This window comes from Citrobacter sp. B72 (assembly GCF_016894305.1).
In the GTDB taxonomy this organism is placed as follows: domain Bacteria; phylum Pseudomonadota; class Gammaproteobacteria; order Enterobacterales; family Enterobacteriaceae; genus Citrobacter; species Citrobacter portucalensis.
In genome coordinates, this window is the sequence record NZ_CP069801.1 from 3449854 (window position 1) to 3507524 (window position 57671).

At 53.1% G+C, this 57671-nt stretch carries 45 protein-coding genes and 1 pseudogene (2 of these 46 only partly in view); 17 read left to right on the forward strand and 29 right to left on the reverse strand.

Going from position 1 to position 57671, the window contains the following annotated elements; all coding sequences use genetic code 11:
- Window positions 1–74, forward strand: the end of a protein-coding gene (locus JQN59_RS16555; protein WP_149607461.1) for an oxidoreductase. Its footprint begins 1015 nt before the window's first position; only the last 74 of its 1089 coding nucleotides appear in the window; its start codon lies beyond the left edge, outside the window; the stop codon is at window positions 72–74.
- A 98-nt stretch (window positions 75–172) separates the two neighbouring features.
- On the opposite strand, the gene JQN59_RS16560 is transcribed toward JQN59_RS16555, so the two are convergent.
- From JQN59_RS16560 to entC, 7 genes are all read right to left on the reverse strand, one after another.
- The gene (locus JQN59_RS16560; protein WP_008784064.1) at window positions 173–370 is read right to left on the reverse strand and encodes a YbdD/YjiX family protein; all 198 of its coding nucleotides are present in this window, start codon (window positions 368–370) and stop codon (window positions 173–175) included.
- Window positions 371–433: 63 nt separating this feature from the next.
- Window positions 434–2539, reverse strand: coding sequence for a pyruvate/proton symporter CstA (gene cstA, locus JQN59_RS16565; protein WP_008784063.1), 2106 nt, complete (start codon window positions 2537–2539; stop codon window positions 434–436).
- Window positions 2540–2723: 184 nt separating this feature from the next.
- Window positions 2724–3137: a proofreading thioesterase EntH gene (gene entH / locus JQN59_RS16570; protein ID WP_003022055.1), complete on the reverse strand. Its 414-nt coding sequence runs from the start codon at window positions 3135–3137 to the stop codon at window positions 2724–2726.
- A gap of 2 nt (window positions 3138–3139) precedes the next feature.
- A complete protein-coding gene (gene entA, locus JQN59_RS16575; RefSeq protein ID WP_149607462.1) occupies window positions 3140–3895 on the reverse strand; it encodes a 2,3-dihydro-2,3-dihydroxybenzoate dehydrogenase EntA in 756 nt (251 codons plus the stop codon).
- A complete protein-coding gene (locus tag JQN59_RS16580) occupies window positions 3895–4752 on the reverse strand; it encodes an isochorismatase (protein WP_149607463.1) in 858 nt (285 codons plus the stop codon). Before JQN59_RS16580 ends, entA begins: the two co-directional genes overlap by 1 nt.
- Window positions 4753–4765: 13 nt before the next feature.
- Entirely contained in the window at window positions 4766–6376 is a 1611-nt protein-coding gene (entE, locus tag JQN59_RS16585; protein ID WP_149607464.1) for a (2,3-dihydroxybenzoyl)adenylate synthase EntE, read from the reverse strand.
- A 31-nt stretch (window positions 6377–6407) separates the two neighbouring features.
- Window positions 6408–7583 (reverse strand): isochorismate synthase EntC, encoded by a 1176-nt coding sequence (gene entC / locus JQN59_RS16590; RefSeq protein WP_149607465.1) that lies wholly within the window; start codon window positions 7581–7583, stop codon window positions 6408–6410.
- A 188-nt stretch (window positions 7584–7771) separates the two neighbouring features.
- Between entC and fepB the strand changes: the two genes are divergently transcribed.
- Window positions 7772–8728, forward strand: a complete 957-nt coding sequence (fepB, locus tag JQN59_RS16595; protein WP_149607466.1) for a Fe2+-enterobactin ABC transporter substrate-binding protein — start codon at window positions 7772–7774, stop codon at window positions 8726–8728.
- A 61-nt stretch (window positions 8729–8789) separates the two neighbouring features.
- On the opposite strand, the gene entS is transcribed toward fepB, so the two are convergent.
- Window positions 8790–10025, reverse strand: a complete 1236-nt coding sequence (gene entS / locus JQN59_RS16600) for an enterobactin transporter EntS (protein ID WP_003831193.1) — start codon at window positions 10023–10025, stop codon at window positions 8790–8792.
- A gap of 109 nt (window positions 10026–10134) precedes the next feature.
- Here entS and fepD point away from each other — a divergent pair, with 109 nt between their 5' ends.
- From fepD to fepC, 3 genes are read left to right on the forward strand one after another with little or no spacing between them, the layout of a single operon-like run.
- Window positions 10135–11142 carry a Fe(3+)-siderophore ABC transporter permease gene (fepD, locus tag JQN59_RS16605; RefSeq protein ID WP_032942654.1) on the forward strand — a complete coding sequence of 336 codons (1008 nt, stop codon included), beginning with the start codon at window positions 10135–10137 and terminating at the stop codon, window positions 11140–11142.
- On the forward strand, window positions 11139–12131 hold the full coding sequence (gene fepG / locus JQN59_RS16610) for an iron-enterobactin ABC transporter permease (RefSeq protein ID WP_071445792.1): 993 nt from the start codon (window positions 11139–11141) through the stop codon (window positions 12129–12131). The genes fepD and fepG overlap by 4 nt, the downstream gene beginning before the upstream one ends.
- Window positions 12128–12925 carry an iron-enterobactin ABC transporter ATP-binding protein gene (gene fepC, locus JQN59_RS16615; RefSeq protein WP_032942652.1) on the forward strand — a complete coding sequence of 266 codons (798 nt, stop codon included), beginning with the start codon at window positions 12128–12130 and terminating at the stop codon, window positions 12923–12925. Before fepG ends, fepC begins: the two co-directional genes overlap by 4 nt.
- 46 nt (window positions 12926–12971) lie before the next feature.
- Here the strand turns inward: fepC and wzz(fepE) are convergent, their stop codons facing one another.
- The 4 genes from wzz(fepE) to fes form a co-directional block, all read right to left on the reverse strand.
- On the reverse strand, window positions 12972–14105 hold the full coding sequence (wzz(fepE), locus tag JQN59_RS16620) for an LPS O-antigen length regulator Wzz(fepE) (RefSeq protein ID WP_149607467.1): 1134 nt from the start codon (window positions 14103–14105) through the stop codon (window positions 12972–12974).
- Window positions 14106–14334: 229 nt separating this feature from the next.
- The gene (gene entF, locus JQN59_RS16625) at window positions 14335–18225 is read right to left on the reverse strand and encodes an enterobactin non-ribosomal peptide synthetase EntF (protein ID WP_149607468.1); all 3891 of its coding nucleotides are present in this window, start codon (window positions 18223–18225) and stop codon (window positions 14335–14337) included.
- Window positions 18222–18440, reverse strand: a complete 219-nt coding sequence (locus tag JQN59_RS16630) for an MbtH family protein (protein ID WP_137377139.1) — start codon at window positions 18438–18440, stop codon at window positions 18222–18224. The genes entF and JQN59_RS16630 overlap by 4 nt, the downstream gene beginning before the upstream one ends.
- A gap of 30 nt (window positions 18441–18470) precedes the next feature.
- Window positions 18471–19688 carry an enterochelin esterase gene (gene fes / locus JQN59_RS16635; RefSeq protein WP_149607469.1) on the reverse strand — a complete coding sequence of 406 codons (1218 nt, stop codon included), beginning with the start codon at window positions 19686–19688 and terminating at the stop codon, window positions 18471–18473.
- Window positions 19689–19941: 253 nt separating this feature from the next.
- Between fes and JQN59_RS16640 the strand changes: the two genes are divergently transcribed.
- Both JQN59_RS16640 and entD read left to right on the forward strand, forming a co-directional pair.
- Complete coding sequence (locus tag JQN59_RS16640; RefSeq protein ID WP_149607470.1) at window positions 19942–22215, forward strand: TonB-dependent siderophore receptor; 2274 nt, start codon at window positions 19942–19944, stop codon at window positions 22213–22215.
- A 48-nt stretch (window positions 22216–22263) separates the two neighbouring features.
- The gene (gene entD / locus JQN59_RS16645) at window positions 22264–22917 is read left to right on the forward strand and encodes an enterobactin synthase subunit EntD (RefSeq protein ID WP_149607471.1); all 654 of its coding nucleotides are present in this window, start codon (window positions 22264–22266) and stop codon (window positions 22915–22917) included.
- On the opposite strand, the gene JQN59_RS26985 is transcribed toward entD, so the two are convergent.
- Both JQN59_RS26985 and JQN59_RS26990 read right to left on the reverse strand, forming a co-directional pair.
- On the reverse strand, window positions 22907–23923 hold the full coding sequence (locus tag JQN59_RS26985; protein ID WP_316254839.1) for an alpha/beta hydrolase: 1017 nt from the start codon (window positions 23921–23923) through the stop codon (window positions 22907–22909). The two genes, entD and JQN59_RS26985, sit on opposite strands and share 11 nt — an antisense overlap.
- A pseudogene (locus tag JQN59_RS26990) lies at window positions 23915–24604 on the reverse strand (GNAT family N-acetyltransferase); the annotation flags it as partial. The pseudogene JQN59_RS26990 and the gene JQN59_RS26985, both read right to left, overlap by 9 nt.
- A gap of 142 nt (window positions 24605–24746) precedes the next feature.
- On the opposite strand from JQN59_RS26990, the gene JQN59_RS16655 reads away from it, so the two are divergent.
- Together JQN59_RS16655 and JQN59_RS16660 are read left to right on the forward strand one after the other, a co-directional pair.
- Window positions 24747–25865, forward strand: coding sequence for a YbdK family carboxylate-amine ligase (locus JQN59_RS16655; protein WP_048226155.1), 1119 nt, complete (start codon window positions 24747–24749; stop codon window positions 25863–25865).
- Window positions 25866–25932: 67 nt separating this feature from the next.
- Entirely contained in the window at window positions 25933–26181 is a 249-nt protein-coding gene (locus JQN59_RS16660; RefSeq protein WP_149607473.1) for a DUF1158 family protein, read from the forward strand.
- Between the two features lie 21 nt (window positions 26182–26202).
- Here JQN59_RS16660 and JQN59_RS16665 read toward each other — a convergent pair whose 3' ends face one another.
- Window positions 26203–26544: a RamA family antibiotic efflux transcriptional regulator gene (locus JQN59_RS16665; RefSeq protein WP_003021996.1), complete on the reverse strand. Its 342-nt coding sequence runs from the start codon at window positions 26542–26544 to the stop codon at window positions 26203–26205.
- Window positions 26545–26561: 17 nt separating this feature from the next.
- Window positions 26562–27674 (reverse strand): MBL fold metallo-hydrolase, encoded by a 1113-nt coding sequence (locus JQN59_RS16670; protein ID WP_149607474.1) that lies wholly within the window; start codon window positions 27672–27674, stop codon window positions 26562–26564.
- Window positions 27675–27864: 190 nt separating this feature from the next.
- Between JQN59_RS16670 and JQN59_RS16675 the strand changes: the two genes are divergently transcribed.
- From JQN59_RS16675 to JQN59_RS16690, 4 genes are all read left to right on the forward strand, one after another.
- Complete coding sequence (locus JQN59_RS16675; protein ID WP_048214734.1) at window positions 27865–28446, forward strand: TetR/AcrR family transcriptional regulator; 582 nt, start codon at window positions 27865–27867, stop codon at window positions 28444–28446.
- Entirely contained in the window at window positions 28446–28814 is a 369-nt protein-coding gene (locus JQN59_RS16680; protein ID WP_103015062.1) for an MmcQ/YjbR family DNA-binding protein, read from the forward strand. The genes JQN59_RS16675 and JQN59_RS16680 overlap by 1 nt, the downstream gene beginning before the upstream one ends.
- 119 nt (window positions 28815–28933) lie before the next feature.
- Entirely contained in the window at window positions 28934–29587 is a 654-nt protein-coding gene (gene nfsB, locus JQN59_RS16685) for an oxygen-insensitive NAD(P)H nitroreductase (protein WP_136391610.1), read from the forward strand.
- 65 nt (window positions 29588–29652) lie between these two features.
- The gene (locus JQN59_RS16690) at window positions 29653–30897 is read left to right on the forward strand and encodes a mechanosensitive ion channel family protein (RefSeq protein WP_128317217.1); all 1245 of its coding nucleotides are present in this window, start codon (window positions 29653–29655) and stop codon (window positions 30895–30897) included.
- A gap of 3 nt (window positions 30898–30900) precedes the next feature.
- On the opposite strand, the gene JQN59_RS16695 is transcribed toward JQN59_RS16690, so the two are convergent.
- The 6 genes from JQN59_RS16695 to JQN59_RS16720 all read right to left on the reverse strand — a co-directional run bounded on the left by JQN59_RS16695 (window position 30901) and on the right by JQN59_RS16720 (window position 38199).
- Window positions 30901–31881 carry a LacI family DNA-binding transcriptional regulator gene (locus tag JQN59_RS16695; protein WP_003831159.1) on the reverse strand — a complete coding sequence of 327 codons (981 nt, stop codon included), beginning with the start codon at window positions 31879–31881 and terminating at the stop codon, window positions 30901–30903.
- A gap of 77 nt (window positions 31882–31958) precedes the next feature.
- Entirely contained in the window at window positions 31959–33110 is a 1152-nt protein-coding gene (locus tag JQN59_RS16700; protein WP_149607475.1) for a Gfo/Idh/MocA family protein, read from the reverse strand.
- A complete protein-coding gene (locus tag JQN59_RS16705) occupies window positions 33107–34135 on the reverse strand; it encodes a sugar phosphate isomerase/epimerase family protein (protein WP_149607476.1) in 1029 nt (342 codons plus the stop codon). Before JQN59_RS16705 ends, JQN59_RS16700 begins: the two co-directional genes overlap by 4 nt.
- Window positions 34136–34150: 15 nt before the next feature.
- On the reverse strand, window positions 34151–35392 hold the full coding sequence (locus JQN59_RS16710) for an MFS transporter (protein WP_032942623.1): 1242 nt from the start codon (window positions 35390–35392) through the stop codon (window positions 34151–34153).
- 180 nt (window positions 35393–35572) lie between these two features.
- Window positions 35573–36967: a phenylalanine transporter gene (gene pheP, locus JQN59_RS16715; RefSeq protein ID WP_008784036.1), complete on the reverse strand. Its 1395-nt coding sequence runs from the start codon at window positions 36965–36967 to the stop codon at window positions 35573–35575.
- Window positions 36968–37113: 146 nt separating this feature from the next.
- Window positions 37114–38199, reverse strand: coding sequence for a YncE family protein (locus JQN59_RS16720; protein WP_048214740.1), 1086 nt, complete (start codon window positions 38197–38199; stop codon window positions 37114–37116).
- A gap of 299 nt (window positions 38200–38498) precedes the next feature.
- On the opposite strand from JQN59_RS16720, the gene JQN59_RS16725 reads away from it, so the two are divergent.
- The 3 genes from JQN59_RS16725 (at window position 38499) to JQN59_RS16735 (ending at window position 49869) form a co-directional block, all read left to right on the forward strand.
- A complete protein-coding gene (locus tag JQN59_RS16725) occupies window positions 38499–39674 on the forward strand; it encodes a DnaJ family molecular chaperone (protein WP_149607477.1) in 1176 nt (391 codons plus the stop codon).
- 358 nt (window positions 39675–40032) lie between these two features.
- Window positions 40033–40730, forward strand: a protein-coding gene (locus tag JQN59_RS16730; protein ID WP_095033700.1) for an IS1-like element IS1B family transposase whose coding sequence is annotated in 2 segments (ribosomal slippage) — window positions 40033–40282 and window positions 40282–40730 — 699 coding nt in all. Because the reading frame shifts where the segments join, the coding sequence is not laid out codon by codon here.
- A 694-nt stretch (window positions 40731–41424) separates the two neighbouring features.
- Complete coding sequence (locus JQN59_RS16735) at window positions 41425–49869, forward strand: autotransporter outer membrane beta-barrel domain-containing protein (protein ID WP_149607823.1); 8445 nt, start codon at window positions 41425–41427, stop codon at window positions 49867–49869.
- A 144-nt stretch (window positions 49870–50013) separates the two neighbouring features.
- Here the strand turns inward: JQN59_RS16735 and JQN59_RS16740 are convergent, their stop codons facing one another.
- From JQN59_RS16740 to rclA, 6 genes are all read right to left on the reverse strand, one after another.
- The gene (locus JQN59_RS16740) at window positions 50014–50781 is read right to left on the reverse strand and encodes a putative bifunctional diguanylate cyclase/phosphodiesterase (RefSeq protein WP_103015058.1); all 768 of its coding nucleotides are present in this window, start codon (window positions 50779–50781) and stop codon (window positions 50014–50016) included.
- A gap of 100 nt (window positions 50782–50881) precedes the next feature.
- Window positions 50882–51463 (reverse strand): helix-turn-helix transcriptional regulator, encoded by a 582-nt coding sequence (locus JQN59_RS16745; protein WP_188110104.1) that lies wholly within the window; start codon window positions 51461–51463, stop codon window positions 50882–50884.
- Window positions 51464–51484: 21 nt separating this feature from the next.
- Window positions 51485–52180, reverse strand: a complete 696-nt coding sequence (locus JQN59_RS16750) for a flagellar brake protein (RefSeq protein WP_103015057.1) — start codon at window positions 52178–52180, stop codon at window positions 51485–51487.
- Window positions 52181–52751: 571 nt separating this feature from the next.
- Window positions 52752–53312, reverse strand: coding sequence for a reactive chlorine resistance membrane protein RclC (gene rclC / locus JQN59_RS16755; RefSeq protein ID WP_149607753.1), 561 nt, complete (start codon window positions 53310–53312; stop codon window positions 52752–52754).
- Window positions 53313–53323: 11 nt separating this feature from the next.
- Complete coding sequence (gene rclB / locus JQN59_RS16760; protein ID WP_048226462.1) at window positions 53324–53554, reverse strand: reactive chlorine resistance periplasmic protein RclB; 231 nt, start codon at window positions 53552–53554, stop codon at window positions 53324–53326.
- A gap of 172 nt (window positions 53555–53726) precedes the next feature.
- Complete coding sequence (gene rclA / locus JQN59_RS16765) at window positions 53727–55052, reverse strand: reactive chlorine resistance oxidoreductase RclA (protein ID WP_149607754.1); 1326 nt, start codon at window positions 55050–55052, stop codon at window positions 53727–53729.
- A gap of 237 nt (window positions 55053–55289) precedes the next feature.
- Here rclA and rclR point away from each other — a divergent pair, with 237 nt between their 5' ends.
- A complete protein-coding gene (gene rclR, locus JQN59_RS16770) occupies window positions 55290–56144 on the forward strand; it encodes a reactive chlorine-specific transcriptional regulator RclR (RefSeq protein ID WP_048214745.1) in 855 nt (284 codons plus the stop codon).
- 52 nt (window positions 56145–56196) lie between these two features.
- Here rclR and JQN59_RS16775 read toward each other — a convergent pair whose 3' ends face one another.
- Window positions 56197–57671 carry the 3' end of a CusA/CzcA family heavy metal efflux RND transporter gene (locus JQN59_RS16775; protein ID WP_008784025.1) on the reverse strand. 1669 nt of this gene lie beyond the right edge of the window, so 1475 of the gene's 3144 nt are visible here — the last part of the coding sequence; its start codon lies off the right edge, out of view — the gene reads right to left on this strand; the stop codon is at window positions 56197–56199.

The window sequence follows — 57671 nt, forward strand, 5'->3', positions numbered from 1 at the left end:
ACGCCCTGCCGGTAACGTTAACGCCGGAGACACTGCGCGCAGCATTCGAAAAGGTGGAGTCGTTTACGGTGTGATTATGGTGCGGGTTGCCTGATGGCGGCTTCGCCTTATCAGGCCTACGGTCAGAGCATTGTGGTAGGCCGGATAAGCATCAACGCCATCCGGCAAAAAATCAACAGCACTTCGCGCCACCTTTCCCGCCATATCGTGCATCCTGGCGCTCACGGAAAAATTCTTCGTAGGTCATTGGCGTCTGGTCCGGATGCGTGACGCGCATATGTTCAACATAGTTGTCGTAATCCGGCATACCTATCATTAATCGGGCGGTTTGACCTAAATACTTCCCGGCTTTGGCGAGTGTTTCAAACATAGTGTTTCCCTGTCGTACAAACGCCCTCCCCGCTCAGGAGAGGGCTGGTTGGTTAAGAGAATATTAGTGCGCGCCTTTCGCCTGCGCCACGATCTCTTCGACATTCTCAGGCATCGGCTCGTACGGTGTCTCTTTCGACGTTGGTTTGTCCTCTTTCAATGCTGCCAGCGCAGTTTTGATGGAGAACAGACCCAGCACCACAACGACTACCATGAAGAAGATGGTGAGACCCGCATCCAGGCGGTTGTTAAACACCAGTTGCGTCAGTTGCGACTGGGTGTATTGCGCCGGAATGTTACCGCTGTCGATCATCGCCTGGAACTTGTTGGCGATAGCCAGGAAGCCGATTTTCGCATCCGGGCTAAACGCTTTCTGCCAGCCAGCGGTCAGGGTACAAATTAGCAACCAGGCCGTTGGCACCAGCGCCACCCATGCGTAGCGCTGGCGTTTCATCTTGAACAGCACCACAGCACAGAGCATCAACGCCATACCGGCCAGCATCTGGTTAGCGATACCAAACAGCGGCCACAGGGTATTAATACCACCCAGAGGATCCACCACGCCCTGGTGTAAGAAGTAACCCCAGGCCAGCACGCACAGCGCTGTAGCCAGCAGGTTTGCAGGCAGCGAATCGGTACGTTTCAGGCTCGGTGATACCACGCCCAGCAAGTCCTGCAGCATAAAGCGCGCGGCGCGTGTACCGGCATCTACCGCCGTCAGAATAAACAACGCTTCAAACAGAATGGCGAAGTGATACCAGAACGCCACATCCATCATGCCACCCAGCGCGCCGTGCAGAATGTACGCCATCCCGACGGCCAGCGTCGGCGCACCACCTGCGCGGGAGATGATGGATTGCTCACCCACTTCATTGGCGATTTGATGCAGGGTGTCTGGCGTAATGGCAAAGCCCCAACTGCTGACTACCTGCGCCGCAGAAGCCACTACGTCAACCGTGCCCGCAGGAGCCAGCACCGCCATCGGGCTGTTCATCGCAAAGTACACGCCCGGATCGATGATGCATGCGGAAACCAGCGCCATAATGGCGACAAAGGATTCCATCAGCATTCCGCCGTAGCCGATAAAGCAGGCCTGCCCTTCATTAGCCAGCATCTTCGGCGTGGTGCCGGAGGAGATCAGCGCATGGAAGCCAGATACCGCACCACAGGCAATGGTAATAAACAGGAACGGGAACAAGTTACCGGTCCAGACCGGGCCAGTACCGTCAACAAACTTGGTCAGCGCTGGCATGGTCAGCGTCGGACGCATGATCAGAATCCCTACCGCCAGACCAACGATGGTGCCGATTTTCAGGAAGGTAGAGAGGTAATCACGCGGGGCCAGCAGCAGCCACACCGGCAGGACGGCGGCAACAAAACCGTAGCCCACCAGCATCCACGTCAGCTGTACGCCGGTAAAGTCAAAGTACGGTGCCCAGGTCGGGCTTTCAGCCACCCAGCCGCCGGAAATAATGGCAAACACCAGGAACACCAGACCGATGACCGACACTTCGCCAATGCGGCCCGGGCGCAGATAGCGCAGATAAATCCCCATGAAGATCGCCAGCGGGATGGTGAACGCCACGGTGTAGGTTCCCCACGGACTGTGGGTCAGCGCTTTCACGACGATCATCGCCAGTACCGCGAGAATAATCACCATGATCATAAAACAGGCCACCAGCGCAATAACGCCCGCCGTTGGGCCCATCTCTTCTTTCACCAGTTCGCCAAGGGAACGACCATCGCGACGGGTAGAAACAAACAGCACCATGAAGTCCTGCACCGCACCCGCCAGTACCACCCCGGCGAGAAGCCAGATCATCCCCGGCAGATAGCCCATTTGCGCCGCCAGCACCGGTCCAACTAACGGACCCGCTCCGGCAATTGCCGCAAAATGGTGACCAAACAGCACTTTTTTATCGGTGGGAACATAATCCAGACCGTCGTTATGGCGCACGGCTGGCGTCATACGCGTCGGGTCAAGCGCCAGTACATTTTTCGCGATGTACAGGCCGTAGAAACGGTAAGCGATAAGGTAGACACAGACCGACGCCACGACTATCCACAACGCGTTGATCTGTTCACCACGATTTAATGCGATATATCCGAGGGCAAATGCTCCCATAACGGAGAGCACTGTCCAGACGAGGTACTTCCCTGATTTGTTCATAGTTGTTATCCGTTGTCCGATCCAGAGAGATGTTACATTTTGTTTCTATAACATCTTTTCTGAATTTAACAACCTGACAACCATGCAAACCAGAAGTATCACTGAGTATTTACATTGCATTGTTAACTAGATCACTTCATTTACCTGTTAACTCTGCAATTTCATTTTACTTTGCCGGGTGATCTCACCCCATCACCGCAGTGCCTAAACGGCAGGTGCAGCAGCGTCGTCCTTGCTCATCAAAGATGACGATTTCCCAGCTTTGATTTTGACGCCCAAGGTGCAGCGGCTGGCAAACACCGCGCACTTTCCCCTGCGATACCGCCCGATGATGCGTGGCGTTGAGTTCCGTCCCCACCACGCACTGCCCGTCGCGGGTCATCAGATAACCCGCCATCGAACCCAGCGTTTCCGCCAGGGCCGCGGATGCGCCGCCGTGCAGCAGGCCAAATGGCTGATGCGTACGGCTATCCACCGGCATTTCGGCTTCCAGCACATCATCACCCAGCCGGGTGTAGACCATGCCTAAATGCGCCACCATCGTGTTCTGGCTGGTGGCATTGAGTTCATCCAGCGTTAAATGACGCTTCCAGATCATCGTCATGCCCCCAGCGTGGAACCGCCGTCCACCACGATATCCTGTAACGTAATGTGACTGGCCAGATCGGAAGCGAGGAATAAAATAGTGTTGGTGATCTCTTGCGGCCGGGCGATTTTCCCCAGCGGAATCCCGAGTTTAAACTGTTCGCCAAATCCACGAATGCGCTGTTGCTCCGCGTCATCGCTAACCCACAGCGTGCGCTGCATATCGGTATCGGTCGAGCCTGGCGACACCACATTACAGCGCACACCGCTGCCCGCCAGTTCAAGTCCGACGGTCAGCGCCAGACTTTTCAACGCGGCTTTTGACGCGCCGTAAGCACTCATGCCGATACGCGGCGTGTGCGCCGCATCCGACGCGACGGTCACGATCGCCCCGCCCTGCTGGCGACGAAACTGCGCCATCGTCTGCTGAAACAGATTGAACGCCCCGCCAACGTTAACCGCAAACGTCTGCTGCCACTCCTCAGCGCTCAACGCATCGGTGGCCCCCATACGCAAAATACCTGCGGCATTGACCAACACATCTAAACGCTCGCGCGCTTTGATGACGCGCTGGCACACTTTAGCTACTTGTCCGGCATTCGCCACATCCAGCACTTCGGTCGCAAACGGGTAGTTATCCTGAGGAAATTCGCGATCGAATCCTGTCACCTCAGCGCCTGCATTCGCAAATGCCAACGCCGTGGTGTAGCCAATCCCTTTACCCGCGCCGGTTACCCAAACGGTTTTCCCGGCAAAATCAAATCCAGCCATTACTTCACCTCACGGGAGAGCAGTGCCCACCATGCGTCAATGGTCGGTTTTTTCGCCAGCATCACGAAATCAATGTCACCATGAACCTTACGCCAGCGCGCCGCCAGCGCCATCATGCGCACGGAATCCAGCCCGTAGTCGATCAGGTTTTCGTCATCCATCGGCTCTTCAGACTCATCCAGCAACGGCAGAATAACGCTGCGCAACGCATCTTTACTGGTCGGGACCGGTGGCGGCAATAATTCCTGGGTCATTACCACACGCCCGGAACGTCCCGCCACGTATTTCAGCGACATCAGGTGTTCGTCACGGCTAAAGTCCGCCAGCGCATCGGCAACCATAAACGGCTTGATGTCACGCATGAAGGCGTCCGTTGCGGTGGTCATACAGCCGATATGCGCATACACCCCGGTAATGATCAGTTGATTACGTCCGGTTTCCTTGAGCATCTGTTCCAGCGGGGAGCGATGAAATGCGCTATAACGCCATTTCACCAGAATGGTATCCGCTTCATCCGGCGCCAGCGCCTCAACGATCTTTTGTTGTTCCGGGGAACGCGTCAGGCCCGGTCCCCACATATCATTGAGCAGAGCGCGGTCTTCATCACTCTGTTCTTTCGGCTGAGCGGTGTAATACACCGGAATGTTATGCTCTTTGCAGTACTGGCGCAGCGCGGCGATGTTCGCGACGACCTGCTCCATCATCGGGCAGTTATCGCCCCAAAAGCCGATAAAATAATCCTGCATGTCGTGGATCAGCAGCGCGGCGCGTTCAGGGTCAAATGCCCAGTCGACTTTGTTCACCGGAACATCGAGCGCCGTTGGTAGCGCATAAGCCTGCAGTTTAGGAATTGCCATTTCTATTTCTCCTTCAGGCCAGTGAACGTGATGCCAGCCACTGACGTAATTGTTTTTTATCTACCTTCCCCACTGGAGTCAGCGGTAATGACTCAACGCACTCAACACGATCGGGTAATTTGAATTCCGCTATGCCCTGTTCGCGTAGAAAACGGCGCACCTGCACCGCGCGCAGCGGCTCTTTCACCACCAGCCAGGCACAGCTTTTCTCACCCATCAGTTCGTCTTCCATACTGACCAGCGCGGCATGGATCACCATTGGATGGCGCAGTAGCAGATTTTCAATCTCTTCAGCGGCGATCTTCTCCCCGCCGCGATTGATCTGATCCTTTTCACGCCCCTGAACGGTGATGTAACCATCCGGATCGATAGCGATCAGATCGCCGGAACAGTAAAAGCCGTCGGCGTCAAAGGCGCTGGCATTATGCTCAGGACTTTTGAAATAACCGCGGAAGGTGTACGGACCACGCGTCATCAGGCGTCCGGTCTCTCCCCGGGCTAAAGGGTTGCCGTCAGCGTCTGCTACCCAGACTTCATCATCGGGACACATCGGGCGACCCTGGGTATTGATGATGCGCTCAGGACTGTCGTCCAGACGGGTATAGTTCACCAGCCCTTCCGCCATGCCGAAGACCTGCTGCAACTGGCAGCCAATCTCGGCTGGAATACGTGCCGCAAGCGTGGCGGAAAGTCTCGCACCACCGACCTGAAGCAGTTTCAGCGAAGCCAGTTGCGCATTACTGCCCCACTCCGCAATCGCCTGCAACCACAGGCTCACCGCAGGCGGCACCAGCGCCGTGGCGTTAACCTGATGCTGTTCAATCAACGGGAAACACAGAGTGGCACTCGGGTCAGCCGCCAGCACCACGGTGCCGCCAGCCAGGAATACGCCCAGCGCGCCTGGCGAACTCATGGCGTAGTTATGCGCCGCCGGGATTGCGCATAAATAACGCGTTTCCCCGGTGAAGCGGCAAATCTCATTGCTGCGACGCACGCTGTAGTAGTAATCGTTATGAGTGCGAGGAATCAGCTTTGGCGTCCCGGTCGTCCCGCCAGAAAGCTGGAAGTACGCCACCTCATCAGCAGGCGATGGCGTGGCGGAAAAATCTGTCGCAGGCTGGTTTATCGCCGTTTGCAGATTGTGTTCACCCTCATCATTACGCAGTTGCACCACGCGCACTGAATTGTGTTCGGCCACAAAAGCGTTAAGAAAATCGTCGCCGCTAAACAGCGTATGCTGGCGATCGGCAATCAGCAGTGCCGGCTCAATCTGTTTGGCATAGGCGTTGAGTTCGTTACGCTGATGGCTGAACAGGGCCAGCACTGGAGCTACGCCCAGCTTGAGCAGCGCAAAGAAGGTGATGTACAGCTCAGCCACATTGCCCAGTTGTACCAGCGCGGTTTCGCCAGGTTTGATCCCCTGGCGACGCAAACTGCAGGCAAGATTGTCAGCGGCCTGATTCAACTGGCGATAGCTCAGATGGCATTCACCATCAATAACCGCCGTATGGTCGCTGTCGGCGTGACGGGTCAGAATGTCGGTCAGCGGCAAATCCTGCCAGTAACCTTTTTCACGATACCTGCGGGCAAACTCTTCCGGCCAGCGGGTGAAAGGAATACTCATTATTGCTCCTTAAAGCCAGTCCACAAGGCTCTTAATGCAGTCCAAAAACATTCAACATCGTGGAGAGCTTGGCCCCCGTTTCACGCCATTCCGCAACCGGGGAAGAGGCTGGAACAATTCCTGCTCCGGCAAAAAAACGCACCTGATTGCGCAGCAGCTTCGCACAGCGGATCGTCACCACCCACTCACCGTTACCTTCGGCATCACACCAGCCGACAATACCGCCGAACAATTCACGATCGAACGGCTCCAGCTCGGCGATAAGCTTGCGCGCAACCTGATGTGGGAAGCCGCTTAGCGCAGGCGTCGGATGCAGCAGGCACGCCAGCGTCAGGGCGTTTTCCTGCGGGTTGGCTTTACCTTCAAACGGCGTGCCGAGGTGCCAGAGCGTCGGCGTGGTAACCAGCTGTGGAGAAGAAGGCAGTTGCAGTTCACGGCTGCGATCTCGCAATACCGTTTTCATCGCCTGCGTCACCAGTTCGTGCTCATGGCGGTCCTTCTCAGACGCCAGCAGGCGGATCCCTGCTTCGCGATCCAGCACATCATCAGGCTGACGACGTGCAGAGCCCGCCAGCGGCAGAGAACTGAAACGATCACCTTCTTTGCGCAGTAGCAGTTCCGGGCTGGCACCAATCAATACGCCGCCGTCTTCAATCGGTACATGGAAGTTGTAGCTCGCTGGATTTTGCGCCACCAGACGCTCCAGCAGCGCACCGCTGTCAATGTTGGCATCGGCGGTGATATCGATCAGGCGTGACAACACCACTTTGTCGACTTCTGGAGTGGACGTCAGCGCTGCCGCCCGGGCGACCATATCTTCAAAAAAGTCCTGTTCCGGGATCGATTTACGTTCAACGACGTTCAGCGACTGATGCGCGGTAAAGTAACGTGATGATTGCTGCTTCGCCGTGCGAGAGAAGCTCTGCCATGATTGGGGAATAAACAGCGATGATGGCTGGCGGGTATCAAAGGGAATCGCCCCGACCATGACAGGGTTCGCGATGCCCTGCGATTTGGCATCAGCAAACAGTTCGTTCATTTTCTGTTGGAAAGGGCTGTCTGGCGAATCGCCATCAATTGCCGGTTCCGCATAGCGGGCGAAGCATCCTGACGTCGTAAAACTACGGTACGGCGACATAAAGAAAAAACTGTCGGGAGCGAGCGTCGGCATAGTCTGCGTTTTTTCCTCGGCCAGTGACGTATCCATATCATCCTCCAAAAAATGATAAAGGCTCTAATAATGATTATCATTTATATTTTCGGTCGCTAACCTAAAAGTAAAGCGGCGGTATGTCAACTCTTGTGGTAGCACAATGTGCGACTTTGGCTTGCATCCTTGCTCGCTAACAATGAAAATGAGAAGCATTACTCATACTGATAACAGGAAGCCGATTCGTGAGTCTCCCCTCTTTTTGCCGCACCGTGCTCTTACTGGCAGGTTTATCTCTTTCAGGAATTTCTTCAGGTCACGCCGCCGACTGGCCGCGTCAGGTTACTGACAGCCGCGGCACGCATACGCTTGAGCATAAGCCGCAGCGAATTGTGTCCACCAGCGTGACCCTCACCGGCTCGCTGCTGGCGATTGATGCCCCGGTCATTGCCAGCGGTGCCACTACGCCGAACAATCGCATCGGCGATGCGCAGGGCTTTTTACGTCAGTGGAGCGAAGTAGCAAAAGAACGCAAACTGAGCCGCCTGTATATCGGCGAACCGAGCGCCGAAGCCGTCGCAGCTCAAATGCCAGATCTGATTCTGGTAAGCTCCACAGGGGGAGATTCTGCCCTCGCGCTATACGATCAGCTGTCCACCATTGCGCCAACGCTCATCATTAATTACGACGATAAAAGCTGGCAGTCGCTGCTGACCCAGTTAGGTGAAATTACCGGTCAGGAGCAACAGGCAGCAGCGCGAATTGCCGAGTTTGATAAGCAACTTCAGGCGGTTAAGCAACATATTACCCTGCCACCACAGCCGGTCAGCGCGCTGGTATATACCGCCGCGGCGCACAGCGCCAACCTGTGGACGCCTGAGTCAGCGCAAGGCAAGCTGATGGAGCAGTTAGGGTTCACGCTGGCAACGCTGCCTGCCAACTTGCACACCAGCCAGAGTCAGGGCAAACGCCACGATATCATCCAGCTTGGCGGTGAGAACCTGGCGGCAGGCCTGAACGGCGAAGCGCTGTTCCTGTTTGCAGGCGACAGCAAAGATGCCGACGCTATTTACGCCAATCCGCTTCTGGCGCATCTGCCAGCCGTGCAGAATAAACGCGTTTACGCCCTGGGTACGGAAACCTTCCGTCTCGACTACTACAGCGCCACGCTGCTGCTGCAACGTCTGTCGGCTCTGTTTTAATGGTCAGCGCCGGATGCGGCTCACGCCTTATCCGGCCTACAAACCATAGAGCACAAAGCAATCAGACATTCACGGGGACTTGCCGGAATCGGCGCACTTCTCCCAACAGCAGCAGCAGTAACAGACCGACAATCACCAGCCCAAATCCACTCACGCTTGCCGAAGCAACCGGCGTCATCATCGCGCCCAGACCACCTAACAACGCCGCGCCAATCGCATCGCCGGTGACGTTTTGCGCCGTCCACAAACCGTTAATTCGACCGAGCATCGCTTCCGGCGTCTGCGTCTGTAACAGGGTGTACTGCAACAAAGAGCTGACCGCGCTCAACCAGCCAAACAGCGCCAGACAAACCACACCAAGCTGCCAGACGGGCATCAAGCCAAACAGGCCGATAGCCAGAAATGAAGCCACGGTCGATGCCAGCATAATCAGTCCCGGACGAACGCTGTGCGCCAGTTGTCCGCTGGTCAATGCGCCCACGGCTGCCCCCAGCGGAATAGCCGCATACAGCAGGCCAATTTGCGCACTCGACATGTGCCAGTTAATCGCCAACGCCGGATACAGCACACGCACGGCGCTCGCCATGGTTAACAGACCACCGAGCAGCGCAATGCCGCCAATCAGCGGGCTGGCAAGCAGAAAGCGAAATGCTGCCAGCAGCGATTTCAGCGGATGCTCGCGCGGCTGCGGCGGAGGCGGCAACGCAGGAAGGCTCAGCAGCGGTAGTAAGGTAATGAAGGTTCCCGCCGCCGCCAGTCCGTAGTTCCAGGCCACGCCGCCGGTCGCGAGCAGCACCCCACCAAGCATCGGTGAAATTACCGATCCCAGACGCACCGTCAGCATGGTAATCGCCCCGGCCTGCATCAAATTCTCGCGCCCAACCAGCGCTGGCGTCGCTGCCAGCAAAGCGGTCACGCCCAGCGAGGCAAAGAAACCGTCCCATAAGCCAAGCAGATAAATCGCCAGCAACGACGGTTCGGGCAGCAGCGCATTCAGACACAGGCCAATAAAGCCAATACCACAGGTTCCACGCGCCAGCAGGATCACTTTTTTACGCTCGTAGCGGTCGGCCAGCACTCCGCCCACCATCAGGCCAATAAACATTGCGCTACCGGTCAACGTCACCGACAAACCCACCTGCCAGGTCGACTGGGTCATCATCTGGATCTGTACCGGAACCGCCACGCCGAGTAGCCCCAGAGAGACAATGGAAATAAAACGGGCGAGGAAGACAGCGCGAAATGCTGGGTGGGTCTTTAACAGGCTGAGATTGAGCAGCCAAGATTGTCGATTCATTACAGAGCCTTACCAGGTACTTTTTCAATATCCATTCGATGGCTGCACATGCTAACATATCCAAATAAGATCGATAACGATAATTACTATCATTATCAGGGAAGTTGATATGTCATGCTCTGTTTCCGCGACACGCGCCTTCGCCGTGCCCGGACTATTGTTATTACTTGTTCTCACCACGGTATTAAGTCTGGTTATTGGCGCCAAGTCGCTACCTGCCTCCGTGGTGCTGGATGCGCTCACCGGCAGTTGTCAAAGTGCTGATTGCACCATCGTGCTGGACGCGCGCCTGCCGCGCACACTGGCGGGGCTGCTCGCCGGTGGCGCGCTGGGCCTGGCTGGCGCACTTATGCAAACGCTCACGCGTAACCCTCTCGCCGATCCCGGCATTCTGGGTGTCAACTCCGGCGCCAGCTTCGCTATTGTGCTGGGGGCCGCGCTGTTCGGCTTTTCCTCTGCGCAAGAACAGCTGCTGATGGCCTTTTGCGGTGCGCTGGCTGCATCGCTGATCGTAGCTTTTACCGGTAGTCAGGGCGGCGGGCAGTTAAGCCCAGTACGTCTGACGCTGGCGGGCGTTGCGCTGGGCGCGGTGCTGGAAGGATTATCCACCGGCATCGCCCTGCTCAACCCGGACGTTTACGATCAGCTGCGTTTCTGGCAAGCCGGCTCACTGGATATCCGCAGCCTGCAAACGCTGAAAGTTGTGCTGGTACCGGTACTGATTGCCGCGGCTGTCGCACTGTTCCTCAGTCGCGCTCTGAATAGTCTGAGCCTCGGCAGCGACACCGCTACCGCGCTTGGCAGTAAAGTCGCTCGCACGCAGTTTATTGGCCTGCTGGTTATTACCGTACTGTGCGGCAGCGCGACCGCGATTGTCGGTCCTATCGCCTTTATCGGCCTGATGATGCCGCACATGGCGCGCTGGCTGGTGGGGGCGGATCACCGCTGGTCACTGCCCGTAACCCTACTGGCAACGCCTACTCTGTTACTGATTGCCGATATAATCGGTCGCCTGATTGTCCCCGGCGAGCTGCGCGTGTCGGTAGTCAGTGCGTTTATCGGTGCACCGGTGCTTATCTTTCTGGTACGCCGTAAATCGCGCGGAGGTGGCGCATGATGTACCTCTCCCGCCGCCTGATAATCAGCAGCCTGCTGCTGGTTGCAGGTTGTCTCGTCATTGGTTTGTGGAGCCTGCGTAGCGGCGTTGTTACGCTGGAAACCCAGCAAATTATTGCCGCCCTGCTCGGCGATGCGCCGCGCAGTATTACGCTGGTGGTGACCGAATGGCGCTTGCCACGCGTGCTCATGGCGCTATTGATTGGCGCGGCGCTCGGCGTGAGCGGCGCAATATTTCAGTCGCTGATGCGCAACCCGCTGGGCAGCCCGGATGTGATGGGTTTCAATACCGGAGCCTGGAGCGGTGTGCTGGTGGCAATGGTGCTGTTCGGACAGCATCTCACCGCTATCGCGCTGGCGGCCATGCTGGGTGGGATTCTGACCTCTCTGGTGGTCTGGGCGCTCGCCTGGCGCAATGGGATCGACACCTTCCGGCTTATTATTATCGGTATCGGCATTCGCGCCATGCTGGTGGCGTTCAACACCTGGCTACTGCTGAAAGCATCATTAGAAACCGCGCTGACGGCCGGGCTGTGGAACGCCGGATCGCTCAATGGCCTGACCTGGGCCAAAACCTGGCCTTCTGCCCCGCTGATTATCATCATGCTGGTGTGCGCCGCGCTGCTGGTACGCCGGATGCGTTTACTGGAAATGGGTGATGACAGCGCCTGTGCGCTTGGCGTCAGCGTTGAGCGTTCACGTCTGATGATGATGCTGGTTGCGGTGGTACTGACCGCTGCCGCCACCGCGCTGGCCGGTCCTATCTCGTTTATTGCTCTAGTCGCGCCGCATATCGCGCGACGTATAAGCGGTACATCGCGCTGGGGATTAACCCTGTCGGCGCTGTGCGGCGCGTTGCTGTTGCTGATGGCGGATTTATGCGCCCAACAGCTGTTTATGCCTTATCAGCTTCCGGTGGGCGTTGTCACCGTAAGCCTCGGCGGTATTTATCTTATCGTCTTGTTAATTCAGGAGTCCCGCAAAAAATGATCGAATCAGTAGCCCGTTTGCGTGGCGACCAGTTAACGCTGGGTTATGGCAAGTTTACCGTGGCGGAAAACCTCAATGTATCGATTCCCGACGGCCATTTCACCGCGATTATCGGGCCAAACGGCTGCGGGAAATCAACGCTACTGCGCACGCTGAGTCGTCTGATGACGCCCGCGCACGGCAAGGTCTGGCTCGATGGCGAGCATATTCAGCACTATGCCAGCAAAGAAGTCGCCCGCAGAATAGGTTTGCTGGCGCAAAACGCCACCACGCCGGGAGATATTACGGTACAGGAGCTGGTTGCCCGCGGACGCTACCCGCACCAGCCGCTGTTTACCCGCTGGCGGAAAGAGGATGAAACTGCGGTCTCAAACGCCATGCAGGCGACGGGTATCACCCATCTGGCATCACAAAGTGTGGATACCCTTTCCGGCGGACAACGTCAGCGTGCATGGATTGCGATGGTGCTGGCGCAGGAAACGTCGATTATGCTGCTCGATGAACCCACCACCTGGCTGGATATCAGTCATCAGATCGATCTGCTGGAACTGTTGAGTGAGCTAAATCGGGAAAAAGGTTATACGCTGGCCGCCGTTTTGCACGACCTGAATCAGGCCTGTCGCTATGCAACGCATCTGATCGCGCTGCGTGACGGAAAAATTATTGCCGAGGGTGCACCGAAGGAGATCGTCACCGCGCAGCTTATTGAAAAAATCTATGGACTGCGCTGTATGATTATCGACGATCCGGTTGCCGGAACGCCGTTAGTGGTGCCGCTTGGACGCAACAAATAACACGCGTTACAGTATGGCGGCCAGCTTGCCGCCATACGACAATTCATCACACCAGTTGCTGATCAATAAACGTCATTTTTTGCTTACGCGACACCATGGCATAATTCAGCAGAACGCCACCACACGCCACCATTCCCCCCAGTAATGCGGCCAGAATAACGATCATTGATTTAGCCGGACCGTCTTTATTCACCGGCAGCGAAGGTGAAAGTTGATATTTAAACGGCGTAAATGTTACGTCACCCACATTCATCGCTAACAGTTGCTCTACGTGATACTGGCGATTACGTAATTCACCGTTAATTTCAGCAACATCCGTTACTGATTTTTCTATTTCTAATTTACGTTCGATGCCGTCAGCACCCAGCGAAATAGAGAAATCGGGGTCATCCTTCACGGCCTGGCCATTACTGTAGACCGGCTTTTTAATCCCGGCGGCATTGGCGATCTCCAGTGAGTAGTTCAGTCGCTGGATATTTGCTTCCAACTGGTTTTTGAGCCTGACGCGATCCATCTCCAGTCTCTCTTTTTCATAACTGGTTTTGGTGGACAATTTATTGCGAATATCTTCCAGCGTTTCTTTCACCACAAGGGCAGAAATATACTGGATATATCCCTTCAGCACTGACTGGGCTTCTTCGGCCTGAGGCGCGGTAAAGCTCAACGTCCATGCGGTATACAGCGAAGTTTCGTTCTTCTTACCCTGGTTAGTATCAACCGCTTTCATTTTCTCACTAAGCCTGACAATTGCCTGATGCAACTCCATTTCGTCGATATCAGCGCCCTTCAGTTGCGCCATCACGTAAGGTGAAGAGCGCAGATACTCTTCTAACAATGAAGGCGACTGGAATTTTTTGATAAACAGGTTAAACACATCATCACGGCTAACGCTAATATCCATATCCAGCACGCGCAATTTGGTCAACGTATTCTCTAATCCCTGCCATTGAACCGCTTCCGCCGGCGTCACGACGGCCTGACTGGTCCATTTTTGTGGCAGCAGAAAAGAGACCAGAATACCCACACAAGCAAAGGCGAAAACGGTCGCTATAATTTTCGTTCTTGCACGCCATAAGATTTCGATTAGATTCACTAAATCGATTTCATTTGCGTTTGCCGTTGGCTGAGGATACCCAGTAAATTCCGAAACGTTATCTTGCTTTATATTTAATGATGACATGTTGCGTGACCTGAAAACTTTCCTAAAAGAAAAACATTCCTGTGGGAGAAGTCTACCAGCTAGTCAGAATTATCCGAAACAATCTTTGTGCTTGTCGCCCTACCAAAAATTATATTCGGAATTTATTCACCCCTTTCATCACCTTGCACCGCACAAAAATAAACAACTCCATAACATATTTTTTACATCATGGAATTGTTCGATCACCGCGATAGCAATATTCGTCTTGTTACACAGATTTATTAATCTGTGCATTTATTACAGGCCCTATCGCCTCAAATGAGGCAGGGGAAATAATATCAACATGCGCGCAATCCTGGCGGTAAACATCCAGACTGGATATCCACGGTAACCAGCTGCGTTCAGGACTGACACCCGGTACTAACGTGCGCTCAGCAACGAACAGCGTAGCGTGACCTGCAAACGGCACGCTGTGTGCCGTGGTGAGCAGGCGAACCGCATCGGCGTAGTTGCCTTCGATTGCGTTAAATAAAGCCTCTGACGCATTCCCCTGCTGCGCCGCCAGAAACGCTTCGCGTTCACGCTCGATCTCCGCCAGTACCGCTGGATCCAACCCATTGGCCTCTTTTTCTTGCCAGTTTTGCGTTTCCGGCGGCCAGGTATCCAACAGTCCGAGGAATGCAACCGTCTCTCCTCTGGCATGTAAGCGCGCGGCGATCCCCTGTGCCAGCGTGCCGCCCAGCGAATAACCTAATAAATAGTAAGGTCCGTGAGGTTGTTGACTGATCAACGTTGCCAGATGATGTTCGCATACCGCGTCGAGGTTTTCCGCCGTCTGCATAGGCCCATCCGGTCGTGGCGACTGAAGACCTACAATCGACCACTGCGGGCTGAGATATCGCGACAGCACGCTAAACTGCCAGGCAAAACCCGACGCCGGATGGAAACAGAACAGCGTTGGGCCGTGACTTTCACGCAGCGGCAGCAGTGCCTCAAATCCCATATGTTGCGACTGCTCATCATCAGTGCTCTCCAGTAGAGCACTCAGTTGTTCAACGGTAGAGGCCACCATAATCTGCCCCGGCGTCACCTGACGCTCAAAAACCCGGCTCAACTGTGCCGCCAGCTTCATCGCCAGCAACGAATGTCCGCCAAGCGCAAAGAAGTCTGCCGCCACGTCATTCACCTCGCAACCCAGCAAAGCCGCAAAAGACTGCGCGATGGTGGTTTCAGTCCCTGCTCGCGGCGCACGCCCGGAAGTACGCGACGTCAACTGCGGCATCGGCAGCGCTTTACGATCCAGTTTACCGTTCGCGCTAAGCGGCAGCTCCGCCAGCTGCAACAATACCGTCGGCACCATATGCGCAGGCAGTTTTTCACGCAGCTTTTCCCGCAACGCTGACGTATCCAGCGGTAAACCCGATTGTGACACCAGATACCCCACAAGTTGACGCGCATCGCCGCCTGTCGCCGCCGCCTGGTTGAATACGCAGGCGTGGGCAACGGCATGCTCGACATCAGGCAACTGCTGCATCACCCGGTCAATCTCGCCGAGCTCAATGCGTTGTCCGCGAATTTTAAGCTGGTCATCGCTGCGTCCAAGGTACTCCACCGCGCCATTTTCCAGCCAGCGCGCCACATCTCCGGTACGATACATGCGTTCGCCAGCGTTAAACGGATCGGCGATAAAGCGGCTTGCGGTCAGATCCGGACGGCCCAGATAACCTTGCGCCAGTTGGATCCCTGTCAGATATAAATCACCAGCCACGCCGAAAGGCACCGGGCGCATCATGGCATCCAGGATACGTAAACCGGTATTCCATACCGGATAGCCAATCGGCACGCTGTTGCCGGTTACAGCAGCAAGGTCTTCCCCCCAGGCCGGATACCAGCTCACATCAACCGCTGCTTCCGTTGGTCCGTACAAATTGTGCAGTGGCGCATGAGTTAACTGTTCCCACTCACGGCATAAATCTGCAGGCAAGGCTTCGCCGCTGCAAAATACCCGTTTCAGCGAGGCACAACTCTCCCGCGCGGTTTCCGGCGTCAGTGAAGCGACAAAAGCGGCCAACATAGAGGGAACAAAGTGCGTGGTCGTCACCCCATATTGGGCAAAGAACTGCTGCATCGCCAGCGGATCGCGGTGCGCCTCAGGCTCTGCCATTACCAGCTTTGCCCCGGCAATAAACGGCCAGAAAAACTCCCATACCGAGACGTCAAAACTGCACGGTGTTTTCTGCGCCACCACATCATCCGCGGTCAGCGAATAGTGATTTTGCATCCACAGCAGACGGTTAACGATGGCGGTTTGCCCAACCATCACCCCTTTTGGTCTACCGGTAGAACCGGAAGTAAAAATGATATAGGCAGTATGATTGGGCTGAGATAGCGCCAGCGGAGCAGCATCTTCTGCTGGCAGGGGCGAGTCATAGCACAGACTTTCCAGCCCAGGAATATCGCTAAAGCGCGCCAGTTGCTCATTGGTCGCGATCAACAATTTTGGCTTCGCGTCTTCGAGCATCATCCGCAGGCGATCGTCCGGGTATCCGGTATCCAACGGCAGCCAGGCTGCACCGGCTTCAACGATACCGTGCAGCGCCAGCGTCAGGAACACGGAACGCGGTAATGCCACGGCGACGCTGTCGCCAGGCTTGACGCCGCGTGCACGCAAAAGGCTCGCCAGCGCCACGACCTGCTGGCGCATTTCGCGATAGCTAAACTGATAGCGGGCATCGGCCAACGCCGGGGCATCCGGCGTTTTATCGGCCTGCTGTACCACCAGCGCGCTCAGCGTAGTGGACGGGATCTCGACGGTGGTGTGATTAATCTTCGCCAGCCGCTCATGTTCTGTTGGCAACAGCATCCCGGCGTCGCCGCAGCATAGCGCCGGATTGTCGGCAAACTGCTCGATAAGCCCGATTAAACGCGAGGCATGCTGCGCCAGCGTTTCTGCATCGTAGCGCTGTTTATTGGCCAGAATTTCAATACTCAGCCCACCGTTTTCATCCGGGAATAACGCCAGCTCAAGATCGTTCACCGGCCCTGTCGCCAGCGTGTGGGTTTGTGCCTGAACGCCGGGAATATTCAGCTGATAGTCGAATATTTTCACGTTCAGCACCGGGCCAAACAGCGGCTCAGCACCAGCTGCACGCCCGCTGTCGCGAACGATTTGTTCGGCATCATAACGTTGATGCCGACGCATTTTCTTCAACTGTCCGGCCAGCCGTTGTGCAAGCACAGGCAAGCTTTCTACCGCATCCAGCCTCACACCAAATGGCAGTACGTTTAAAACCGGTCCTGTGGAGGTCAACGCCGCCGACCCCATGCGCCGCATAAAGATAAACCCGGCGGCATAATCCATTCGGCTGCATAAACGTCCCAGCCACAATGCCACCAGCGCGAGGGCCAGATCCGCACGCTGAACGTCAGGCATACGTGCCGCAAGCCGACGAAACGCCCCTTCAGGCGCGGTTAACTTCATACGAATAATATCCGCGCTGGCCGATCGTCCCGGCAACGGATTGTTCGACAGCGAGGCAGGAGGCGGGAGTTGCTTTCGCTGCTCGCTCCAGAAAGCGCCGTCGCGTTGCCAGGCATCGCTTTGACGGTACTGTTGATACTCTTCCACCACCTCGGCGAACGGCGTAAAAGGCGAGTCTGGCGTAGGCTCGCCGTGTAGCCATGCGCGATAAATTGCGGCTATCTGGCGGGTAATGGCCGGAAAACTGAAGCCATCGACCAGCAAATGATGGTAACGCTGATACCAATACCAACGCTTTTCTCCCACCTGTATAAGCAGGTGAAAAACCAGCGGCTTATTGCCATCAGCACGTATGTCCTGCTGCAGGTCTGCCTGCATCAACGCACGCGCCGCCTCATGTGGATTGGATTTTTCGCGCAGGTCGATAATTTCAGGTTGCGCAAAGGCGAGCGCAGAATCCACCCATTGCCAGATCTCACCGTTATCTTCGCTAAACCGCATCCGCAGGGTATCGGCCTGCTCCAGGCCCGCCACAACGGCTTTCGCCAGCAACGACGCGTCCAGTTCGCCAGTTAACTCTACGTAGTGCGCCACGCTCCACGCCGAGGGCAATGTGGAGAGTTTTTCGGCCATCCAGATCCCCGGCTGAGCCGCCACTAACGGTAAACGCTGAGTCATGGAGCCTCCTGCACATCGACGTAGTTCGCGGTCGTAAGCGTAGTCCAGTTTGTTTCCAGCCATTGCTGGCAGGCTTCCTGGGATTGGGGTTCGCAAGCAATTTGCCAGCCAGCAGGAAGCGAGCACTGCTGCGGCCAAAGGCTAAACTGACGTTGGTGATTTTGCAGAATGTAAAACTGGCCCTGCGGATTATCGAAGGGGTTACTGAATTCCATACTCAACTCCTGTCGTGGAACATCGTCCGGTTAAATCGTGTCGGTAAGCGGTTGCCAGAGCGTCATTAGCCCTTGCATCAGACCGCCGCGCCAGCAAAGCGCATCGTGTCCGCCATCAACCTGACGCCAGAAAATAGACTGTGGTGCAGAAGGTAACTGGGCATATAACGCCTGATTAGCGCGATAAATAATGGGCTCGCGGATCCCCGCTTCCAGGACAATACGCAGCCCCTGAGCACTCACCTTCCCGCTTTTCAGTTGCTCGACGATCGCCCCGTCCTGATGACCACCGCGATGCGGCCACCAGTAAGAACCGGACTGGCTAAGCACACAGCCAAAGCGCGCGGGCCAGTTCAGCCCGGCATACAGCGATGACAACCCGCCAAAACTTTGCCCAGCCACCACGGTGCGCTGCGGATCGTCACTAAACGCGGTCGTTGTCTTCACCAGTGGTAATAGCTCCTCCTGCACCGCCAACCAAAAATCCGCATTACACGGTAGCTCATGGCTGCGGTGAGCCGTATCAATGGCATCAATCAGGAGATAAACGGCAGAAGGAAGGTGTCCGCGATGCGTGAGTGAAGTCAACGCAGGCCAGACCGGCATACTCTGTGCCCAAAACTGTCCGTCCAGCAGGATAGCCAACGGACGCGTTTCGGGTTGAGCATCGCCGGTGGTAAACACCCATACGCGACGCGTATTGCCGAGCCTGGCGCTATGCCATTGCAAGCAAACTGCGGGTGAATCTGGGTTTTCAGGTCGCACCCATCCAGGCTGTACGGGTGCCTCCGGCATTTCCAGCGCAGACACCGCGTGGCCACGACCACCCTGCCAGCTCAGCGAATTAAGGGGATCGGCAATGGCCTGTGGCAGCAATTGCCGCCAGCCTTCACGCAGCACGTTTCTGTCAGGTGCTTCGCCTGCCACAAGCGAGGAAAAGATATCGTTGCGCTCTGTTGGGATAAAACAATAGCTGCCACGCCAGTTGGCGCTGAGGGAAACACTCCAGCACCAAACATTTGTTCCATCAATGCGTCGCATCGACTGAGGGGGGGCATTTTGATGGTGGTCGGTGACGCCGGTGATATAAACCCAAACGCGATGGATGGCTGACTCATTTTCCGTTCCCTGCGGGTCACGCCACCAGAAGGTTACCCGATAATTTCCGTTGTCTTCACGCTCCCACTCCGGGCCTTTTTTCGACTGCCACCACGCCTCGCTTCCCATCTTTAACGTCGTCACAGCCATAACCCCATGTTTATTGTGAAATTTTATGATCTAGCGTGAAATATATTGATAATATTATTGATAACTATTTGCATTTGCAATAGCGTATTGTCGCGCTGTGGGAAGCGCGTACAGTTTTTCACCACTTATAAACCGACCTGGCGCTGCGTACTTTTTCTGGAATGGATAGTTTACGCAGATGCGGGCGACATCAGGCCAAATGCCGCACCACGGCACATTGGTACTCGTGGCTAAAAGAACAGCAGGACATACAATGAACAACAAGATTCATTCACTGGCCTTATTGGTCAATTTAGGGATTTACGGGGTAGCCCTGCCAGCAATGGCAGAAGATCAAACCGATAGCGTCGCTGTCTCTCCTGAAGACACCATCGTCGTTACCGCCGCCCAGCAGAACCTGCAGGCGCCGGGCGTTTCAACCATTACCGCTGATGAAATTCGTAAGAACCCTCCCGCTCGCGATGTGTCGGAAATCATCCGTACCATGCCTGGCGTTAACCTGACCGGTAACTCAACCAGCGGTCAGCGCGGCAACAACCGCCAGATCGATATTCGCGGCATGGGGCCAGAAAACACCCTGATTTTGATCGACGGTAAACCGGTTACCAGCCGTAACTCCGTGCGTCAGGGCTGGCGCGGCGAGCGTGATACCCGTGGCGATACCGCCTGGGTTCCACCGGAAATGATTGAGCGTATTGAAGTGCTGCGTGGTCCTGCCGCTGCACGCTATGGCAACGGTGCAGCTGGCGGCGTGGTGAATATCATCACCAAAAAGGGCAGCAATGAATGGCACGGCTCCTGGGATACCTATTTCAACGCCCCGGAACACAAAGACGAAGGTTCGACCAAACGCACCAACTTTAGCCTGAATGGTCCAATGGGCGGGGATTTCAGCTTCCGCCTGTACGGTAATCTTGATAAAACCCAGGCCGACGCATGGGACATCAACCAGGGCCATCAGTCAGAACGTACCGGCACTTACGCCAACACCTTACCGGCCGGTCGTGAAGGGGTGATCAACAAGGACATTAACGGCGTGGTGCGCTGGGATTTCGCCCCGCTCCAGTCACTGGAACTGGAAGCCGGTTATAGCCGTCAGGGCAACCTGTATGCGGGTGACACCCAAAACACCAACACCAACCAACTGGTGAAAGATAACTACGGGAAAGAGACCAACCGTCTTTACCGCCAGAACTACTCTTTGACCTGGAACGGCGGTTGGGATAACGGCGTCACCACCAGCAACTGGGTGCAGTATGAACATACGCGTAACTCCCGTACACCAGAAGGTCTGGCAGGAGGTACGGAAGGGATCTTCGACCCGAATGCGTCACAAAAATATGTCGATGCCGACCTGAATGACGTCATGCTGCACAGTGAAATCAGCATTCCGTTTGATCTGCTGGTGAACCAAAACCTGACGCTGGGTACTGAATGGAACCAGCAACGCATGAAGGACATGTTGTCCAATTCGCAGACCTTTATGGGCGGCGATATCCCCGGTTCGAGCAGCACCAACCGTAGCCCGTACTCAGACGCAGAGATTTTCTCCCTGTTTGCCGAAAACAACATGGAACTGACCGACAGCACCATGCTGACGCCGGGTCTGCGTTTCGACCACCACAGCATCGTTGGCGACAACTGGAGCCCATCTCTGAACCTGTCCCAGGGGCTGGGTGATGACTTCACCCTGAAGATGGGGATTGCGCGCGCCTATAAAGCACCAAGCCTGTACCAGCTCAACCCGAACTACATTCTGTACAGTAAAGGCCAGGGTTGCTACGCCACCGGTTCCGCGACCGGAATTGGTTGCTACATGATGGGCAACGATGACCTGAAGGCTGAAACCAGTATCAACAAAGAGATTGGTCTTGAGTTCAAGCGTGACGGTTGGCTGGCTGGGGTAACCTGGTTCCGCAACGATTACCGCAACAAGATTGAAGCGGGTACGGTACCGTTCGATAGAACATCTATCACCAACAAAGGGAAGACGACTTACACCGATATCTATCAGTGGGAAAATATTCCTAAAGCGGTGGTTGAAGGTCTGGAAGGGACGTTGAACGTACCGGTTAGCGAAACCGTTAACTGGACCAACAACATCACCTACATGCTGCAAAGTAAGAATAAAGAGACCGGCGAGCGCTTGTCGATTATTCCTGAGTACACGCTGAACTCAACGCTGAGCTGGCAGGCACGTGAAGATTTGTCGCTGCAGTCCACCTTCACCTGGTACGGCAAACAGCAGCCGAAGAAATACGATTACCAGGGTAAACCGGTAACCGGTAGTTCGGCGAGTGAAGTCAGCCCGTACAGCATCGTCGGCCTGAGCGCGACCTGGGATATGACGAAAAACGTCAGCCTGACCGGCGGCGTGGATAACGTCTTCGACAAACGTCTGTGGCGTGAAGGTAATGCCCAGACCACGGGCGATATTGTAACCGGGAACTATATGGCGGGCGCTGGCGCGAATACCTATAACGAACCGGGCCGGACGTGGTTCATGAGCGTAAACACCCACTTCTGATAAAACTTTCCCTCTCCTCGCTGCGAGGAGAGGGAAATTATAACTATCATGCACACCACGCACACACCGCTCACTTTCGCAGACCACACGCTGCACATTGTTGAGTTCGATCCCGACAGCTTCTATGAGCACGACCTGCTCTGGCTCCCCCACCACTCTCAGCTTCAGTCCTGTGGACGTAAGCGTAAAGCTGAGCACTTAGCTGGGCGTATTGCCGCAGTACACGCGCTGCGTGAATTTGGTCACAAAACCGTACCCGGCATCGGCGGGCAGCGACAACCGCTGTGGCCACAAACGTTGTTTGGCAGCATTAGCCACAGTGCGTCAACTGCGCTGGCGGTGGTATCGACGCATCCCGTCGGGCTGGATATAGAAGCTATTTTTACGCCACAAACCGCAGTTGAGCTGACTGACGGTATTATCGATAACCGCGAACGATCGATTTTGCATCATGCTGGTCTGCCCTTTCCGCTCGCCTTAACTCTGGCATTCAGCGCCAAGGAGAGCCTGTATAAGGCTTTTTCCACTCAGGCATCCGGGTTACCAGGTTTCACCAGCGCAAAAATTACCGCACTCACGAATCAGCAATTAACATTGCAAATCATGCCATCATTTTCGCCTAACCTCGCCAATCAGGAAATTAACGTGCATTGGTTTCAACGCGATTACCATGTCATTACTCTGTGCGACGTTACTTTTTAACAAAGTCACCAATCGCCAGATAGGTGGCTTTTGCTTCCTGCGGGACTTTATCCTCCAGCATCAGATAAGCATGCGTCATCCCAGGAAAGTGAACATGCTGTACGGGTATCCTCTCAGCTTGCAGTCTGGCGACAAAAGCAAAATTCTCATCCCGTAAAGGATCCAACCCACCACTGACTACCAGAGTGGGTGGAAAATCCTGGCTCAACGGCAGGTAAAGCGGAGACGTCTGTTTACGATCTTCTCCATTGCGGAAATATTGCTGAAAATACCAGCGTATTTTGCTTTCATCCAGTAGCTTTCCTGCGCCGTTCTCCTGCACCGACGGCCAGTTCAGCGTGTAGTCCAGGCTCGGATAAATCAGCACCAGGCGATGAATAAATCCTGGCTGCTCGCGGGAAAAGTAGGCCGCCAGCGTCGCACTAAATGCACCGCCACCGCTGTCGCCGATAAGCGTGAGTTGGCGAGTGTAAGGAATATGCTGACTTTCGAGCAGCGACCAGACGTTTTCTATTACGGCTTTAGCATCGGAAAGACCAGCCGGATACGGGTTTTCTGGCGCAAGTCGATAATCAACCGACACAACGATATTCCCTGTCGCCATCGCCAGATGACGGGCAACCGGGTCATACACTTCCACGGAACCGCTCAGATGCCCACCACCATGGATAAACAGCACCACCTTCGGCTCTCCGGTCAGTGCCGGGCGATAAATCCGTACCGGGATGCGACGCTCTCCGGTATCCACTTCCGTATTGATAATCGCCGCCATCGGTTCTGAGGTGGACACATTTGCTTTTGTCAGTGCTGCTAACCCTGCTCTTGAGCTGAGCGTGTCGTAGCAAAGGTTGGGATTGCGAGGTTGTGCGGCGAGTAAATCAGCCAGAAGCGCGGGCGGTGTTTGCGTCAGCGAGCCGTGTTCCTGTTGCCAGCGCTGTTGATAGCCTTGCTGTTGCATCTGCACAGTCTCAGCGTTGGCAGTCTCACAGGAAAAGCACTCTGCCATCGACTGGCGTTGCCGTCCGTTTTCATCAAAGTTCTCTGCGGCCAACCAGCGCTGTAACACGGCGTCACACTGGGGCCATTCGCTATCAATCATTGATAACCAGTCGCTGTCGCGATTACGCCCCTTGCGCACAATCTTCTGGCGAAAGCGACCTTCGAAGATAAACCCAAGGCGTTCCGCTGCCCGTCGAGAAGCGGTGTTCAGAGAATCGCATTTCCACTCCACGCGACGATAGCCCAACGCAAATGCCTGGCGTAACAGCAGCCAGATGCTTTCGGTGCCGAGAACCGTATTTTTCATACGCGGTGACCAGGTCACATGACCAATTTCGACCGAACCGTGCTCTCGTTCAATCGCCATAAAGCACACCAGTCCGACAGCTCGTCCTGAACGCTGTTCAATGACGGCATAGGGAACGAGAGATGCATCCGAGGATTTACCTTGCACCCAGCAAACTGCGGCCTCAACGCTTGTGGGGCGAGAGCTTGCAAGCCAGGTCCAGTCGCGATCGTCCGGCGCCTGCGCGTAGGCATCAAACAGATCGGCGGCATGGCTGTCGGCATCCAGGGGAACCAGTCGACAATATTGCCCTATCAGCGTTTCCCGTGGCAGTACGGCAGCGCCATTCCAGTCCGGCACGACATCGCCGACGGTCTGCCCATAAAGATTTATTTCCGGCACGATTCAACCCCAGTAGCGAAGTAAAAAATAGTTATAACACCGGCCATTACACCTTCAAAGCGTCACAAGGGTGATTTTGACGACGAACAGAAAATCAGCAGTCCTTCTATACTGATTAAAAATCAACGCGGAAGAGAGCCTTATGCCACTACCCGATTTTCATGTTTCCGACCCTTTTACGTTAGGCATTGAACTGGAAATGCAGGTGGTCAATCCGCCAGGTTACGACCTGAGTCAGGACTCCTCCCGGCTGATTGATGCCGTAAAACCGCAGCTCACCGCCGGAGAAGTGAAGCACGATATCACCGAAAGTATGCTGGAGATGGCGACCGGAGTTTGCCGAAATATCGACCAGGCTGATGCTGAATTGTCCGCTATGCAGCAGATAATTATGCGAGTTGCTGCAGAGCATCACCTCGCCATTTGTGGCGGTGGCACACATCCATTTCAAAAATGGCAACGTCAGGAAGTCTGCGATGACGAACGCTATCGGCGCAACCTGGAAAATTTTGGCTATCTTATCCAGCAGGCAACGGTGTTTGGCCAGCATGTGCATATCGGCTGCGCAAACGGCGATGATGCCATTTACCTGCTACACGGCCTGTCGCGATTTGTTCCCCATTTTATTGCGCTCTCGGCCGCCTCACCTTATATGCAGACCTCCGACACGCGGTTTGCCTGCGCGCGACTGAATATATTCTCCGGATTTCCCGATAATGGCCCGATGCCATGGGTGAATAACTGGCAGGAATTCGAGGGGCTATTCCGTCGACTGGCTTACACCAGCATGATTGATAGCATTAAAGATTTACACTGGGATATCCGCCCCAGCCCGCACTTTGGCACGGTAGAGGTTCGGGTAATGGATACACCGCTGACCCTTGATCATGCGGTCAATATGGCAGGACTTATTCAGGCTACCGCCCACTGGTTACTCACCAAACGCCCGTTCAAGCACCAGGAGCGTGATTACCTGTTGTATAAATTCAATCGTTTTCAGGCCTGTCGCTTTGGTATGGCGGGAATCGTCACCGACGTCAATACCGGCGACGGTTGCCGCCTGTCAGAAGACACATTGCGACTACTGGAGAATATCGCTACCTCTGCAGATAAAGTGGGTGCGACCAGCGCGATTGAAGCCTTACGCCTACAGGTTAAACATGGTCATGACGAAGCACAGAATATGCGTGATTTCGTGGCGGAAGGGGGATCGTTGAGTGGTCTGGTGAAAAAACATTGTGAGATTTGGGCGGGGTTGTAAGCGTGGGTATTTGCGTTGCCCGCTGAGATCCCGGACAATAGCTTTTTAACTCAAGTTTAACAATGTCATGAAACACCCGCTTGAATCACTGATGACTGCCGCAGGGATCCTGCTACTGGCTTTTTTGTCTTGCCTGCTGCTACCCGCCCCCTCACTTGGCCTGGTGCTGGCGCAAAAACTCGTCGCCATTTTTCATCTGATGGATCTCAATCAGTTTTATACTTTGCTGTTTTGCCTGTGGTTTTTACTGCTGGGCGTGCTTGAATATTTGCTGCTGCGCTTCATCTGGCGGCGCTGGTTCTCGCTGGCGGATTAGGCCCGCGAGAACCCTCTGCTGTTAATGCGTTCGGCTATGATTTTCTTTGCGATAAGCTCCCGGCGGCTGGCTGAACGTACGGGTGAAAATACGCGTAAAGGTCTGCTGCGAATCGAATCCGTATTTCAAACAGATGTCGTACACTTTCTGGTCGGTATCGCGTAGATCGCGCGCCGCCAGCAGCAGCTTGCGCTCGCGGATGTAACGCCCAAGACTTTCGCCTTTGTACTGCATAAAAAGACGCTGCAGGTGCCATTTGGAATATCCCGCATGGCGTGCAATATCATCAATGCGCAATGGCTGATTCAAATTATCATCAATCCATTCAACAATCGTATCAATTACCTGAGCAGAAATCGTCATCATGCTCTCCCCTGTATTCATTGTGTCACCTGTTGCCACCAGGCCGTAAACGGTTGGTCCGGTTCGGACAGTATTACCGGTTCACCCAGCATTGGCGTCAGCAGTCGGTAATCCTGATGACGGCTGGCAAGCGCCAGTCGTTTGTAAGGATCATCCCAGGTATGTTTCGCCAGAACGAAACGGCCGGCATGCCCTGGCAACACGGCTTTCGCATGCAGATCTGCCGCGGCCTGAGCCGTCTCTTCCGGCATCATGTGAATAAACTTCCAGTCCTGGTCATACTGACCGTTCTCCATAATCGCCAAATCGACAGAGCCAAACTGTTCGCCGATGGCTTTAAAATGCGGTCCATAGCCGGAATCGCCGCTGTAATAAACGTTCTGCGCCGGCGTTTCGAACATGAAGCTCGCCCATAGCGTTTGGTTGCGTTTGATACCGCGTCCCGAGAAATGACGAGCAGGCAGCACATGAACGATCAGCGAATCCGTCACTCTGACGGACTGATTCCAGTCCCGTTCTTCGATTATCTCGCTGCGCATCCCCCAGTAACGCAGATGCGACCCGACGCCGAGCGGCGTAATCACCCGCTTAATTTTCGGCATTAGCGCCTTGATAGTGGCGAGATCCAGATGGTCATAGTGATCGTGCGAGATGATGAGCAGGTCTATCTCCGGCATCGTCTGCGCAGTCCATGGATAATCACCGGCAAAGGCCTTGTTCAGGAACGAAAACGGTGCGGCATAATTGCTGAACACCGGATCAATCAGGATTCGTTGACCCGCCAGCTGTAAATACCACGAAGAATGGCCCAGCCAGACCAGGGTATCCTGCTGCGGCGAAAGCCCGGCGAGATCGGTCGCGACCATAGGTAACGGTTGTGCTGGTCGTGCATTTTCACGCTTAGCGACCAGAAACTCCCACCATGCCGCCAGCATGCCTTTGTTGCCGGTATAGCCCGGTGTCGGCACCTGGTTATGAAACTGTCCATCACGATAGTGCGGTGACTGTTCAACCTGACTCAGTTGTGCCCCTTGCGGTGCCTGACCAAACCCGGCATTGAGTACAAACGGTAAACTTGCAGCTGCAGCAATAAGCATAATAACAACCACACAAACTGTGAGACGCTTCATATCCTGACCTTAAACGCGCCCCCTTTCCGCTGGTTTGCGCGACTGACTCTTGATTATGAGTGAGTAAGCACTCATTATAGAAATCGAAAGTTCGCCGTCAAGATGATTTTCAATCTTTGACATTCGCCGTTGCGGTGCTGCAAAGGCCGTGATTCAATCATGTTTTTTACAGACTTAAGGGTAAAGTGTAGTGGCTCGTCCGAAGAGTGAAGACAAAAAATTGGCATTACTGGAAGCTGCAACCACAGCATTTGCACAATCAGGTGTTGCGGCCTCTACCGCCGTAATCGCGCGCAATGCAGGGGTTGCGGAGGGAACGTTGTTTCGCTATTTCGCGACCAAAGATGATTTGATCAACGAACTTTACCTCTTTTTAAAACACGATCTCTGCCAGTCGATGATGGCAAATCTGGATCGCTCAGTGACCGATGCCAAAACCATGACTCACTACATCTGGAATAGCTACATTAGCTGGGGTCTGAATCATACCTGCGGACATCGCACCATTCGCCAGTTGGCCGTCAGCGAGAAAATCAGTAAAGAAACAGAACAGAAGGCTGACGATATGTTCCCGGAACTGCGCGATCTTTGCCATCGCTCCGTGCGACCCGAGTTTATGTCGGACGAGTATCGCGCCTTTGGCGACGGGCTTTTTTTAACACTTGCAGAAACAACCATGGAATTCGCTGCCCGCAATCCTGCCCGCGCTGCTGAATACATTTCGCTGGGGTTTGAAGCCATGTGGCGCGCCCTGACTCGCGAGGAAAAATAATGGACGGAAAGACACTGCATGCCTGCGCAAAGCGCCTTGCGCTAGAACTGCCTTTCACCGAGCACTGCTGGCCTTTTGGCCCGGAATACGACGTGTTCAAGGTCGGCGGCAAGATTTTCATGCTGGTGTTTGAACATCACGGACGCCCGCTGGTTAACCTGAAATCCGATCCGCAAAAATCACTGTTAAATCAACAGATCTACCCCAGCATTGAACCCGGTTATCACATGAATAAAAAGCACTGGATCTCAGTCTATCCTGGTGACGATATTACCGAGTCATTACTGGCAGAGCTGGTGAATGATTCCTGGCACCGCGTCGTCGATGGCTTGCCGAAGCGGGATCAAAAACGCCTGCGTCCAGGTTGATTTATCGCTAACCCCGATAAGTGTTTTTGCATTTTCCTGTCTTATCTTTTTCCTGCTAACCCTGTACTCTGCTGAAACAAAACGCACCCGCAGGGTATGGAAAATCACCAGGAGTAGTTATGGATATTGTTTCTGTCGCCTTAAAACGTTACTCCACTAAGGCATTCGATCCTAATAAAAAACTGACCGCTGAGCAGGCCGAAAAATTAAAAACGCTGCTGCAGTTTAGCCCGTCCAGCACCAACTCTCAGCCATGGCACTTTATTGTCGCCAGCACTGACGAAGGTAAGGCGCGTGTGGCTAAATCCGCAGCCGGCAGCTTTGTATTCAACGAACGTAAAATGCTGGATGCTTCCCACGTCGTGGTGTTCTGCGCCAAAACGGCGATGGACGATGCGTGGCTGGAACGCGTGGTGGATCAAGAAGAAAGCGATGGTCGTTTCGCCACGCCTGAAGCGAAAGCCGCAAACCACAAAGGCCGCACCTTCTTTGCCGACATGCATCGCAAAGAACTGAAAGATGACAACCACTGGATGGCAAAACAGGTGTACCTGAACGTCGGTAACTTCCTGCTGGGCGTTGCGGCGATGGGCCTGGATGCTGTGCCTATCGAAGGCTTTGATTCAGCAGTCATGGATGCAGAATTTGGCCTGAAAGAAAAAGGTTTCACCAGCGTAGTGGTGGTTCCTGTGGGTCATCACAGCGTAGAAGATTTCAACGCCGCGCTGCCGAAATCTCGTCTGCCGCTGGAAACGACGCTGACGGAAGTCTAATCCTCCGCATTTGCATAAGCTCCGCACAGCGGTCATCATAGACCGCTGTTTATTAAGGAGACATTATGCAGGAATTGATATCTCAGGTAGAAGAACTCGGCATTGAAATAAATCACACCACCTCGCTGGTGATGATTTTTGGCATTATTTTTATCACCGCCATTATTGTTCACGTTATTTTGCACTGGGTGGTATTACGCGCATTTGAAAAGCGCGCCAACGCCAGCTCCCGCCTGTGGCTACAAATCATCACGCAGAACAAGTTATTTCACCGGCTGGCATTCACCCTGCAGGGTATCATTGTCAATATACAGGCCGCACTCTGGCTACAGAAAGGCAGCGAAGCTGCAGAAATATTGGTGAACTGCGCACAGCTGTGGATCATGATGTACGCCCTGCTGTCACTGTTTTCTCTGCTGGACGTTATTCTCAATCTGTCGCAAAAACTCCCTGCTGCGTCGCAACTGCCGCTAAAAGGCATATTTCAGGGCATCAAGCTAATCAGCGCAATCCTCGTCGGAATATTGATGATTTCCCTGCTGATTGGCCAGTCACCGGCAATACTGATAAGCGGTTTGGGTGCAATGGCCGCCGTGTTAATGCTGGTGTTTAAAGACCCTATTCTCGGTCTGGTGGCCGGAATACAGCTCTCCGCCAACGATATGTTAAAGCTTGGCGACTGGCTGGAAATGCCGAAATACGGTGCAGACGGTGCTGTTATCGATATTGGCTTAACCACCGTCAAAGTGCGCAACTGGGATAACACTATCACCACTATCCCCACCTGGTCACTGGTATCAGACTCTTTTAAAAACTGGAGCGGAATGTCGGCTTCAGGCGGTCGGAGAATTAAACGCAGCATCAGCATTGATGCCACCAGCATCCATTTTCTTGATGAGGATGAACGTCAGCGGCTGCATAAAGCCCACCTGCTGAAACCGTATTTAACCACACGTCACCAGGAAATCAGCGAGTGGAATCAGCAGTTAGATGCGCCTGAATCGGTATTGAATCACCGCCGGATGACCAATATTGGCACCTTCCGCGCTTATCTGAACGAGTATTTGCGTCATCATCCGCGTATTCGCAAAGATATGACGTTAATGGTGCGCCAACTTGCGCCAGACGATCATGGTTTACCGATTGAAATTTATGCCTTTACCAATACGGTGGTCTGGCTGGAATATGAAAGTATTCAGGCTGATATCTTCGACCATATATTTGCCGTAGTCGAAGAGTTTGGCTTGCGCATTCATCAGTCGCCTACCGGAAACGATATTCGTGCGCTGTCTGGCGCGTTTCAGCGATAAAGCTCAGGTACTGGCGCGTGAAATATAGCGCCAGTCCATCATCACCCTTTCCGTCTGCGCGTCAGGATTTTCTATTTTATTCAGCAATAATCCTACCGCTTTGCGGCCTATATCCCGTGAGGGCTGCTCAATGGTCGAAAGCTGTGGAGAAACCATTTCTGCCAGTTCCGTACCGTCGAAACCAACAACGGCGATATCCTGCGGGATCTGTAATCCGGCATCGAAAATTGCGCGCATCGCACCAGCGGCTAGCGTGTCCGATACGGCAAACACCGCGTCGGGTTTCACCTCTGCGGCAAGTAGTGTTTTCATCGCCGCAATTCCTGCACTGGAACTTAATTCACTGGCATATTCCACAGCCTGATATTCAAGCGACAGCGCATGCAGCGCCGCTTTATAGCCGCGTTCGCGCAAACGAGCATATTTATAACTCAGGTCATGATTGATTAAGGCAATTCGTCGGTAGCCCTTATCCACCAGGTGAGATATCACCGACTGTGCGGCGTCAACATCGTTAATACCCACGCAGGAAACCGCGCCTTTGTCAGCATATTCCGCGCACTGAACCCAGGGCGCATCGCCAATCAGCGTAGTCAGTTCCGGTAATTTTGAGAATGCATCCATGGTGATAATGCCATCAACAATTTTCCCCGACAGGAGCTTCAACGCCGATTTTGAGCGGGCTGTATCCGAGCCGGAGTTACACAGCAAAATGCGATAGCCATTCTTCTCCGCCTCCTCTTCAATGCCTTTAACAACCTCTGCACAAAAAGGGTTGGCAATGTTGGAAACCATCACCAGAATCATCGAACTACGTGCCGTACGCAGCTGACGCGCCAGCAGGTTGGGCTGATAATTGCTTTCTTTAATAGCCTGTAGCACGCGCTCGCGATTTTTGGCTTTGACGGTATCACTGTGATTCAGCACACGCGATACCGTCGCCACCGACACACCGGCAAGCTGGGCGATTTTTTGAATAGACATAACGACGACACATCCTGCGGTTTACGCTTTGCGTTGAGGCTACCATAAAATCGCCGACTGGCGAACCGGATGCGTGTTTAGCGCTGTACTGATATCCAACGCTGCTGCTGATGGCTTTTTATAATTGCATCAATAATATACATCACATCCGCACCATCAGAAAAAGACGCAAATCGACGCTCCGCCGCCGCGGGCATTTTGCCTGCCAACACAGCCTGATAAAACTGCTGCATCATATTCTTGAACGCATCCGGCCAGCCCTCAATATGCCCACCCGGAAAGTGCGCACTGGCAGCTACATCAGCATTCATCAATCCTGGGTCGTCCGTCAGGATCTGGTTCGCCTGCTGACGGTGCCCGACCCAAAGCTGTTGCGGCGTTTCCTGATCCCAGTGCAGTGAACAGTGGCTACCGTTAATTTCAAAGCTCAGGTGATTCTTGCGCCCGGCACTCACCTGCGAAACGCTAAAGCAGCCTTTGCTGCCATCATCAAAACGTACCAGCACCGATCCACGATCTTCCGTCGTAACCGCTTTATCCTCAAATTGCACATCAGCCGTTTGCTGGCCAAACGTGGCGTTACTGGCAATGCTGGCTTTACGAACCGGCCAGACGATAGCCAAATCGGCCATCACCTCGACAATACGTTTTCCAGTCACGAATTGCACCGTATCACACCAGTGCGAACCGATATCCGCTACCGCCCGTGAATCGCCGCCCTGTGCGGCGTCGACCCGCCAGTTGTAGTCAGTCTCCAGCAGCATCCAGTCCTGCAGATAGCTCCCCTGTACGGCAAACAGATTGCCCACGCTGCCGCTTCTGACCATACTGGCCGCCTGCTGCACCATTGCAAACTGGCGATAGACAAAGCTCACGCCGTGCACCACTCCAGCCTGCTGTGCCAGCGTTTCCAGTTCACGAGCCTCATCCGGCGTCATACACAGCGGCTTTTCTGAAAACACGTGCAGACCCGCGCGTAAAATCTGCCGATTGATGTCGGCATGCAGATGATTCGGCGTACAGTTATGCACTACCTGCAGTCCGGGATGCGCCAGCAGCGCTTCAACGCTGCCGTACGCATGAGGAATATGAAGAGCATCTGCGCGTTCCTGGGCAACCGCCAGCGAGCTATCACAGAGCGCCACCACGTTCACACCGCCGAGTCGACGCAACGCCTCAATATGTGCAGGCCCAATAAATCCGCTGCCAATAATGCCAACCTGTATCATTTGCGTACCTCATCGCCAGCGGCGAAATCATCAAATGCACGTGCAGAAACCGGAATAATATGGCGCCGTATAAAATCACTCCCCTCACGCGCCCCGGTTTGCGCGTCTTTCAAGCAACACTCCCATTCCAGCACCGCCCAGCCAGGGAAATCATATTGTGTGAGCTTGCTGAAGATCGTTTTGAAATCGACCTGCCCGTCCCCCAAAGAACGGAAGCGCCCGGCGCGATCGAGCCACGGCTGATAACCGCCATAGACACCGCTGCGGCTACTGGCATGGTACTCAGCGTCCTTGACGTGGAACGCTTTAATACGCGAGTGATAGACATCGATAAACCCAAGATAATCCATCTGCTGCAATAACAGATGGCTCGGGTCATAGAGAATGTTGCAGCGAGGATGATTATCAACCAGCGCAAGAAAACGCTCGAACGTCACGCCATCGTGCAGATCTTCGCCGGGATGGATCTCAAAGCAAACATCCACCCCATGGTGATCAAAGCGATCGAGAATCGGTCTCCAGCGGCGCGCCAGCTCCAGAAAAGCCTCTTCAAAGCGCTGACGATTATGCGGTGGCCACGGATAAAAGAAAGGCCAGGCAAGCGAACCTGAAAACGTGGCATGTGCCATCAGCCCCAGTCTTTGCGAAGCCGCAGCGGCCTGGTGTAAGGTTTCGATCGCCCACGCCTGTCTGGCCTGCGGATTAGCGCGTACAGACGGCGGAGCAAATCCGTCAAAAGCGTCATCGTAAGCCGGATGGACGGCAACCAGTTGACCTTCAAGATGGGTAGATAATTCGCTAATCACTAACCCATATCCGGCCAGCATCCCGCGAATATCATCACAATAGGCCTGACTTACAGCAGCTTGTTCGACATCAAACAGCGACTTGTGATTACACGGGATTTGTAATGCCTTATAGCCCAGCTCCGCCGCCCATTTTGCCACGCCTTCCAGAGTGTTAAATGGCGGGCGATCCCCGATAAATTGCGCCAGAAAAATGCCAGGCCCCTTGATGGTTTTCATAACCCCTCCTGAAAATTACGCCTGCTCTTTGTCGTCATACTTGAAAGAGAAAAGGAAAATCAGGGCAATCACTGCGGCAGCGACTGCCGGGATCCACCAGAATGTGGTCCACGCCTGAGGCACTGTTTGCCCCGCCACCAGCCGGTTGTAAAGTGCGCCTGAAATTTGCGAGCCCAGCAGCATACCGATCCCATAGGTAAACATGACGATCATGCTTTGCGCCTGACCTTTTACTTTTTCCCCGGCGATACGATCGGTGTAAATAAAGCCGACCACGAAGAAGAAGTCGTAGCACACGCCGTGCAGCAGAATGCCGAGATACAGCAGGAATCGCCCCTCTTCGCTGATGCCGAGGGCAAAAAATGCGTAGCGCACAAACCAGGCGCACATCCCGATTAACAGCATGTATTTCACGCCCAAACGTCTGAACAGGAACGGGATCACCAGCATGAAGAATATTTCAGACATCTGACCAAACGACATCGCCGTACTGACGTCGCCGACGCCCGCATCAGCAAGAAACGACGCGGTATACGCGTAATAGGTTCCCAACGGTACAGAGATAAGCGTCGCGCAGAGTGAGAAGACAAAAAAGTGACGGACCTTGAGTAAGGCAAAAGCATCCGCACAAAACAGATCACGAACTTTCACCGGCAGTCCTTTCGCCGGTGCAGGCGTGTTGGGCAGCGTCAGGCTGTAGAGCGCCAGAATCACAGAGATAATCGCCGCCAGCGTAAAGATGCCGGTGGTGTCCGAAATTCCGGTTACACCGATAAAGATCCCCGCGACAATCCAGCCAATGGTGCCAAACACCCGCACCACCGGGAAGGTTTTGTCCTTATCCGACAGGCTATGAAAAGCAATATTGTTGGTAAGCGCCAGCGTTGGCATGTAGCACAACGTGTAGCCAAACAGCAGACCAATCAACAGTGCACCGTTTTGCGCCACCAATGCCTGCGGAACAAACCACAGGATTGCCGCGCCAGCAAGGTGCATCACCGCCATCACCTTTTGCGAGGCAAAAAAGCGGTCTACCAGCATCCCTAAGACGAATGGCGACAGAATAGAGGCAATGGGCCCGGCTGAGAACGCATCGCCAATCAACAGCGACATGTTGTGCTGGCTCATCACCAGCCCCAGCGTGACGGACCAACTTCCCCAGATAAAGAACTGTAAGAACATCATTAGCGACAGCCGGGGGACCAGCAGCCGGTACTGTACGCTCTGTTTTCCACTACTTTCGGTTGTTGACACCATTTTTTGCCCCACCCTTAAAAAGTAATCGATTACAAATTAGATTCAATAGAAAAGTAATCGATTACAAAATAAAGATCCTGTCAGCAGCAGCAAAATTGCGAGAACGGTCACGATAAACGTTGAGTGAGGATCCGATCCCACCCTGACGATGGGATCGGTAATAACAAGATCGGTAGAAACTTAGCGGGACTTACGACGCAGCAGTTTGAAGGCAACAAACAGGAACAGGATCCACACTGGCAGCAGGATAGCTGACAGGCGCATCTCATCCATCGTACACATCAGCACCAGAATCATGCCAAGGAAAGCAATACACAGGTAGTTCCCTGCCGGATACAGCAGCGCTTTAAACTGCGTGTCACGTCCCTTACGACGCATCGCCGCCCGGAATCGCAGATGTGCCAGGCAAATCATAATCCAGTTCAGCAGCAGCGTTGCCACCACCAGCGCCATCAGCAGGCTAAAGGCCTTTTGCGGCAGTACATAGTTGATGAGTACCACCAGCGACGTAATAGCACCGGAAAGGATCAGTGAGTTCACCGGTACGCCGCGACGGCTGACGCGGGTTAAGAACTTCGGCGCGTTACCCTGAACCGAGAGACCAAATAGCATACGGCTGTTAGAGTAGACGCCACTGTTATACACCGACAGCGAAGCCACCAGGATGACAAAGTTCAGCGCAGAAGCCACTACGTTGCTGTCGAGATTATGGAAAATCATTACGAACGGGCTGCTGTTGGATTTCACTTCCACCCACGGGTACAGCGCCAACAGCACCACCAGAGAACCGATATAAAACAGCAGAATACGGTACACCACCTGGTTTACCGCCTTTGGAATGCTTTTCTGTGGATCCTGCGCTTCCGCGGCAGTAATCCCGATAAGCTCCAGCCCGCCAAAGGAGAACATAATCACTGCCAGCGACAGAATTAATCCGTTCCAGCCGGTAGCAAAAAAGCCGTTGTAACGCCACAAGTTATCGATGCTTGCATGTTCCCCGCCGTTACCGGAAAACAGCATCCACACGCCAAAACCAATCATGCCGATAATGGCCAGTACTTTAATCAGCGCAAACCAGAATTCCGTTTCGCCATACAGACGTACGTTGACCAGATTGACGGCGTTGATGATCACGAAGAATGCCGCGGCCCAAATCCAGGTTGGAACATCGGGCAACCAGTACTGCATGTAGATCCCTGCCGCTGTCAGTTCAGCCATGCCGACCAGCACAAACATCACCCAGTAGTTCCAGCCGGACAGAAAACCCGCGAACGGTCCCCAGTATTTATAGGCAAAATGGGCAAACGATCCGGAAACGGGTTCTTCGACCACCATTTCGCCCAGTTGACGCATAATCAAAAAAGCGATGATCCCGGCAACGCCGTAACCCAGTAACACCGCAGGTCCCGCCATTTGAATAGCCGGGCCAATGCCCAAAAACAGGCCGGTACCAATTGCGCCGCCCAGCGCAATTAACTGAATATGGCGGTTTTGCAACCCTCGTTGAAGCGTCGGCTCGTTCGTCGACGCGGCATCAGACACGCTGGTGTCAGATGCAGTTGACGCGTTTTTCACGCCCTTCCCCTGTGTGGTTTTTATTGAAGGGGCTTCTTTTAACATTTCAACCTGGTTGTCGCAAGGCGCAATCGATTGGATACGCCGGGCTTCCTTGCCCAACGCACCGAGGCTCGGGAGAAAAACAATAGAAAGAAGGCGAGCTGTTATTGTTTATTCAGGTCAATACGTACCACGTTATCTGGCGCAGACGTAGAGTGGTCTTTATTAAATTTCTGTTTCACGGTGACAAACAGGGTTTGCCCATCCGCCGAGAGCAGCAAGCTGTTAGGGTTAGGTGGTAAATCCCAGCTTTTCTTCACGCTGTAATCGGTCGCATTCAGGCTGAGCAATTTCCCTGAATCACGCTGGGTAATATAGATTTCGTTGCGTTTTGCGTTAAATTTCACCGCCAGCGAATCACCCACATCCAATTTTTTCAGCAGCTTACCGGTATGGATATCCAGCACCAGGGTAGTCTTCGCTTTCGAGTTGTCGGTGACAAACAGGCGACCCGTTTGTGCGTCCTCCGCCATATTCAGCAACAGCGCAGGTTGTTCCCCCAGCGGTTGCCAGCGTTTTTCTACGCGCTGATTACGCGGGTTGATAACAAGAATTTCACCGCCGCCGTTAGCTGCATAAATTCGCTGCGTCACTTCTGAATAATGCAGTCCGGTCATCCATTTACCCGTATTTTTAATGCGGGTTTTTTGTTTCAGGGTTTCAGCGTCAACCACCCAAATCACCGCCGGATCCGCCACGGCACCAATATAGAGCAAACCGTTATGCAGCAGCACCTGCCGCGCACCATACGGGAAACCTTCTGGGTTACGTTCCGGGAACAGTACGCGATTTTTCACTTTGCCGTCAGCGGTATTCAGCGCGCTCAGGCCACCATCCAATGAGTTGGTGACATACACCGTTTTACCGTCCGGCGAGATAGCCATACCAAAGTTTTTCATATCGGTATGACTCAAGCCGAGCGTTTTAAGCGTTTTTGGATCCAGCTTGTAAACCACGCCGCCCTGCACATCTTTAAATCCTTCGGCGCTGGCAACGTACAACGCATCCCCTGCCGGGCTAAGCGCCATTTCATATAACCCATCCGCCAGCGCGCGTTGTTGCACATCACTGACGGCAGGTTGCGCTGTTTTTTCCGTAACGCTGGCGTTGCTGGCTGGCGTGGTATGCGCCGCACAACCGCTTAACGCCGCAGCAATCAGCAATGCCAGCGCGGATGTTGTTTTTTTCATTGTCGGGATCCTTACCAGAAGTAATACAGGGAGTTAATAACAAAAGAGAATGAGAACTATACGCATTATCTTTACTGAATCAAGAATAATTACCCGAGAGTAAAAAACATGAAACAGAGGTTTGAAGATGCAGACAGGTGCGCGCGACTTCCGGTTTTTCATAATTACAGTGAATTATTCTGGACGAAAAGGCATCGCAGGCCACAGAATGCGCTTTACTGTTTTTCTAACATTTTCAAACGGGTGAACCTGTTGTACTTCAGCCACTCGTTTTTTAGCCAAGCCAGGCAATGACTGTCATGAATAAGATCATCAAACGACTGGAAATCGTCAAAAGCGCTATTGAACTGGAAGATGAGGAGATTATTTTCCAGCAGGTGGCGCATCTTAAAAATGAGCCTTTGTCAGTCGTACCTGGCACCATTGTGCAGGCGATCGAAGAACGACGCTTTGGTGATGCCCTGCGGGAAATCTCAGCCTGGCTGCAATCTCAACGGGCAGTCTCTACGTGGCAGGATCCCGCCATTGCCGCCAGTAAGCTGGAACTCAAAGCACTCGAAACACAGTTGCGTGACCTGATCGATAAGCGTAACACGCGCATTCAAATCCTCGATGATTTCAACGATCTGTATCACCTTCGTCTTGGACCGCTGATGAGCCGCATTCTCGAACTGCGTAAACAGCTCGCCGCCAGTGCCCAGCGCAAACAGGAAGCGGAGCGAAAACGCCGGGAAAAAGACTATCAATCCTGTCAGCACTATATTTCCCAGGCTGTTGATCAACTAGCCAGGCTCAAGCAGCACTGGATGAACCAGAATTCAGATTCGCGCGAATCGGTGGAAACACGCCAACGTATTCAGCAGCAAACTGAACTGATTACCGCCCTGCTGGCGGAGATTCGTGAGCTGGAAAACGACTTTTCTCGCCAGGACGACAGCGCAACCCGTCAGGCACAGGAAGAGGCCAGCCATGAATATGATGAATATCAGGAGCAGCAGCAGGATGCACAGCATCGTTTTAGCCGTGACCAGCGGCTTTCCTCTGATGAACGTAATGAGTTAAAACGCCTGTGGCGTCAGGCAAGCCGTCTTTGCCACCCGGACGTGGTAGCCGATGATCTGAAAGAGAAAGCGCATCAGATGATGGTGCAGCTTAACCAGGCGCGCCAAAATGCCGATCTTGCCACCGTCCGGGCGCTACTGACTCAATTGCAAAGCGGCCTCGAACCGATGATGGCCAGTGACCGATTGAACGATTTGCAGCATTTACGCAGCAAAATACAGCAGCTCAGAGAACAAATTAACGCGCTGCTCAAAGAGATTATCGAACTGGAAGCCGAAAACGCCTGGCGGCTTGCCACCTCCGTGACAGATAAAGAAGCCTACTTCTCCGATCAACAACGGGCTCTTACGGAAATCCGCAATACACTGGAACAGCAGGTACATCAGGTTGAACAGGAACTGTTGGCGGGCTAAGCCCTATCAGCAATAGCAATCAGAAAAAATAACCTCTTCAAGTGAGTTTTTAAAATTAAGCACAAAAAGCTAAAAATAGGATAATTCCCTAAAAACCTCACAACGCTAAGAATTATCAACCTGGATACTCGAGTTTCAGGTCGATAACTGCAAATTTAGCGATATTTCTCTCTTCCCCTCGACGCCCCTTCTCTTTGTCCTGGTCTTGATTAAGAATTCTCCTACCCACCAGTAAGCCCATTAAGAAAAACGTATATCCATCTGAAATATAATGTTTTTCATGTAAATTCCCTCCAAAACAGAGGTGATGCTGCCAACTTACTGATTTAGTGTATGATGGTGTTTTTGAGGTGCTCCAGTGGCTTCTGTTTCTATCAGCTGTCCCTCCTGTTCAGCTACTGACGGGGTGGTGCGTAACGGCAAAAGCACCGCCGGACATCAGCGCTATCTCTGCTCTCACTGCCGTAAAACATGGCAACTGCAGTTCACTTACACCGCTTCTCAACCCGGTACGCACCAGAAAATCATTGATATGGCCATGAATGGCGTTGGATGCCGGGCAACCGCCCGCATTATGGGCGTTGGCCTCAACACGATTTTCCGCCATTTAAAAAACTCAGGCCGCAGTCGGTAACCTCGCGCATACAGCCGGGCAGTGACGTCATCGTCTGCGCGGAAATGGACGAACAGTGGGGATACGTCGGGGCTAAATCGCGCCAGCGCTGGCTGTTTTACGCGTATGACAGGCTCCGGAAGACGGTTGTTGCGCACGTATTCGGTGAACGCACTATGGCGACGCTGGGGCGTCTTATGAGCCTGCTGTCACCCTTTGACGTGGTGATATGGATGACGGATGGCTGGCCGCTGTATGAATCCCGCCTGAAGGGAAAGCTGCACGTAATCAGCAAGCGATATACGCAGCGAATTGAGCGGCATAACCTGAATCTGAGGCAGCACCTGGCACGGCTGGGACGGAAGTCGCTGTCGTTCTCAAAATCGGTGGAGCTGCATGACAAAGTCATCGGGCATTATCTGAACATAAAACACTATCAATAAGTTGGAGTCATTACCCGTTGGGGATTATACGGGTATCCACGACTACGGGTTCTTATATAAAGATATCACTGCTGGTCAGGCGCTCAATATCAGCGGCGCGATCCCAACGATCGGTCCGGGTCAAAGTGGCGTTGTTGAATCAACGACCATCAGAGAACTGCTGCAAACAAACAAAATCACTCTTAAGGCCACCAGCCCTGACCAGAGCGTAAAAACGATTACTACCGCTGAAGAACTGGCGGAATACCTGACGTACAATCGGTCGTCGACGCCTTCACAGAGCACAGAATTTGATATTAACGACCCGGCGTTCCCTGGCGAACCTACAACTATTAAAGTATTTGACACCAATGAGTTAAGTAATTTTCTTACTGAATCCCAGATTGGCGATTCGGTATTAAACACCTACGATCCAACATTGTCTAAAATCTATAAACAATTTGGCATCGCGCTGGCGACAAATGGCTCCATAGCCAATCTGGATATTGGCAACGACACGCTCAATGTCCGGGACAAAGCCAATACCATTGAGTTACTGGCCAAAGACTCCTCCTTGCTTGAGGCTCAGGACGCAGGTAGTCAGGTTAACTGGCAATCCGATAACTATATAAAATTTAACGCCGCCCCAGTTATCCCTGAAAAAACATTCGCCGGTTCAGCGCAAACCTCCGTGTTTGGCGATGAGTTTTCGTTCATGACGTATGGCTATAACGAGGATGGTGAAGTCGTTCAGACCGGTGAACGCAAGTTTACCATTACCAGTACGCAGGATCTGGCCGATTTCAACGACTGGTTGTTGGGCTACAGTAGCGACGCAGCAGAAAACCCTGAAGGGCAAAAGGTCAGCCAACTGCAGCTGTGGTTGGATGCAAATGTTGTCACTACCTCCACCGCAGCACAAACGAAGTACGCCGAGCTGATTGATAGCTTGATCAACTCCAGCAAATATTCAGACATGCTCACCTGGGATTACGACGTCTGGACCGACGGCTTGTCGCATAGCAATAACGCGACTGCTGGCCGCGGTGAGCTGCATGCCATTTACGCCAACGGTGCAGGCACCTCCGGCACCCTGAACAAAGATGCGATTATTGCCGTTGACGGCAGTATTAACGGTGTCATGAAATCCCTTAATGGCGGGGTTATCACTAACCTTGGCGAGCTGAACGCATTACGCACGTCTACCGGGCAGAGTCTGGCGATTGGCATGCTGGCAAAAGACGCAACGGCAACCAACAACGGGATCATCAACTCCGGGCTGTTTATCGACAAAGACGGCAACCAAAACGTCAACAGCTATGGCGCATTTGGCATGCAGGGGCAAGGCGCCAGCCAGATAGCAAACAACGGCACCATTAACCAGGCGATCACCACCGATAACTTTGGTACCGCGTCGGCAGCCGATCCCTGGAGTAAGGATGAGCCAGATTCTTCGCTGACGCTGGCTATTGGTATGCAATTGTCTGACGATGCGCAAGGGGTCAACAACGGTGATATCAACGTCGTGGACGGGCGCAAAAACGGTGCATCCTTTGCCAAAGGCACCGCTTATGGCGTAGAAGTCGCCGGGAATGCCACTTTCACTAACGCTCAGGATGCCTCAATTTATCTTGGTCGCGACGCAAGCGATCCGTCTAAAGATGTCACGATGGCTGGCGGCTCTAGTCTGAGCGCCGGGATCATGACCAAGAGTGCCAAAGAGGTGATTAACAACGGTCTGATCACGCTGGGAACCGGGATACGCAACGCCGCGGGGATTCTGGTCGGGAATGCTACAGGCAACGTTCTCAATACCGGCAATATCGTGATCAATGGAGGTTCTGACGGGGGCAGCAGTAAAAACTACGGCATCTCCGTACGCGACAGCGGCGCGGAAAATAATCAGGAAATCCGCAACGACGGCAAGATTAACGTAAATGGCACCAACAACGTGGGGATCCACGTTAGCGCCAATAACAAAAATGCCGAAGTCACCACCAGCGCTGCGGGCTCTATCGTGGTGGACGGAGAAGGTGGCGTCGGTAACCGTAACTACGCTATTTGGGCTGAAGGTGGCAGCAGCGGCCAGGCAGTGGTCAACGTTTACTCCAACATTACGCTGGATAAATCCGGTAACATCGGTGTGCACGTACGTGATAACGCCATCGCTAACGTTGACAGTCTGAGTAGCCCGACATTCAACAACACCGATCAGATTGGTTATTACCTGTATGGTAAAGGCGCTACCGCCAATATTGGTCAGGCGGTGATGAATGACAATGGTCAGGATCGCACCACCATTTTCCGTATCGCCAATGGCGCATTGCTGGCCGGTAACACGACTAACCCGAAAGATCAGTCCAGTTCCAACCTTGATCTTACCCTCAACGGTAAGAATTCCGTGGGCGTTCTCGCCACCGGCGCTGGCAGTAGCGTAGATACTGGTGAAGCAACGTTTGCCGTTAAGGGCAGCGACTCAGCGGCACTGGTAATCGAAGGCGGCGCGAAAGGGACCATCAGTGATAAAACCACCATCAATTTAACCGGCGAAAGAACCATTGCCGGGGTTGTGGATGGTCAGGCTCACCAGTTGAATGGCCGCACGCAGGGTGATCCTACTAGCACCACCCTCACCTCGAACGCGAAGATTACCTCTGAAGCTAGCGGCAATGAGGTTATCGCCTATGTGGCGAGGAATCAGGGCAACCTGATCCTGGATACCAACTCGCTTATTGATCTGGCCAGCGTCGACAGCATCGGTGTTGATGTTCAACAAGGCGGGAGCTTAACCAATAACTCTTCCAGCGCTCTGCATGTCAGCAACGGCATCGGTGTTAGAGCTTCAGGTGCCAGCGCACAGATCAATACACTGGGCAAAGTTCAGGTTGATAATGGTACTGCCGGGGTTCTGCTCACCCAAGGAGCCAGCCTGCTAATTAACGGTATTTCTGGCGACAGTATTACTACCGATGGCACCGCTGACGGTATTCGTCTGGCCGAAGGCGCTGGCGCTCTGTCCGCGCAAAATGTGGAGATCAGTGCAAAGGGTGACGGTGCAGGCATTCAAAACGATGCTAACAATAACAATATCCTGTTACGAAACGTTACCATAAACTCCAACGATGGCGCAGGCATCCGCACCAGCGTGGCGTTGACCATGACCGATAAAGACAGCGCTGGAAATATCCTCAACGTCAACGGGAAAGGTACCGGCTTCGCTTTTGAACAACGCGACGGCGGCTCGGTGACGGGCGATCTGACCATCGGAAAAGGCTACACCATTGAGGTACTGAACAGCGAAGGCAGCGGTATCCGCGCTAATACCAACGGTAATGTCACCACCAATGCCGACATTAACGTGCATAACGACGCAGGCGGTTCGGCGATCATCGCGAAAAACGTCAGCGCCTTGACCAACAGCGGCAAGATTATCTCTGCCAGCACCACCTCACCGGTAATTGACGCCAGCGGCGACAGCAGTAAAACCATTACCAACACGGGAACCCTGCAGGCCATCAACGACACGGCCGTGGCCATTCAGTCCGGCAAAGGCAATGACACCATTGATATCAGCGGCGGTGTAACCAGCGGCGTAATCAATACCGGCGAAGGTGCGGACATCTTTAACTGGCGTAGTGGCTCCTATGCGGGTGAAGTGAATTTCGCCGGTACTGGCGGTAACAATAAAGCCAACATCGGCAATGTGACGCTGGATAAAACACGCCACATCACTACTGAAGCTGGTAGCGGCAACGCCCTCACCTTCACCGATACAAAAGGTGCGAAGATTGGTACGCTGGCGAGCGACAATCTGACCACTGGCACCAACATCGGCACCGGCTGGGATTCGCTGACCATCAGCGGCTCAAACGCGGATGTCCGCGTCGTAGAAAACCTGACACTGGCAAGCAAAACCATTGCCGTAAACAATGGCGCAACCCTGAGCACCGGCGACCACGTCGAGCCGACCAGTACTGCAGCAAGCATTGGCGATTACAATGTTACGACCCAGGGCACAGGCAGCCGGGTTATCTTCGATACCCAGGGTGATGCTTCAGCGGCGCAAATTTATCGCGGTATCATCAGCGGTGACGGGAAGTTCGAACGTGCGGCGGGCGGTACCACGATCTTCACCGCTAACAATACCTACACCGGCTCTACCACTATCGCTCAAACCGGTACGCTGCAGTTGGGTGACGGCGGAAATACAGGCGAAGTCAGCGCCGTGTCAGACATTATCGACAACGGCATATTGGCGATTAATCGCGCCAACACCGTGCTGCTCAACGGCGTGATCTCCGGTATTGGCGCGCTACAGCAAATCGGCGGCGGCATTACCCGTCTGAACGGCAACAACACCTATACCGGCGACACCACCGTTACCAACGGCACGCTGCTGGTGAATGGCGATCAAAGCGCGGCGCGCGGTGCCACCACCGTTAGCGGCACGTCCACACTTGGCGGTAATGGCACTATCGGCGGCAACGTGCTGATGAACGATTCCACGACCCTCAGCGCCGGTGACGGTGGTGCGGGTACGTTATCCATTAACGGTAATCTGCAGCTTGGTAGCAAAACGACTTCCGCTTTCGAGCTGGGTCAGGCCTATACGCCAGGCGGCGCGCTAAACGATCTGATTAACGTCGCGGGCGATCTGCAACTGGACGGGACTCTGGATGTCACCACTTCACAGGGCGGTAACTTCGGACCGGGCGTGTACCGTATCTATAACTACGGCGGCACGCTGGATAACCAGACGCTGGAATTAGGCGCAATACCGGACAGTCAGGATAAGAGCAATATTTTTGTCCAGACCTCCATCGACAAACAGGTCAACCTGGTGAACGCCAACGGCGTTACCCTGCAGTTCTGGGACGGCGCAACCGTCAATCAGAGCCACGGCGCGTCGGGCATTGAAGGCGACAGCAAAATTGACGGTGGCGATGGCAAATGGATGGCAATCGGCAACCAGGGTGATAACAACTGGACCACCGCAACCGGTGAAGGTAACGCCCCTTGGGCACAGAAGTCCTTCGCCGTCTTCACCACCAAAGGCGGTACAGTTACCGTGGACAACGCCGCGGGAGAAGTTAACTTCTCCGGGGCACAGTTTGATGCCGATGGCTATGTCGTTAAAGGCGATGCGCTTAACGCGTATGCCACCACGGAAAACGCGACCCACGCAGGCCAGACGCCGGGAACTGGCGAACTGCTGCTGCGCGTTGGCGCCGGTGGCGCGGGGCAAAACTATACCGCGACCATTGAGTCTGTTATCCGCGAAGCCAGTACTGCTGATAAGCTGACGCTGGTGAAAACCGACCTTGGCCGTCTGATCCTCAGCGGTGACAACGAGTATCGCGGCGGCACGCGCATTGATGGCGGCACGTTGCAGATCTCCTCCGACAGCAATCTCGGCCAGAGCGGAACTGACCTGGCAATCAATAACGGTTCAACGCTGCAACTGGGCGCGGACCTGACCAGCAATCGCACCATCGAGCTGGGAGCGAATGAGAACGCAGCGGTGTTCGATCTCAATTCGCATCACTTCACGCCAACTGGTGAGATTACCGGCGACGGTAAACTGAAAGTCACCAGCAGCTCTAGCGATGCGGGCAGCACCTTGTCGCTCGACCGCGCAAACAGCTACAAAGGCGACACAGAAATTGCCGGTACCGGAAACGCCAACAATGTGACGGTCAACGTCAGCAAAACCGGAGCCTTTGGCAGTAACGAAAGCAGCACAGTGAACGTCAATAAGGGCGCGACGCTCAATGTCAGCGGGACAGATACCAGCCTGAAATCCCTGACCATGAACATCGCCGACAGCCTGTTAACGCTGGCAGATAACGTCACCGCAGCGAGCGCAATGCTGAACCTGACGGGCACGGCGAAAGCGGTGTTAACCAACAACGCCACCGCGGGCAACGCGACGGTTAACGTGTCAAAAGACAGTACTCTGGCGCTGGAAGAAGACGCCAGCGGCGGCAATGCCACCGTGAACAACAGCGGGCTGATGACCTTTGCTGACCTGGCGATGGCAGAAAATACCGTCGTTAAAAACCTGGCGGGCGGTAAGGTCGATATCAGCGCAGTCGACAGCGCAACATCGATCGGCTCGTTGTCCGGCGCGGGTAATGTCGAACTGGGCAATAAAGAGCTGTCGCTGGGTAATCTGCATCTTGATGACACCATCAGCGGCATTATCAGCGGCAACGACGGCAGCCTGGTGAAAATCGGTGACGGCACGTTAACGCTGACCGGCGACAACACATACACCGGCACCACGGACGTCAATGAAGGCGTACTGCTGGTCAACGGTAATCAGTCTGCGGCTACCGGCCAGGTGACAGTGAAATCCGGGGCAACGCTCGGCGGTAACGGGATTATTGGCGGCGCGGTTGATGTACTGGACGACGCTCATATTACCGCGGGTGCAGCTATCAACAGCGTGGGTAAACTGACTACCGGTTCGCTGACGCTCAGTGATAACGCACAGCTGGATTATCAGTTTGGTCAGGCTTACACCCCGGGCGGTGCTTTCAACGACTTGATTGACGTTAATGGCGATCTGACGCTCGACGGTAAGCTCAACATTGAAACCTCACCGGGCGGCAGCTTTGATGTCGGCGTCTATCGCGTCATCAACTACACCGGCACATTGACCAACAATGTGATGGATATTGCTAACGCGCCGGAAGCGGCTGACAGCCTGTACGTGCAGACATCGGTGAAAAATCAGGTCAACCTGGTCAACCACGCAGGACTAACGCTGCGCTTCTGGGACGGCACCGGTGGTGAAAATGGCGAGCTGAAAAACAACGGCGTCATCAACGGCGGCGACGGTATCTGGCAATCCAGCCAGGGTAACGACAACTGGACGACCGATGAATCAACGCCGGAAGGCGCGCTGAACGCACCGTTTACCGATGCCGCGTTTGCCGTCTTCCAGGGTGAAGCAGGCAACGTGACCGTCGATAACAGCAAAGGCGACGTCATCATCAGCGGTGCGCAGTTCGCCACCGATGGTTATCGCGTGGGCGGCGAAGCCATTACCACCGATACGGCCAACACCCTGATTCGCGTTGGCGATGGCACAGTAGACGGCGCCAACTACACCGCGACTATCGACAGCGTGATCCGCGGTACCGGCGGCCTGAATAAAGGCGATCTCGGTACCCTCATCCTCACGGGCGACAACACCTACAGCGGCGGAACGACCATCACCTCCGGGACGCTGCAGGTAGCGGGCGATACCAACCTGGGTGCGGCAGATACGGGAATTACCTTTAATGGCGGTACGCTGAAGTATGGCGAAGCGTTTGATACTGCCCGTCAGGTGACGCTGGAATCCGGCGGCGGGACATTCGACACCAACGGGCATGACGTTTCTCTGCTAACGGAAGTCGAAGGTAATGGTCAACTGACCAAAACCGGTAAAGGTTCCCTCACCCTGACGCTGGATAACACCTACACCGGTGGCACCACCATCGAACAAGGCGTTTTACAGCTGGGTAACGGCGGCGATATCGGCAGCATTCAGGGGGATGTCGTTGATAACGGCGTACTCAACGTCAATCGTGGCGATACCCTGGCGCTGACCGGCAATATCAGTGGTAAAGGCCAGTTGCATCAGACCGGTAGCGGCATTACCGAGCTGCAAGGTGAAAACAGCTACAGCGGCGCGACGTTGATCGCCAACGGCGTGTTACAAGCGGGTAATGCCAACACCCTGAGTAGCGCATCGCACCACTATGTGGTCGCAGACACCACGTTGAATACGCAGGGTTACAACCAAACGGTAGCAGGCCTGAGCAACGGCGGCGATGTCTCGCTCATCGGTCAGCAGACTGGCACAACCTTAACCGTCAAAGGGGATTACACCGGCGAAAAAGGGACTATCAACATGGCGGCTATCCAGAATGGTAGCGGCGCAGGCATTGCCGACCGTCTGATTATCGATGGCGGTAAAGCCAGCGGTAGCACGCTGCTGGATGTCGATGGTTCTGGTCTCGGCGCGCCGACCATTGGGGATGGTATCGAAGTGGTGACAGCGCTCAATGGCGCAACCACCACCGCACAAACGTCGCGGGATGCCTTCCATCTTGCCGCCGATCGTATGGCTGCAGGTGCGTTTGAGTACCAACTGCATGCGGGTAACGCTCAGGGCCAGGGTGAAAACTGGTATCTGAGAAGTGAATACCGTCCAGAAACCATGCTGTATTCTGGCCTCGCCAGCGTCGTACGTCAGGGTGATCTTAGCCTGTTGGGTAACATGCACCAACGTATGGGTGACGAGGTTAAACCGGGCATTGATGAAGACAATCGCGCCTGGGCAAGAATGATTGGCTACTCCGGTAAAACCAAACTGGATGATGCGGCCGGTACGCAAACCAGCTCCCATACCATGGGCATTCAGGTCGGCGTTGATATGTATGCTAACGAAAGCTGGAAAGCCGGGATGTATACCAGCATCCTTGATATCGACAGCAACGTGAAAGGCACGAAGACAGGCAGCGATGGCAAAGGCGGTAACATCGACGACAACGCATTTTACGTCGGCGGCTATGCTACCTGGTTCTCGGGTGACGGTATGTATGTTGATAACGTCCTGCAGTACGGTAACCATAAATCCCGCCTGGAGGCGACCGGGAACAACGGCTCGTATACGGTCAGAGGCAACACGCTGACGGCGTCGACAGAGGTGGGTAAATCGTTCCGTTTAGGTGCCAGCGTATGGAGTCTGGAACCTCAGGCTCAGTTGATCTACCAGTACAGCGACTTTGATAACAGCACGCTGGATGGTGTGACCCCAACGAAAGTGAAAATGGATACTGCGGATTCCTTTACCGCGCGTCTGGGCGTGCGTCTGGTCGCTGACTATGACACCAACCATGGCAAATTCCAGCCGTACGGCAGGGTAAACGTCTGGCAGGGTCTGGGTTCAAAAGACAAAACGCACTTTAGCAATGCGGTAGCCACCACCACGCTGGAATCTTCACAGCAGTACTCCAGCACTGAAGTTGCAGCCGGCCTGTCATGGTCCATCGACAGAAACCTGCAGGTCTACGGTGAGCTGGGTACGCAATTCAGCAACGGCGGCAGTAAATCGCAGGTAGAAGCGCCGGTCAATGCCTCTATCGGGTTTAAGAAATCGTTCTAAGCTGACATAAACTCACCAGCCCCCTGTTCTGCAGGGGGCTTTTTTTTGCCGTTCAAAGTCGCCTGATGCGCTACGCTTATCAGGCCTACAGACTTAACAGCAACGCGGAACAACCAAGGGGTTGGGAAACGTGAAAAGGAGGGATTAACGATTATATTGTGCTAAGAGTGAAGGGATCTCTTCTGCCAGCACCGGGGGAGAAATGAAAAAGCCTTGAATTTTGTCACAACCAATCTGCATCAACCGCTCCAGCTGGGACTGGGTTTCCACCCCTTCGGCAAGAACTTCAATGCCAAAATTATGCGCCAGTGAAATAATACCCTCAACAATCTTTGTTGATCGGGTGTCGGGCTCAATACCAGTGACAAATTCCTTATCAATCTTTAAGGTGTCAAAAGGATATTTCAACAGGTAATTAAGATTAGCATGGCCAGTTCCAAAATCATCAAGTGCAAGCTTGACCCCTATCGCCTTTAATTCTGTCATATTTTTAGCCGCAATCTGGCTGTCACACAGCGGTGACGTTTCCGTGACCTCTATTTGGCATCGATGGACCGGCAGTCCGGAAGTGGCAAGATTTTGTCTGACGCGTTGGGGTAACAGAGGATCGCAGAATTCAAGCGCGGAAATATTGACGGATAATACAATGGGGTCAGGCCAGGAAGTTGCAACATCCCACGGAGAGTGAGTAACCATATCTTCAATGGAAATAATATTGCCGCTATCTTCCAGTAAGGTAATAAAAACATCGGGAGAGATCATTCCCATCTGAGGACTATTCCAACGCATTAATGCTTCAAATCCGCTTATACGCTGGGCATGCAAATTGAAAATAGGCTGATAAACCATATAAAGTTGACTGGTATTCAAAGCCTTTTCAAGCGCAGTTAGCACCTCATTGGGATTAAACATTCCCCTCTCCCTCTACAAATCATAAAATTAAAAACCAGTCAAAATCACTCCCAAATTGTATCTACTATTAGGTGTATTACATCAGAAAAGAATGGTCAGGTTAGGGTAAAAAAGACATAGGATGGGTAAATCTGACAATTAACTTATTTAAATCAGAGGTATTGGTCAGGCCAAGCTTGACGACGACTCTCATCTTATGTGCCTGAATCGTTTTATAGTTCAGGCTAACTAACTCAGAAATTTCTTTGGCTGTATAACCACTTACCAGTAAGTTCAGGATCTGCTGTTCTCTTTCGGTTAATCTCTTCTGCGAACGATACAGTCGGGGGTTCCATTTCCCGACTGATAATGTTGCCAATTGACCAAAATCACGCAGTGAAGATTTTTCAGTCAAAACTATTGTTTTTTCGACATATAATAACTCTACGCATAATTTCGCCACCAAACTATCAGCAACAATCACCACGACGTTATTATAAAATTTGAATCGGTTTTTATTCAAAAACTGAACAATGTCTGAACACGCTTGTTCATTATCAATGATATTAAAAACCATGGTTTGATGCTGGCATAATGATGACTGATGCAACATATCCTCAAACTGGAATGTTTGTATCGGTACATGTTTGCTGGTCAGGTAGGCAAACATACCATTGCCCACAAAATTATCACTGCCACACATCAACATCCTGTTCACCGTTCCTTATAAGCTTCTAATCTTGTTACTCATTAAAAATTTAATAATGATTTTCTCGACTTCAGTCTCTTCACGACGATTTTTAAAGTCGAACTCACATGAGATCTGATGACAGGAATACAACTGGTTATCCTCATCAAATTCATTGATCGGGACGACATCGATCACTTTTAAGTCCAGTTGTAAACTGCCAAAGGTATCGAAATCCAGAGATGCATTTTTAATCACCGCATCTTTATAAAGAAAACGGGCGTTTACATCTTTAACGATTAACGCACAACCACCCTGCGAGATATTTTTAATCTTGAGAGAGTAGTTTTCTCCATTTTTGTAACGACCAAAACAGAAAAAGTCATAACCCTTCAGGAATGAAAAACGCTGATTTTGTCTCTGCTGGGCAAAGAAAATCATATCCGGGATGAAGTAGGATAATCCTGCTTCCGCACCTGCTGACGAGGTTTGTTCGAACCTGGCAGTAAACTTTACAATCCCGCTTTCACTGTGCAGGATAAAGTATTGGACCTTTTCAGGAACAATGTCTCCGTGTCCGGAGATGACAAACCGTTCGAAATCAATCTTCTCTAACTGCGTGATAACGCTACTGTCTCCACACAGGATTTCCAGTTTCGTTTTCTTATGAAGCTCTTCACGAAGGATAGCGATGATTTCAAACTTGTCTTCCTTTGCTAAGCCAAAGCTCATTCTAAAACCCTTATTTCCATATTTAAGATATGTCCCGCCTTTGGTTACTCACAAAACGCGAGATCAGCATCCACCCCTGGTGCTTAATTACCATAGTGGATTCCATGTCAAACAGTTGGTTAAAAATTAAGTTTTTAACTATCTTTAGTCAGTTATTGATACGTAAAAACATTTAATCAGGATTAATTCTAGCTCAAGCCAGGCCTAAAACCACGCGAACTTGCGTACTGGCTATAACAAAAGCGAATAACAAAATTTTTTAAAATGAGGTTTTGAGATAACGAATAGCAAGAATTGTACAGAAAAAAATAAAGCTATCATGATGGAGGGGCTAAGCAACATGCGGGTTGGCGTGCTATCGCGGGGGATAAGAGAAGATGTTTACTGCACTCTATCATTAACTAAAAATATAGCTCTGACTCGTTATGCTTCTAAATTGAATAATTGCAATTTATATATGCTTAATAAATTTACCTTAAGTCAGAAAAAAAGCCAGCATCCTGCTGGCCCGGTAAGTACCGAATCGAACTATAGTGGCTTGCTATCTTACAGAGGGCACAACGTTAAAAATTCAATATCGCTGCTTAATTATTGATCGGGATGAATCTGTGATGATCATCACTGCTCCCGCCAACATTAACGTGTCTTTCAACACCAACCGTCCGGCGCCTGACAAGTACGGAAATCCGTGGTGTAAATCACCCAGCGGCATTACCCATGCTTCCGGCGTGGTTATTAAAAATGATAAGGTAACAATTGGTGTGGCAAATGCCAGAACGCCGCCAATTAATCCCAACCAACGGCTAACAGGATTAGCCAGCACCAGCAAAGCGATAAGAACTTCGACTACGCCCAGGCCATTTGAGAACGTATACGTGTTATTCGCCGTCTGCCATTCACGAGCCTGCGGTTTGAATTCACCTTCGTGGGTTAAATGTTGTTTGTATTCTTCTGGATGCTCATAAAAAAATGACATTACCGGACTATTGGCGACAAACGGCGTAATGCTGTCGGCTTCGTAAGGTACAAATTTTAATAAACCAATCCAGATAAAAACAATCGCGATACTCAGGCGAATCAAGGTTAATCCAACTCTATCGCCTTTGCCCAATATACGAAGATACTTTTCCATCCCGGCTCTCCTCACTTATACAAAATTGCCGTTGCGTGAGTGCTGCTATCAATGCGCATTGAGGTAATTTTCCAGGAAGTCGCATTCTTTTCCTGCGCCAGTTTCGCAATGGCATCTTCCATCACGGAAGGAGAGCCAGACACGGCTGATACGCTAACGTGGGCAACCTCTGTTTGCGCTAACGCGGAAAATGTCACCGGAGCAGTCAGTAACGCAGTCATTAGTAACGTAGACTTAAACATGTTCATTTCTATTTCCATTAACGAGTTATTTCAGTGGGAATATAATAAAACATGTCACTTTATTTTATTTCATCCGTAACGCCAGAATAACTGTCAATTAGTATCAGGAGTATAAAAAACAAATAAAAAAAAGCCCCACACGGGTGGGGCAAATATGCAGACTACGTTATTATCATTTTATGAGAGAAAAGAGATCGTTTAATGATTCGCTCATACTTGGATGGGTAAATATCTGGTCACGCAATGTGGTATAAGGTAACCCCGCGTCCATAACCGTCTTGATGATATTAATCATTTCATGAGAATCCACGCACAGCAGCGACACGCCTAATATTTGTTTCGTTTCACTATCCACCACCGCTTTAAGAACACCACGCGTATCATTCATCACCCGCGCTCGCGGGATAGCCGCTACCGGCAACGTCACGACTTGCACCGCCGCACCGCTGGCGCGAGCCTGTTCTTCAGTCATTCCGACGCGGGAAAGCGGCGGCGTCATAAAGACGGAATACGGTACGTTTTGGCGATCGCCCGTGTTACGTAACCCCTCGCCTAGCAGGTTGTCACGCACAATACGGAAGTCATCCAGCGAGATATAGGTAAATTGTAATCCACCAGTGACATCGCCCATTGCCCAAATATTGTCTGCCGATGTACGCAAATATTTATTCACAACAATGGCACCACGATCGTTTACATCCACACCCGCTTTCTGCAATTGCAGGTTTTCTGTCGCCGGTTTGCGACCTGATGCTACCAACAGCGCATCCACCGTCTGGGCACCCTCCGGCATGTGCAGCTGTACTGCACCATCATGAGAGGAGACCGACTGCACGTTGGCATTGAGGATCAACTCGACACCTTTGTCGCGTAAAATGTTGGCGATAGCGTCAGCAATATCCCGGTCCTCACGAGGCAAAAACTGCGGAGCTGCTTCATAAATAGTGACTTTGCTACCAAAGTTGGCAAACATCGATGCGAATTCAACGCCGATATACCCACCGCCCAAAATGCCCAGACGCTCTGGACGTTGCGTCAAATTCAACAGCCCGGTGCTGTCAAATACGCCAGGTGTCGTGGTTAATCCCTCAACGTTTGGAATCGTTGACTGGGCGCCAGTATTAATAAAGATTTTCTCGCCGCTCAGCTCAATCTCGCCTGTTGACTGCACGACTCGCACAGTATGGTTATCAACGAATTCAGCACGACCTTCAATCACATCCACGTTTTCCAGATCGGCAAGATTATGGAAATTTTTATCGCGCAGAAAACTGACAACAGAGGCCTTGCGTTGCATTGCTTCGGCAAACTCATGCTGAAGTTCAGCATCATGTACCAGGGTTTTGGTTGGGATACAGCCGATGTTGATGCATGTCCCGCCATACATGGTGTTTGACTGTTCAATAATCGCTACCCGCCAACCCGTTTTGGCCAGTGTTGCCGCCAGCGTTTTACCCGCTTTGCCAAATCCAATAATAATCGCCTGATACTGATTCATGCTGTCTCTCCGCCAAGTCACTGTTCGTTTAATGAAATGAAGTATAGGTCTAACTCTGCCAGAACAATGTATCCACAACTCGCAGATAACTGTCAGATCGTCTAAATTAGCCTTAAAGATGACTAACATTTCGAGAATGAATTATTACACTAACACTTTGAAGGTATTAATATAATAATAAAATAAAGAGATAATATCGTTTCAATAAACGACAACAAAAAATGCTCAGGAGTCTCCATGGATGCCCTTAGCCGATTACTGATGCTTAACGACCCACAAGGCTCGATCGATCAAAATTGCCTGCTGAGCAGGGACTGGCAACTGCCGCACGCAGCAGGTGAATTGTCCATTATCCGCTGGCATACGGTCACACAAGGGGCAGCCCAACTGGACATGCCCGATGGGACATCTTTTACTCTGCGGCCCGGTACTATCGTGATCCTGCCGCAAAACTCCGCACATCGGCTCTGCCAGTCTGGCGATGAACAAACACACATTGTTTGTGGCAGCCTTCGATTGCACGCTTCCTCACGCTATTTTTTAACTGCGTTACCGGAAGTATTGGTTCTGGCACCTGATGAAAATAGCCCTGTCAGCCATTGGCTCAAGGCCATGATTGCGTTGATGCAACAGGAATCCATGAGTACTCTGCCAGGTTCCAGTGTAGTCTGCAGTCAACAATGCGCCACACTGTTCGCCTTAGCCGTTCGCGAATGGTTAACCAAGGCGACCCCCGTTCAAAACGTGTTGAATCTACTGCTTCATCCCAAACTAGGGGCTGTCGTCTTCATGATGCTGGAGTCACCGGCGTTTGCCTGGACCGTCGAAGAATTGGCGAAACGTGCACATATGTCGCGGGCCAGCTTCGCGCAGCTATTTCGTGAAGTCTCAAACTCCACGCCGCTCGCAGTATTAACCACTTTACGCCTGCAATTCGCTGCCCAGATGCTGTCACGTGGGTCGCAGCCATTGGTTGTGGTGGCCGAGTCGGTAGGCTACGCCAGCGAATCGTCATTCCATAAAGTCTTTTTACGGGAATTTGGCTGCACGCCGGGTGAGTACCGCAAACGCGTGAAGGCACTGGAGGTATAACGCGGCGCCTGCTTCGGCAACAAATCCGAATGCAGGCGCGCGCTTTAGAGCATTATTTTTGACCGCGGTGTCTGTGCAACCACATCAGCTTATACGCAGCCGGAATAATGAATAGCGACAGCAATGGTGCGGTGATCATGCCGCCAATCATCGGTGCGGCTATGCGGCTCATGACTTCTGAGCCTGCTCCCGTCCCCCACAAGATAGGTAACAGACCCGCGATAATCACCGCCACGGTCATCGCTTTTGGCCGCACGCGCAGCACAGCACCGTGATATAACGCTTCATCCAGCTTGTCCGCCGTAAAGGTTTGCGGATTTTCCAGCGCGGGTTCGGCTTCAATAGCGTGGCGCAAGTACATCAGCATCACCACGCCAAACTCCGCAGCAACACCTGCCAGGGCGATAAATCCGGTTCCGGTTGCGACCGACATATGGAACCCCATCCAGTAAAGGAACCAGATACCGCCCACCAGCGCAAAAGGCACACTGGTGATAATCAGCAGCGCTTCGCCAAAGCGACGGAAGGCCAGATAAAGCAATACGAAGATAATCATCAGCGTCATTGGCACCATCAACTTGAGCTTATGGCTGGCGCGCTCAAGCAGCTCGAATTGCCCCGAAAACGCCACACTGGTCCCCGGCTTTAACTGGACCTTTTCAGCAATAGCCTTTTTCAGATCGTTCACCACTGAGACCATGTCACGATCTCGGGCGTCGATGTAAATCCAACTGGTTGGTCGCGCATCTTCGGTTTTCAGCATCGAAGGCCCCGAAACCACCGTCACATCGGCGACATCCGCCAGCGTAATTTGCTGTTTCATGGGCGTCAGAATCGGCAGATTACGCAATGCTTCCGGGCTATCACGATAGCTCTGCGCATAGCGCAGGTTGATAGGATAGCGTGCAATCCCTTCCACCGTTTCGCCCACCATTGCCCCTCCTACCGCTGAAGTGACAAACAGCTGCACAGCACCTACAGTCATGCCGTACCGGGCCGCTCTTTCACGATTAATATCTACGTTGAGATAGCGTCCGCCCACCAGACGCTCGGCCAGCGCCGAAGATACACCCGGCACGGTTCTGGCCACCTCTTCAATTTGCTCCGCCGTGGCGTCGATATCTGCCAGAACATTACCCGACACCTTAATGCCAATTGGGCTTTTGATCCCCGTAGAGAGCATGTCGATACGGTTACGAATCGGCGGAACCCACAGATTCGCCAGGCCCGGCAAGCGTACTGTTTTGTCCAGCTCGGCGATGATTTTGTCCATCGTCATCCCCGGACGCCACTGGTCCTGCGGCTTCAGTTGGATCGTCGTTTCAACCATTTCCAGCGGCGCGGAGTCTGTTGCGGTTTCTGCCTTACCGGTTTTACCAAACACGCGCGCCACCTCCGGAACGGTCATGATCAGCTTGTCGGTTTTCTGCAGCATGTCCGCTGCCTGCGCCGCTGAGATCCCCGGCAATGTCGAAGGCATATACAGCAGATCGCCTTCGTTAATCTGCGGCAGGAATTCACCACCGA

What these genes read in the sequence shown, in the direction of transcription:
- JQN59_RS16560 (WP_008784064.1), bottom strand. Translation starts at nt 370, where the DNA reads ATGTTTGAAACACTCGCCAAAGCCGGGAAGTATTTAGGTCAAACCGCC.
- cstA (WP_008784063.1), bottom strand. Translation starts at nt 2,539, where the DNA reads ATGAACAAATCAGGGAAGTACCTCGTCTGGACAGTGCTCTCCGTTATG.
- entH (WP_003022055.1), bottom strand. Translation starts at nt 3,137, where the DNA reads ATGATCTGGAAGCGTCATTTAACGCTGGATGAACTCAATGCCACCAGC.
- entA (WP_149607462.1), bottom strand. Translation starts at nt 3,895, where the DNA reads ATGGCTGGATTTGATTTTGCCGGGAAAACCGTTTGGGTAACCGGCGCG.
- JQN59_RS16580 (WP_149607463.1), bottom strand. Translation starts at nt 4,752, where the DNA reads ATGGCAATTCCTAAACTGCAGGCTTATGCGCTACCAACGGCGCTCGAT.
- entE (WP_149607464.1), bottom strand. Translation starts at nt 6,376, where the DNA reads ATGAGTATTCCTTTCACCCGCTGGCCGGAAGAGTTTGCCCGCAGGTAT.
- entC (WP_149607465.1), bottom strand. Translation starts at nt 7,583, where the DNA reads ATGGATACGTCACTGGCCGAGGAAAAAACGCAGACTATGCCGACGCTC.
- entS (WP_003831193.1), bottom strand. Translation starts at nt 10,025, where the DNA reads ATGAATCGACAATCTTGGCTGCTCAATCTCAGCCTGTTAAAGACCCAC.
- fepD (WP_032942654.1), top strand. Translation starts at nt 10,135, where the DNA reads ATGTCATGCTCTGTTTCCGCGACACGCGCCTTCGCCGTGCCCGGACTA.
- fepG (WP_071445792.1), top strand. Translation starts at nt 11,139, where the DNA reads ATGATGTACCTCTCCCGCCGCCTGATAATCAGCAGCCTGCTGCTGGTT.
- fepC (WP_032942652.1), top strand. Translation starts at nt 12,128, where the DNA reads ATGATCGAATCAGTAGCCCGTTTGCGTGGCGACCAGTTAACGCTGGGT.
- entF (WP_149607468.1), bottom strand. Translation starts at nt 18,225, where the DNA reads ATGACTCAGCGTTTACCGTTAGTGGCGGCTCAGCCGGGGATCTGGATG.
- JQN59_RS16630 (WP_137377139.1), bottom strand. Translation starts at nt 18,440, where the DNA reads ATGGAATTCAGTAACCCCTTCGATAATCCGCAGGGCCAGTTTTACATT.
- fes (WP_149607469.1), bottom strand. Translation starts at nt 19,688, where the DNA reads ATGGCTGTGACGACGTTAAAGATGGGAAGCGAGGCGTGGTGGCAGTCG.
- JQN59_RS16640 (WP_149607470.1), top strand. Translation starts at nt 19,942, where the DNA reads ATGAACAACAAGATTCATTCACTGGCCTTATTGGTCAATTTAGGGATT.
- entD (WP_149607471.1), top strand. Translation starts at nt 22,264, where the DNA reads ATGCACACCACGCACACACCGCTCACTTTCGCAGACCACACGCTGCAC.
- JQN59_RS26985 (WP_316254839.1), bottom strand. Translation starts at nt 23,923, where the DNA reads ATGGCAGAGTGCTTTTCCTGTGAGACTGCCAACGCTGAGACTGTGCAG.
- JQN59_RS16655 (WP_048226155.1), top strand. Translation starts at nt 24,747, where the DNA reads ATGCCACTACCCGATTTTCATGTTTCCGACCCTTTTACGTTAGGCATT.
- JQN59_RS16660 (WP_149607473.1), top strand. Translation starts at nt 25,933, where the DNA reads ATGAAACACCCGCTTGAATCACTGATGACTGCCGCAGGGATCCTGCTA.
- JQN59_RS16665 (WP_003021996.1), bottom strand. Translation starts at nt 26,544, where the DNA reads ATGACGATTTCTGCTCAGGTAATTGATACGATTGTTGAATGGATTGAT.
- JQN59_RS16670 (WP_149607474.1), bottom strand. Translation starts at nt 27,674, where the DNA reads ATGAAGCGTCTCACAGTTTGTGTGGTTGTTATTATGCTTATTGCTGCA.
- JQN59_RS16680 (WP_103015062.1), top strand. Translation starts at nt 28,446, where the DNA reads ATGGACGGAAAGACACTGCATGCCTGCGCAAAGCGCCTTGCGCTAGAA.
- nfsB (WP_136391610.1), top strand. Translation starts at nt 28,934, where the DNA reads ATGGATATTGTTTCTGTCGCCTTAAAACGTTACTCCACTAAGGCATTC.
- JQN59_RS16690 (WP_128317217.1), top strand. Translation starts at nt 29,653, where the DNA reads ATGCAGGAATTGATATCTCAGGTAGAAGAACTCGGCATTGAAATAAAT.
- JQN59_RS16695 (WP_003831159.1), bottom strand. Translation starts at nt 31,881, where the DNA reads ATGTCTATTCAAAAAATCGCCCAGCTTGCCGGTGTGTCGGTGGCGACG.
- JQN59_RS16700 (WP_149607475.1), bottom strand. Translation starts at nt 33,110, where the DNA reads ATGATACAGGTTGGCATTATTGGCAGCGGATTTATTGGGCCTGCACAT.
- JQN59_RS16705 (WP_149607476.1), bottom strand. Translation starts at nt 34,135, where the DNA reads ATGAAAACCATCAAGGGGCCTGGCATTTTTCTGGCGCAATTTATCGGG.
- JQN59_RS16710 (WP_032942623.1), bottom strand. Translation starts at nt 35,392, where the DNA reads ATGGTGTCAACAACCGAAAGTAGTGGAAAACAGAGCGTACAGTACCGG.
- JQN59_RS16720 (WP_048214740.1), bottom strand. Translation starts at nt 38,199, where the DNA reads ATGAAAAAAACAACATCCGCGCTGGCATTGCTGATTGCTGCGGCGTTA.
- JQN59_RS16725 (WP_149607477.1), top strand. Translation starts at nt 38,499, where the DNA reads ATGAATAAGATCATCAAACGACTGGAAATCGTCAAAAGCGCTATTGAA.
- JQN59_RS16735 (WP_149607823.1), top strand. Translation starts at nt 41,425, where the DNA reads ATGACGTATGGCTATAACGAGGATGGTGAAGTCGTTCAGACCGGTGAA.
- JQN59_RS16740 (WP_103015058.1), bottom strand. Translation starts at nt 50,781, where the DNA reads ATGTTTAATCCCAATGAGGTGCTAACTGCGCTTGAAAAGGCTTTGAAT.
- JQN59_RS16745 (WP_188110104.1), bottom strand. Translation starts at nt 51,463, where the DNA reads ATGTGTGGCAGTGATAATTTTGTGGGCAATGGTATGTTTGCCTACCTG.
- JQN59_RS16750 (WP_103015057.1), bottom strand. Translation starts at nt 52,180, where the DNA reads ATGAGCTTTGGCTTAGCAAAGGAAGACAAGTTTGAAATCATCGCTATC.
- rclC (WP_149607753.1), bottom strand. Translation starts at nt 53,312, where the DNA reads ATGGAAAAGTATCTTCGTATATTGGGCAAAGGCGATAGAGTTGGATTA.
- rclB (WP_048226462.1), bottom strand. Translation starts at nt 53,554, where the DNA reads ATGTTTAAGTCTACGTTACTAATGACTGCGTTACTGACTGCTCCGGTG.
- rclA (WP_149607754.1), bottom strand. Translation starts at nt 55,052, where the DNA reads ATGAATCAGTATCAGGCGATTATTATTGGATTTGGCAAAGCGGGTAAA.
- rclR (WP_048214745.1), top strand. Translation starts at nt 55,290, where the DNA reads ATGGATGCCCTTAGCCGATTACTGATGCTTAACGACCCACAAGGCTCG.